At 64.4% G+C, this 57,671-nt stretch carries 42 protein-coding genes (2 of these 42 cut by a window edge); 23 read left to right on the plus strand and 19 right to left on the minus strand.

Features of this window, described 5'->3' with window-relative positions:
- Positions 1–1,376, minus strand: partial view of a TolC family outer membrane protein gene (locus JY96_RS19245; protein ID WP_052162748.1) — the 5' portion only. The gene continues 466 nt to the left of window position 1, outside the view; the window shows 1,376 of its 1,842 coding nt (coding positions 1–1,376); the start codon lies at positions 1,374–1,376; its stop codon lies beyond the left edge, outside the window.
- 303 nt (positions 1,377–1,679) lie between these two features.
- Between JY96_RS19245 and JY96_RS19250 the strand changes: the two genes are divergently transcribed.
- On the plus strand, positions 1,680–2,309 hold the full coding sequence (locus JY96_RS19250; protein WP_035039894.1) for a transglutaminase-like cysteine peptidase: 630 nt from the start codon (positions 1,680–1,682) through the stop codon (positions 2,307–2,309).
- 22 nt (positions 2,310–2,331) lie between these two features.
- Positions 2,332–4,245, plus strand: a complete 1,914-nt coding sequence (locus JY96_RS19255; RefSeq protein WP_035039895.1) for an EAL domain-containing protein — start codon at positions 2,332–2,334, stop codon at positions 4,243–4,245.
- Positions 4,246–4,349: 104 nt separating this feature from the next.
- On the opposite strand, the gene JY96_RS22555 is transcribed toward JY96_RS19255, so the two are convergent.
- The 5 genes from JY96_RS22555 to JY96_RS22560 form a co-directional block, all read right to left on the minus strand.
- Positions 4,350–10,268, minus strand: coding sequence for an Ig-like domain-containing protein (locus JY96_RS22555; RefSeq protein WP_052162751.1), 5,919 nt, complete (start codon positions 10,266–10,268; stop codon positions 4,350–4,352).
- Between the two features lie 300 nt (positions 10,269–10,568).
- Positions 10,569–12,011 carry an HlyD family type I secretion periplasmic adaptor subunit gene (locus JY96_RS19265; RefSeq protein ID WP_035043704.1) on the minus strand — a complete coding sequence of 481 codons (1,443 nt, stop codon included), beginning with the start codon at positions 12,009–12,011 and terminating at the stop codon, positions 10,569–10,571.
- A gap of 14 nt (positions 12,012–12,025) precedes the next feature.
- Positions 12,026–14,221: a type I secretion system permease/ATPase gene (locus JY96_RS19270; protein ID WP_035039898.1), complete on the minus strand. Its 2,196-nt coding sequence runs from the start codon at positions 14,219–14,221 to the stop codon at positions 12,026–12,028.
- A gap of 55 nt (positions 14,222–14,276) precedes the next feature.
- Entirely contained in the window at positions 14,277–14,822 is a 546-nt protein-coding gene (locus tag JY96_RS19275; protein WP_035039900.1) for an NUDIX hydrolase, read from the minus strand.
- A gap of 116 nt (positions 14,823–14,938) precedes the next feature.
- Entirely contained in the window at positions 14,939–15,601 is a 663-nt protein-coding gene (locus JY96_RS22560; protein ID WP_161784366.1) for a chorismate lyase, read from the minus strand.
- Between JY96_RS22560 and pgeF the strand changes: the two genes are divergently transcribed.
- Entirely contained in the window at positions 15,600–16,454 is an 855-nt protein-coding gene (gene pgeF, locus JY96_RS19285) for a peptidoglycan editing factor PgeF (RefSeq protein ID WP_052162753.1), read from the plus strand. The genes JY96_RS22560 and pgeF overlap by 2 nt on opposite strands.
- Here the strand turns inward: pgeF and JY96_RS19290 are convergent.
- Complete coding sequence (locus JY96_RS19290; RefSeq protein WP_035039904.1) at positions 16,386–16,721, minus strand: hypothetical protein; 336 nt, start codon at positions 16,719–16,721, stop codon at positions 16,386–16,388. The genes pgeF and JY96_RS19290 overlap by 69 nt on opposite strands.
- A gap of 770 nt (positions 16,722–17,491) precedes the next feature.
- Here JY96_RS19290 and JY96_RS19295 point away from each other — a divergent pair.
- From JY96_RS19295 to JY96_RS19305, 3 genes are read left to right on the plus strand one after another with little or no spacing between them, the layout of a single operon-like run.
- Positions 17,492–19,180, plus strand: coding sequence for a class I poly(R)-hydroxyalkanoic acid synthase (locus JY96_RS19295; RefSeq protein ID WP_052162991.1), 1,689 nt, complete (start codon positions 17,492–17,494; stop codon positions 19,178–19,180).
- Between the two features lie 56 nt (positions 19,181–19,236).
- Positions 19,237–20,415 (plus strand): acetyl-CoA C-acetyltransferase, encoded by a 1,179-nt coding sequence (locus JY96_RS19300; RefSeq protein ID WP_035039906.1) that lies wholly within the window; start codon positions 19,237–19,239, stop codon positions 20,413–20,415.
- Between the two features lie 46 nt (positions 20,416–20,461).
- On the plus strand, positions 20,462–21,199 hold the full coding sequence (locus JY96_RS19305; protein WP_035039908.1) for a 3-ketoacyl-ACP reductase: 738 nt from the start codon (positions 20,462–20,464) through the stop codon (positions 21,197–21,199).
- Positions 21,200–21,363: 164 nt separating this feature from the next.
- Here JY96_RS19305 and JY96_RS19310 read toward each other — a convergent pair whose 3' ends face one another.
- Together JY96_RS19310 and lexA are read right to left on the minus strand one after the other, a co-directional pair.
- On the minus strand, positions 21,364–21,708 hold the full coding sequence (locus JY96_RS19310) for a hypothetical protein (protein ID WP_152606587.1): 345 nt from the start codon (positions 21,706–21,708) through the stop codon (positions 21,364–21,366).
- Positions 21,709–21,826: 118 nt separating this feature from the next.
- Positions 21,827–22,543 carry a transcriptional repressor LexA gene (gene lexA / locus JY96_RS19315; protein ID WP_035039911.1) on the minus strand — a complete coding sequence of 239 codons (717 nt, stop codon included), beginning with the start codon at positions 22,541–22,543 and terminating at the stop codon, positions 21,827–21,829.
- 103 nt (positions 22,544–22,646) lie between these two features.
- Between lexA and JY96_RS19320 the strand changes: the two genes are divergently transcribed.
- Positions 22,647–23,594, plus strand: coding sequence for an asparaginase (locus JY96_RS19320; RefSeq protein ID WP_052162992.1), 948 nt, complete (start codon positions 22,647–22,649; stop codon positions 23,592–23,594).
- Positions 23,595–23,753: 159 nt separating this feature from the next.
- Here the strand turns inward: JY96_RS19320 and JY96_RS19325 are convergent, their stop codons facing one another.
- Together JY96_RS19325 and JY96_RS23375 are read right to left on the minus strand one after the other, a co-directional pair.
- On the minus strand, positions 23,754–24,377 hold the full coding sequence (locus JY96_RS19325) for a methylamine utilization protein (protein ID WP_052162754.1): 624 nt from the start codon (positions 24,375–24,377) through the stop codon (positions 23,754–23,756).
- Positions 24,378–24,391: 14 nt separating this feature from the next.
- On the minus strand, positions 24,392–24,883 hold the full coding sequence (locus JY96_RS23375) for a group 1 truncated hemoglobin (RefSeq protein WP_052162755.1): 492 nt from the start codon (positions 24,881–24,883) through the stop codon (positions 24,392–24,394).
- Between the two features lie 142 nt (positions 24,884–25,025).
- On the opposite strand from JY96_RS23375, the gene JY96_RS19335 reads away from it, so the two are divergent.
- Positions 25,026–25,964, plus strand: a complete 939-nt coding sequence (locus tag JY96_RS19335) for a DUF3034 family protein (RefSeq protein WP_081961447.1) — start codon at positions 25,026–25,028, stop codon at positions 25,962–25,964.
- Positions 25,965–25,986: 22 nt separating this feature from the next.
- On the opposite strand, the gene JY96_RS19340 is transcribed toward JY96_RS19335, so the two are convergent.
- Positions 25,987–26,736, minus strand: coding sequence for an SDR family oxidoreductase (locus JY96_RS19340; RefSeq protein WP_035039914.1), 750 nt, complete (start codon positions 26,734–26,736; stop codon positions 25,987–25,989).
- Between the two features lie 68 nt (positions 26,737–26,804).
- Between JY96_RS19340 and JY96_RS19345 the strand changes: the two genes are divergently transcribed.
- From JY96_RS19345 to JY96_RS19355, 3 genes are read left to right on the plus strand one after another with little or no spacing between them, the layout of a single operon-like run.
- Positions 26,805–28,019 (plus strand): efflux RND transporter periplasmic adaptor subunit, encoded by a 1,215-nt coding sequence (locus tag JY96_RS19345; RefSeq protein WP_235333981.1) that lies wholly within the window; start codon positions 26,805–26,807, stop codon positions 28,017–28,019.
- A gap of 5 nt (positions 28,020–28,024) precedes the next feature.
- A complete protein-coding gene (locus JY96_RS19350) occupies positions 28,025–30,019 on the plus strand; it encodes a MacB family efflux pump subunit (protein ID WP_052162756.1) in 1,995 nt (664 codons plus the stop codon).
- Positions 30,020–30,060: 41 nt separating this feature from the next.
- Positions 30,061–31,449 (plus strand): efflux transporter outer membrane subunit, encoded by a 1,389-nt coding sequence (locus JY96_RS19355; protein WP_369796178.1) that lies wholly within the window; start codon positions 30,061–30,063, stop codon positions 31,447–31,449.
- Between the two features lies 1 nt (position 31,450).
- Here JY96_RS19355 and JY96_RS19360 read toward each other — a convergent pair whose 3' ends face one another.
- Positions 31,451–32,308: a class I SAM-dependent methyltransferase gene (locus JY96_RS19360; RefSeq protein ID WP_035039915.1), complete on the minus strand. Its 858-nt coding sequence runs from the start codon at positions 32,306–32,308 to the stop codon at positions 31,451–31,453.
- Between the two features lie 118 nt (positions 32,309–32,426).
- Here JY96_RS19360 and JY96_RS19365 point away from each other — a divergent pair, with 118 nt between their 5' ends.
- Entirely contained in the window at positions 32,427–33,113 is a 687-nt protein-coding gene (locus tag JY96_RS19365) for a glutathione S-transferase family protein (RefSeq protein ID WP_035043722.1), read from the plus strand.
- 19 nt (positions 33,114–33,132) lie between these two features.
- Here the strand turns inward: JY96_RS19365 and JY96_RS19370 are convergent, their stop codons facing one another.
- The 3 genes from JY96_RS19370 to JY96_RS19380 all read right to left on the minus strand — a co-directional run bounded on the left by JY96_RS19370 (position 33,133) and on the right by JY96_RS19380 (position 37,942).
- Entirely contained in the window at positions 33,133–34,056 is a 924-nt protein-coding gene (locus JY96_RS19370) for a fatty acid desaturase family protein (protein ID WP_052162994.1), read from the minus strand.
- Positions 34,057–34,189: 133 nt separating this feature from the next.
- Complete coding sequence (locus tag JY96_RS19375; protein WP_081961450.1) at positions 34,190–35,059, minus strand: PaaX family transcriptional regulator C-terminal domain-containing protein; 870 nt, start codon at positions 35,057–35,059, stop codon at positions 34,190–34,192.
- A 78-nt stretch (positions 35,060–35,137) separates the two neighbouring features.
- Entirely contained in the window at positions 35,138–37,942 is a 2,805-nt protein-coding gene (locus tag JY96_RS19380) for a LuxR C-terminal-related transcriptional regulator (protein WP_035039917.1), read from the minus strand.
- Between the two features lie 151 nt (positions 37,943–38,093).
- Between JY96_RS19380 and JY96_RS19385 the strand changes: the two genes are divergently transcribed.
- The 4 genes from JY96_RS19385 to JY96_RS19400 are packed head-to-tail and all read left to right on the plus strand — an operon-like array spanning position 38,094 to position 44,576.
- The gene (locus JY96_RS19385; RefSeq protein WP_152606588.1) at positions 38,094–39,095 is read left to right on the plus strand and encodes an HlyD family secretion protein; all 1,002 of its coding nucleotides are present in this window, start codon (positions 38,094–38,096) and stop codon (positions 39,093–39,095) included.
- Between the two features lie 12 nt (positions 39,096–39,107).
- Positions 39,108–41,849, plus strand: coding sequence for a ribosome-associated ATPase/putative transporter RbbA (rbbA, locus tag JY96_RS19390; protein WP_035039918.1), 2,742 nt, complete (start codon positions 39,108–39,110; stop codon positions 41,847–41,849).
- Positions 41,850–41,852: 3 nt separating this feature from the next.
- Positions 41,853–42,977, plus strand: a complete 1,125-nt coding sequence (locus JY96_RS19395) for an ABC transporter permease (protein WP_035039919.1) — start codon at positions 41,853–41,855, stop codon at positions 42,975–42,977.
- 33 nt (positions 42,978–43,010) lie between these two features.
- Positions 43,011–44,576 (plus strand): efflux transporter outer membrane subunit, encoded by a 1,566-nt coding sequence (locus JY96_RS19400; protein ID WP_161784367.1) that lies wholly within the window; start codon positions 43,011–43,013, stop codon positions 44,574–44,576.
- 3 nt (positions 44,577–44,579) lie between these two features.
- Here the strand turns inward: JY96_RS19400 and JY96_RS19405 are convergent, their stop codons facing one another.
- A complete protein-coding gene (locus JY96_RS19405) occupies positions 44,580–45,677 on the minus strand; it encodes a 2Fe-2S iron-sulfur cluster binding domain-containing protein (protein ID WP_052162759.1) in 1,098 nt (365 codons plus the stop codon).
- 104 nt (positions 45,678–45,781) lie between these two features.
- Positions 45,782–46,960 carry an alkane 1-monooxygenase gene (locus JY96_RS19410; RefSeq protein ID WP_035039920.1) on the minus strand — a complete coding sequence of 393 codons (1,179 nt, stop codon included), beginning with the start codon at positions 46,958–46,960 and terminating at the stop codon, positions 45,782–45,784.
- A gap of 274 nt (positions 46,961–47,234) precedes the next feature.
- On the opposite strand from JY96_RS19410, the gene JY96_RS19415 reads away from it, so the two are divergent.
- Positions 47,235–47,963, plus strand: a complete 729-nt coding sequence (locus JY96_RS19415) for a glycosyltransferase family 2 protein (RefSeq protein WP_035039922.1) — start codon at positions 47,235–47,237, stop codon at positions 47,961–47,963.
- A gap of 187 nt (positions 47,964–48,150) precedes the next feature.
- Positions 48,151–50,268 carry a PEP-CTERM sorting domain-containing protein gene (locus JY96_RS19420; protein ID WP_152606589.1) on the plus strand — a complete coding sequence of 706 codons (2,118 nt, stop codon included), beginning with the start codon at positions 48,151–48,153 and terminating at the stop codon, positions 50,266–50,268.
- 102 nt (positions 50,269–50,370) lie between these two features.
- Here JY96_RS19420 and JY96_RS19425 read toward each other — a convergent pair whose 3' ends face one another.
- Entirely contained in the window at positions 50,371–50,886 is a 516-nt protein-coding gene (locus tag JY96_RS19425) for a hemerythrin domain-containing protein (RefSeq protein ID WP_052162761.1), read from the minus strand.
- Between the two features lie 138 nt (positions 50,887–51,024).
- On the opposite strand from JY96_RS19425, the gene moaA reads away from it, so the two are divergent.
- The 5 genes from moaA to JY96_RS19450 form a co-directional block, all read left to right on the plus strand.
- On the plus strand, positions 51,025–52,008 hold the full coding sequence (moaA, locus tag JY96_RS19430; protein WP_235333983.1) for a GTP 3',8-cyclase MoaA: 984 nt from the start codon (positions 51,025–51,027) through the stop codon (positions 52,006–52,008).
- An 89-nt stretch (positions 52,009–52,097) separates the two neighbouring features.
- Complete coding sequence (locus JY96_RS19435) at positions 52,098–54,173, plus strand: type IV pili methyl-accepting chemotaxis transducer N-terminal domain-containing protein (protein WP_235333984.1); 2,076 nt, start codon at positions 52,098–52,100, stop codon at positions 54,171–54,173.
- Positions 54,170–54,925, plus strand: coding sequence for a response regulator (locus JY96_RS19440; RefSeq protein WP_035039926.1), 756 nt, complete (start codon positions 54,170–54,172; stop codon positions 54,923–54,925). The genes JY96_RS19435 and JY96_RS19440 overlap by 4 nt, the downstream gene beginning before the upstream one ends.
- 134 nt (positions 54,926–55,059) lie before the next feature.
- Positions 55,060–56,322, plus strand: a complete 1,263-nt coding sequence (locus JY96_RS19445; protein ID WP_035039928.1) for a nitrate/nitrite transporter — start codon at positions 55,060–55,062, stop codon at positions 56,320–56,322.
- Between the two features lie 32 nt (positions 56,323–56,354).
- Positions 56,355–57,671, plus strand: the 5' portion of a protein-coding gene (locus tag JY96_RS19450) for an MFS transporter (protein ID WP_035043737.1). It continues 135 nt past the right edge of the window; 1,317 of the gene's 1,452 nt are visible here — the first part of the coding sequence; it begins with the start codon at positions 56,355–56,357; its stop codon lies beyond the right edge, outside the window.

Consider the following 57,671-nt stretch of genomic DNA (forward strand, 5'->3'; position numbering starts at 1 on the left):
ACACTGGTGACCGGGCATCGCTGGGCGGCATCGCTGGCGGCTTGCCAGTCGCGCGCCAACTCCTGGTTGCCGGCGTCGTCACGCGAGATGCCCAGCGTGGAGGCCAGGCTGTTGCGCGAGGCCTGCACGCGGGCGTAAGCCAGTTGCAGGTCGTACTCGGCATTGGCGTACGAGCGCTTGGCGGTGTAGAGCTCGTTTTCGGCGTTCAGCAAGTCCAGCAGGCTGCGCTGGCCAATGTCGAACTGCTGGCGGTAGGCGTCACGGGCCTTTTCGATCGCCAGGACGTTGCGGTCCAGTGCGGCGAGCTGGTCCTTGAGCTTCTTGATGTCGTTGTGCGCGATGGCAGCAGTCTGGCGCACGTCGCGGCAGGCCTTGTCACGCTGGTCGGCGGCCTGGGTGATCAGGTCGGTGTACTGGCGCACGCGGGCCTGGTCGGAGCCACCGTTGTACAGGTTCCAGTTCAGCACGATCTCGGCCGAGGTGTCGCGCTTCTGGTCTTGCACGCCGTCGAAGTTCTTGCCCACGCCAGAGCGCACGCGGGCTTCCACCTTGGGCTGGTAGCTGCCTTCCTTGCCGGATGCCTGTGCCTGGGCGGCGCGCAGGTTTTCCACGGCGGCGCTGATGCTGGCGTGGCGGGCCAGGGCCTGGTTCACGGCATCGGCGTTGACGGGCATGATGCCGCGGTCCAGGCCCGTGGGCGCTGGCAGCTTGGCGGCCGGCGCCTCGCCGATCACACGCAGGTAGCGGGCGCTGACGTCATGCAGGTTGGCCACTTCGGTGGTCAGGTTGGAGTCGGCCAGGGCCAGGCGGGCGTTGGCCTGTTCGCTGTCCACACCGCGGCCTACACCGGCCTTGAACTTGGACTGCAGCTGGTCAAAGGCGTACTTGTGCTGCACGTAGTTGTCTTCAGCCAGGGTCACCAGCTTGCGGTAGCGTTCCACGTCGATGTAGGCACGTGCGGCTTCCAGGGCCGTGTCTTCGGTGGCAGCCACAAATTCAAAGTAGCGGGTCAGGCGGGCATGGCCCAGGCGCTCGACTTCCTTGCGGGTTGCCTGGCCGTCCCACAGCAGCTGGTTGGCGCTCAGGGCGATGCCGTTGCGGCTGAGGCTTTGGGATTCAGGGTTGCGGCTGGTGATGCGGTCACGGTCACGGCCGACGCTGGCGCTCAGGTCCACGCGGGGGTAGTAGCCGCCACGGGCGACGTCGGTTTCATTGGCGGCGGCGCGAAGGGCGTTGAGCCGCGCGGTGACTTCCGGGTTCGTGGCAATGGCCTTTTGAGCGGCATCGGCCAGGGAGCCCGCGGGCGCGCTCTGGGCGTATGCGCAGGCTGCGCTCATGCAAGCCAGAGCCAGGATGGTCAGACGGGATTTCATCATCGAGTGGGTCACCTTGCACCTCGGTCGCGATTTGTGAAGGCCCAGCCGACTTGCCACCGGAAACCCGGTATCAACTGGACACATTTGCGTTTATCGGCGCATTTTGGCATTAAATGAAGGGGCGTTTCACGTGGTGCATCCCGACCCGTGCATATGGGTGGTGTGCTGCACCGTTGCAGGTCAAGTTTTACCCCTTTTGGTCGATTTGACACTGTGGTCCGCTCGCGTCCGAAAACTCCATCGCTAACGTTGTCCTGGTCCGCCGGGGGGCTTGCCTTCTGGCGGCTGTGCTGGCGTGCGTTGATGGCGGCGCTGGTGCTGACGCTGGCGTGTGGCTGGGTGGCCACGCGTGCGTTCGAGTCGCCCAAGGTGGTGCTGGCTGCGCAGAAGATGGGGCCGGTGGCGCTGGCTCGGGCCCAGGCCTTGTTGCAGGAAATTGCCGAGGCCGCGGGCCAGGACGATGAATCTCGCCTCAAAGCCATCAATACCTTTTTCAATCGCCAGATTCTGTATCGCGATGATCGGGAAACGTGGGGTGTGGTGGATTATTGGGCTTCACCTCTGGAAACTCTGGCCAAAGGGCAGGGTGACTGTGAGGATTACGCCATTGGCAAGTATTTTTCCCTGATTGCGGCGGGTGTTCCCAGTGTGAAGATGCGCATGGTGTATGTCCGTGCGCAGTTGGGGGGGACCATCCAGGCTCACATGGTGCTGGCGTATTACCCGGAGCCAAATGCCGAGCCCTTGATTCTGGATAACCTCGTCACCGAGATTCGTCCAGCCTCCAGGCGTCCGGATCTGGTGCCTGTTTTCAGTTTCAACGCCGAAGGTTTGTGGCAAGGTGTCAGTGGGTCGAATGCTGGAGACCCGTCAGCCCGCCTGTCACGTTGGCGAGATGTGTTTGCGAAGGCCAAGGCTGAGGGCTGGTGGTGAGGCTGCAAAGGTAAGAATCCGTATGTCCTTGATTCGTCAGATCTGGTTGTTGTTGCTGGTGACGCTGTTGATGGCGTTCTTCGGCAGCTTTGCCGTCTGGATGTTGTCGGCACGTGGCTACCTGGAGACGCAACTGCGGCTGAAGAACGCGGACAACGCGCAATCGCTGGCGCTGAACCTGTCTCAGCAAAAGGGTGACATGCCCTCAATGGACCTGACCGTGTCGGCCATGTTCGACACAGGCTTCTACCAGCGCATCACCTTGAAGGATGCGGGGGGGCGTGTGGTGGTCAACCACGAGGCGGATGCCAAGGTGCTGCGCGAGGCGGCGCCGGCCTGGTTTGTGAACCTGGTGCCCGTCGAGTCGGTGCCTGGCGTGGCGCAGGTCTCGGATGGCTGGCGTGCACTGGGTTCGGTCGAGGTGGTCAGCCATGCCGGCTTTGCGCATGCGCAGTTGTGGCAAGGCAGTGCCAAGACGGCGGGCTGGTTGTTTGTGCTGGGGGCGTTGTCCTGCGTGATTGCCGCCTTTGGCGTGCGCCGCATCCGCGAGCCGCTGGATGCCACGGTGGCCCAGGCACAGGCCTTGATGGAGCGCCGTTTCGTGACGGTGCAGGAGCCTCGCGTGCCCGAACTGGCGCGCCTGAGTCAGGCGATGAATGCCGTGGTGGTGCGCCTGAAATCGGTGTTCGAGGAACAATCTGGCCAGGTCGAGCAGCTGCGTCAGCAGGCCCACTGTGATCCGCTGACCAGCCTGTCACACCGCCGGCACTTCATGGCGCAACTGGGCGCGGCCATCAGCAGCGAAGAGGGTTCTGGCTCGGGTGTGCTGTACCTGATCCGCCTGGTGGACTTGTCCGGTATCAATCGCTTGCTGGGGCACCGCACGACGGATGCCTTGCTGCAGCATCTGGCTCGCACGCTCAAGGAAGTGTCGGCCGGTATCGACGGGGCGGCGCAAGGCCGGCTCAATGGGGGGGACTTTGCCGTCTGCCTGACCAGTGCCGAAGCCTCCTTGCCTGAACCCGAGTATTACGTGGACGCCCTGCGCAGGGCCTTTGCCGAGCAGGCGGTATCGGCCTCGGTGGTGGTGGGCGCGGTGCACTGGAAACGGGGCATGCCCCTGCAGCAGGTGCTGGCCTCGGCCGACTCGGCACTGGCCAAGGCGGAAAGCCGCGGCGCGTTTGCCGTGGAGGTGGCCGAGCACGTGGATGCCGCCTTGCCCGCGCTGGGCCAGGATGAATGGCGCCGTCGCCTGACCGCGGCGCTGACGGAGCGTCGCTTCAAGCTGATGCGCTACCCTGTGGTCGACAAGCAGTTGATGCTGGTGCACTACGAGTGCCCGCTGCGCATGCAACTGGACCCTGCGGGTGAATTCGAGGCGGCGGCCAACTGGTTGCCCATGGCCTTGCGGTCGGGCCTGATCGCGCAGATCGACGAAGCGGCCGTGCAATTGGCGCTGGAAGAAATTGGGCAGGACTACCAGGACCGTGGCGTGAACCTCTCGCCTGTGTCGCTGGCGGACAGCGGCTTCATTCCTCGCCTGTGCGCGCACCTGGCTGCCGCGCCCGAGGCGGCGAAGCACCTCTGGCTGGAAGTGCCTGAAACGGCCGCAGTGGAGCGCTTCGATCTGGTGCGCGAGCTGTGCCGCCAACTGCGGCCATTGAATGCCCGGGTGGGTCTGGAGCACGCAGGTGAGAAGTTGACCCGCATTGCCTTCCTGTTCGAGGCCGGGCTGGACTACATCAAACTGGATGCCTCGGTGGTGCAGGGCGTGGCGCAGGACGCGGCGCGCTCGGCCTATGTGTCGGCCACGGTGAGCATGTTGCATGGCCTGGGCCTGCAGGTGTACGCCGAAGGCGTCAGCGAGTCCGCCGACATGGTGGCGCTGCGCCAGGTCGGGGTGGATGGCGTGACGGGGCCGGCTGTGCGGCTGTGATCAGCACCATGGTTTGCTCGCCTGCCTGAGCGCCCTCAGGTTTCAACTCGGAAATGAAAAAGCAGCCCTCAAGGGGGCTGCTTTTGTTTGACCGCCGAGGCCGATCAGCTGTGGTCCACCAGCAGCTTGCCTCGGTTCATCAGCTCGCTGATGATCTGGTGGTCATTGGCGCTTTGATCCAGCCCCAGCGAGGCGCGCAGGTCCACATTGGCCAGCACGATGTGCTGCTGGTCACCGCAGCCCGTGCTGTCGCTGTGGCCGGTGGCGTCGGCCTGGAAGCTGCCGCTGGCACTGACGTGGATGATGGTGCTGCCCGGCTGCGAGTGGGTGTCGAAGTCCAGGAAGTTCAGCAGCTTGTCCACGCTGGCCGTGCCCGACGGTGTCGTGCTGTGGTCGGTCTGCAGCAGATCGCGCAAGTCGAGCACATCACCACCGGCCGAGCGCGCGGCGCAGTTGAAGTCGGTGATGGTGTCGGTGTGGTTGTGCTCGCCTGTGGCAGGGCGGTCGGCCAGGGTCCAGGCGAACACGTCGGTGTCGCAGGTGCCGTGGTGTTCGCCGCTGCCGGACACGGTGTGCTCGGTGTGATCAGCCAGGGTGGGCGCGTTCACGTCGATCGCGACGATGCTGCTGGAGACGGTCTTGCTGTCGGTGGCGCCAGCCGCGTCCGTGGCCTTGATGGTCAGCTGCGGGAACAGGTCGACCGACAGGCCCAGCACATGGGCCGGGTCATAGCTCAAGGTGGACAGCAGGTGGTTGACCTGTGCCACGTCGATGGTGTGGCCCGGGGTATCCGACTCGATGACCAGGTGGCGCGAGTCGACGCCGCTGATGTGCAGGCCTTGGGTGAGGGCCGGGTCCAGCGACAGGCTGAGCTTGCTGTGGTCGCCCAGCAGGGTACCCAGCGACAGGAACTGGCCCACGCTCACGTCGACGCGAATCAGGTTGTTGTCGACATCGGCCACGGCCACGTGCTGGGTCTTGCTCAGATCCAGCAAGGGGTTCACGGCCAGATCCACCAGACCCAGGATGTTGTGCCCGTCGCTGTCGGCGCTGACCACCGGGGCGTGGTTGGCCGCGACGGTGGCCGCCGTGGTCAGGGTGATGGTGCCGCTGGCGTGGTCGCCGTCCTTGTCCACGATGGTGTAGCTGAAGGTCTCGTCGGTCGCGTCATGGCCTTGCTTCATGGTGAAGTCGCCGGTGACGGTGTTGAGCTTGATCTCGGCGCCGGACTGCAACGTGATCGTGAGGACCTTGGTGCTCGGGTCCAGCACGGAGCTGACCTGCTTGCTCGACGAGAAGGCTTCGATCTTCTGCAGCCCGTCCGCGCCCGCCAGCCCGGCCAGGCTGCCGGCCTTGAGTGTGGGCACGGTGTCGAGCAGGTACTTGCTGAGCTCGGCATTGGTCGTGAGCGTGGTGGCGCCTTGTTCCGTGCCGGTGATGCCGTTGTAGGCGATGGGCTCGATGTTGGCGATGTACTGCGCCGTCAGGGTGCCCGTGCCAACGGCGTACGAGTCAATGTGGTTGTCCTTGAGGAAGGTCTCCCAGTTGGTCTCGTCCTTGCCGGTGTCGATGCCTTTGCCCGTGTTGGGGTTGCCATCGGTGATGAAGTAGGACACGTTGACGCCATCGCTGATCTTGCCGGTGGCGGCAAACGAGGCCTTCGCTGCGGCGAGCGCGGCGTCATAGTTGGTGCCGCCATTGGCGCTCAAGGCATCGACGAAGGTCTTGGCCTGGGCTACCGTCATCCACGCGGCGCGGCCTTGGCCAGCGTCGTTGAAGGTCACGATCTGGACTTTGACGTCACCCAGGTCGTCATAGCGGTCGATCAGCGAGTTGATGGAGGCTTTGATGCCGTTGACGGTCTTGTCGGCCAGCGTGTCCTTCATGCTGCCCGAGGTGTCGACGATCAGCATCAGGTTGGTGTTCTGCGTGCCGGTGCTGCTGTCGACCTGCATGACCTGTGCGCCGGACAGTGGGCTGTCGTCTTCGATCAGCACGTTGAGGGCGGCTGTGCTGGTGCTGTGGCCGTCGCTGGCTTGCACCTGCAGGTTGACGCTCAGCACGTCTTCCGCATTGGGGTTGGGGTGGTCGACGGGGCCTTGCAGGGTGACCTTGTAGTGGCCCTGGTCGTCGATGGTGGCCGTGAGGATGGGTGTGTTGCCCGCCTTGCCGACCAGCGGGTCGGTGGCCGTGCCGCTGCCGGACCAGGTGATGGCCACGCCACCCGATGTCATGCCGCTGGGGCCGGAAAGCGTGAGGCTGACCTTGTCACCATCGGCATCGCTGATGGCGAACAGGCCGGTGGCTTCCTTGGTGTTGACGGTGTCGGGCGAGCCCTGGTTGTCGGGGTTGCCACCGACCAGGCCTTCTTCCGACAGGGCGGCTGGGCCGCTCTGGCTGCCGATGATGGGCGCGTCGTTGACGGGGGTGATGCCGATGTCGATGGTGGCCGTGGTGGTGCCGCCATGGCCATCGGACACGGTCACGGTGAAGGTGTCGGCGCCGTTGTAGTCCTTGGCGGGCGTGTACGTCCAGGTGCCGTCTTCGTTGACGATGACCGTGCCGTGTACGGGGTCGGAACCCTTGGCGTAGGTCAGCGCATCACCATCCGGGTCGGTCGCCTTGACCTGGCCGGAGACAGGCTTGTCTTCATCGGTGGTCAGGCTGTAGTGGCCAGTGACAGGGTCGAAGTTGCCGCTGGTCGGGGCATCGATCTTGGGTGGATCGTTGACTGGATTGATGCCGATGTCGATGGTGGCGGTCGTTGTGCCGCCATGGCCATCGGACACGGTCACGGTGAAGGTGTCGCTGCCGTTGTAGTCCTTGGCCGGCGTGTACGTCCAGGTGCCGTCTTCGTTGACGACGACCGTGCCGTGCTGCGGGTCAGCGCCCTTGGCATAGGTCAGCGCATCGCCGTCCGGATCCGTGGCTTTGACTTGGCCGGAGACAGGCTTGTCTTCGTCAGTCGTCAGGCTGTAGTGGCCCGTCTCGGGATTCAGGTTCGGATTGCCCGGGTCATCGATCTTGGGCGGGTCATTGACGGGGTTGATGCCGATGTCGATGGTGGCTGAGGTGGTGCCGCCATGGCCATCGGACACGGTCACGGTGAAGGTGTCGGCGCCGTTGTAGTCCTTGGCGGGCGTGTACGTCCAGGTGCCGTCTTCGTTGACGATGACCGTGCCGTGCTGCGGGTCAGCGCCCTTGGCGTAGGTCAGCGCATCACCATCCGGGTCGGTCGCCTTGACCTGGCCGGAGACGGGCTTGTCTTCGTCAGTCGTCAGGCTGTAGTGGCCCGTCTCGGGATTCAGGTTCGGGTTGCTTGGGTCATCAATCTTGGGCGGGTCATTGACGGGGTTGATGCCGATGTCAATGGTGGCCGTGGTGGAGCCGCCGTGGCCATCGGACACGGTCACCGTGAAGGTATCGCTGCCGTTGTAATCCTTGGCCGGGGTGTACGTCCAGGTGCCGTCTTCGTTGACGACCACGGTGCCGTGCTGCGGATCCGCGCCCTTGGCATAGGTCAGCGCATCGCCATCCGGGTCCGTGGCCTTGACCTGGCCTGAGACGGGCTTGTCTTCGTCAGTCGTCAAGCTGTAGTGGCCAGTGACGGGGTCGAAGTTGCCGCTGGTCGGGTCATCGATCTTGGGCGGGTCATTGACAGGGTTGATGCCGATGTCGATGGTGGCGGTGGTCGCGCCGCCATGGCCGTCGGACACGGTGACCGTGAAGGTGTCTGCGCCGTTGTAGTCCTTGGCGGGCGTGTAGGTCCAGGTGCCGTCTTCGTTGACCGTGACGGTACCGTGTTGCGGATCCGAACCCTTGGCGTAGGTCAGCGCATCGCCATCCGGGTCCGTGGCCTTGACCTGGCCGGACACGGGCTTGTCTTCGTCGGTGGTCAGGCTGTAGTGGCCGGTGTTGGGATCCAGGTTCGGATTGCCCGGGTCGTCAATCTTAGGCGGGTCATTGACGGGGTTGATGCCGATGTCAATGGTGGCCGTGGTGGAGCCGCCGTGGCCATCGGACACGGTCACCGTGAAGGTATCGCTGCCGTTGTAATCCTTGGTCGGCGTGTACGTCCAGGTGCCGTCTTCATTGACGACGACCGTGCCATGCTGTGGGTCAGCGCCCTTGGCATAGGTCAGCGCATCGCCGTCCGGGTCGGTGGCCTTGACTTGGCCGGAGACAGGCTTGTCTTCGTCGGTGGTCAGGCTGTAGTGGCCGGTGACCGGGTCGAAGTTGCCGCTGGTCGGGTCATCAATCTTGGGCGGGTCATTGACGGGGGTGATGCCGATGTCGATGGTGGCGGTGGTCGTGCCGCCATGGCCGTCGGACACCGTCACGGTGAACGTGTCGGCGCCGTTGTAGTCCTTGGCCGGCGTGTACGTCCAGGTGCCGTCTTCATTGACGACGACGGTGCCGTGCTGCGGGTCAGCGCCCTTGGCATAGGTCAGCGCATCGCCATCCGGGTCGGTGGCCTTGACCTGACCGGAGACGGGCTTGTCTTCGTCGGTCGTCAGGCTGTAGTGGCCCGTCTCGGGATTCAGGTTCGGGTTGCCCGGGTCATCAATCTTGGGCGGGTCATTGACGGGGTTGATGCCGATGTCAATGGTGGCGGTGGTCGTGCCGCCATGGCCGTCGGACACCGTCACCGTGAAGGTGTCCGAGCCGTTGTAGTCCTTGGCAGGCGTATAGGTCCATGTGCCGTCTTCATTGACGACGACCGTGCCGTGCTGCGGGTCAGCGCCCTTGGCATAGGTCAGCGCATCGCCGTCCGGGTCGGTGGCCTTGACCTGACCGGAGACAGGCTTGTCTTCGTCGGTCGTCAGGCTGTAGTGGCCCGTCTCGGGATTCAGGTTCGGGTTGCTCGGGTCATCAATCTTGGGCGGGTCATTGACCGGGTTGATGCCGATGTCAATGGTGGCCGTGGTCGTGCCGCCATGGCCGTCGGACACCGTCACGGTGAAGGTGTCGCTGCCGTTGTAGTCCTTGGCGGGCGTGTAGGTCCAAGTGCCGTCTTCATTGACGACCACGGTGCCGTGCGCAGGGTCCGAACCCTTGGCGTAAGTCAGCGCATCGCCATCCGGGTCCGTGGCCTTGACTTGGCCGGAGACAGGCTTGTCTTCATCTGTGGTCAGGCTGTAGTGACCGGTGACAGGATCGAAGTTGCCGCTGGTCGGGTCATCGATCTTGGGCGGGTCATTGACCGGGTTGATGCCGATGTCGATGGTGGCCGTCGCCGTGCCACCTCTGCCATCGGACACGGTCACGGTGAAGGTGTCAGCGCCGTTGTAGTCCTTGGCGGGCGTGTAGGTCCAGGTGCCATCCGCATTGACCACGACGGTGCCGTGTGCAGGGTCGGAACCCTTCGCATAGGTCAGCGCATCACCATCTGGGTCGGTCGCCTTGACCTGGCCGGACACGGGCTTGTCTTCGTCCGTGGTCAGGCTGTAGTGGCCTGTCTCGGGCTTGTAGTTGGGGTTGCTGCCGGGTTCGTCAACAAATGGCGCGCGGTTGCCCACTTCGGTGGCCGTGGTCACATTGGCCACGGTGGCGAAGGGCGTGCCTGCGTCACGGTCCGGTGTGCTGTAGGCAAATTCCTGCGACGACACGGTTTCGATCACACGGTCAACACGCAGCCCCAGCGACATCGAGCCACCGCCACCACCAGTCAGGCCGGCCGCGGTCGCCGCATCTTCATCGCCTCGGTCAACGGCATTGATGGCATCGTCCACGGACTTGTTGTCCTGGGCATGGTCAACCGTGTCGTGGGCATGCTTCTTCGCGCTGCCAGCTTTGCCATTGGCCTCAGCCAGCGCCACTTGCATGTCACGTGGCATCCAGGCCTGGCCGTCCACATCGGTGATCTGCAGCTGTGCGTTGGCTTCCGCCAGGATCACGTCGCCGGGCTGGATGGCGTCCCCTTCCTGCAGCGGGCGCGCATCGGCCTGGCCTGCCGGGATGACGTTTGCACGCCCTTGAAGACTGGTGACGACCCCGCCGGGAACTTGCGCGGATTTGGACATGGCAAAACCTCTCGAAACGTAACAAACGCCTTTGACACGAGGATAGCGACGGGGCCTTCCTCAAGGGTGATCTGATGGATCACGGGGCGTGAACAATTCCGGCATTGCGCCGAATAAATCGGCGCTTTAGCGCAGAGGCACTCAGGGTCAAGCCGACATGCAGCCTGTTTGCCACCAAGTGAAACGGGCCAGAACTGTCCAACAAGGTCTTGTCGGCAGGTCTGGCCCGCAGTGAAGGGCAAGCGTCACGAAATGACGCTGGTATGCAGCCTTTAAGGCATACCGAACGGCATCATGGCATCAGCGCTCGCGCAAGGCGTAAGCGTGTGCCTTGAGCACCGGTTTGAGCAGGTAGGACAGCACCGTCTTCTTGCCTGTGAGCACATCCACTTCAGCCGTCATGCCCGGGATGATGGGCATCTTGTCGTTGAAGTTCGGCTGCTTGGTGCGCACGCGCACCACATAGAAAGTGTTGGTGCCTTTTTCGTCCGTCACGGTGTCGGGGCTGATGTTCTCGACCACGGCATCGAGCCCGCCGTAGATGGAGAAGTCATAGGCGGTGAACTTCACCGTGGCCGCCTGGCCCGGGTGGATGAAGGCGATGTCACGCGGCTGGACCTTGGCCTCCAGGACCAGGGCATCGTCCAGCGGCACGATCTCCAGGATGTCCTTGCCCGGGGTGACCACGCCGCCCACCGTGTTGGCCAGCAGGCGCTGGACGCGGCCACGAACAGGCGACTTCACTTGGGACTTGTCCACCTTGTCGGCCAGCGCCACCGCGCCTTCATTCAGCGCGTTCAGCCGCCCCAGCACTTCAGACAGGTCCTTGCGGATTTCGTTGCGGAAGGACAGGTCGGTTTCCTGGATCTTGCGCGTGGCTTCCGCAATGGCTGCCTTGGCACGTGATGCCTGGGCGCTGGCCTGTTCCTTGTCGCCACGTGCGCGGGTCACGTCGCGCTCCAGCCGCAGCACATCCACTTCAGACACCGCACCGGTGGCCAGCAGCGGCCGGGTCTTGGCAAGCTCTTGCTGAGACAAGTCCAGGCTGCGTTTGGCCGAATCGCGCTTGGCTTCGGCTTCGCTCAAGTCCTGCTGACGCTGCGCCAGTTGCTGTTCGCTGATGGACACCAGAGCAGATAGCTCGGAGCGCTTGGCGTCATAAAGCTGGCGCTCCTCATCCACGATGCGCTGCTCTTCGATATTGCCTTCATGCGCTTCGGGCGGTTTGAAGCTGTGCCCTTCGGCCAGGGCCTTCAGGCGAGCCAGCTTGGCTGTCAAGGCAAATACCTGGGCCGCGCTTTCGCGCACACCCGATGTGGCGCGTGTTTCGTCGATCTTCAGCAGCAGCTGGCCAGCTTCGACCACCTGGCCTTCCTTGACCAGGATCTCGGAGACCACACCACCGTCCAGCGACTGGATCACCTGCAATTGCTTTGAAGGGATCACCTTGGCCTCGCCCTTGGTGACCTCGTCGATCTTGGCCAGCGAGGCCCACACCAGCAGCACGCCCACCAGCAGCAGGGCACTGCGCACCAGGGTCTGGGCGCGGTAGGTCTGCTCGGTGCTCATCACGGCCTGGGCGTCCAGCTCGAAGCTGCGCATGCCCGCGCCGGCGGCGGTCTCGGGCGTCACGCGTGGGCCGGCCACTGTATCGAGCACGCGGTCCGTGAGGGGGGCCAGCCTCAGCCGGATCGCTTCCAGGGCTTTGACCAGCTTTTGTCCAGCATTCAGCAAGGCGTTCATGTTGTGCTCCTTGCTCACGAGGCGCGCGAAATGCGGCCAGCAGACAGCGCCTGCATGATGCGTTCACGCGGGCCATCGGCCACGATCTTGCCCTGGTCGACCACGATCACGCGGTCCACAAACGAGAGCATCGAGGTGCGGTGCGTGACCAGCACCACCGTCTTGCCTTGCGAGAAAGCCTGCATGCGCTGCGTCACGAGGGCTTCGGTCGAGAAGTCCATGGCACTGGTGGGTTCGTCCAGCAGCAGGATGGGCGCGTTGTGCAGCACCGCACGCGCAATGCCCACGCTCTGGCGCTGGCCGCCTGAGAGCAGCTCGCCGCGCTCGCCCACCTGCATGTCGAAGCCTTGCGGGTGGCGTTGCACGAACTCGTTCAGGCCGGCCGTGTCGCTGGCCGCCACGATGGCGTCGTCCTGCGCATGCGGCATCCCGAAGGTGATGTTGTCGCGCAGCGAGCCGTAGAACAGCGTCACGTCCTGCGAGACATGGGCCAGGTTGCGGCGCACATCGGCCGGGTCCAGCTGACGCATGTCGATGCCATCGAGCAGCACGGCGCCTTGCGATGGCTGGTACAGGCCCAGGATCAGCTTTTGCAGCGTGGTCTTGCCCGAGCCCACCTTGCCGATCAGGGCGACCTTTTCGCCGGGGCTGACCTTGAAGCTGATGTCGTCGAGCGCCGAGTCCTGTCGGCCCGGGTAGGCAAAGGACACGTGGCGGAACTCGATCTCGCCTTTGAGGTCCTTGCGGTGGATGAAGTTGGTGCCGGCAGGGCGCTCCACCGGCTGGTCCATGATCTTGTTGAGCGACTCCATGGCCGTGCGCGCACCCTGGTACTGCATCAGCAGGCCCACGATCTGCCCGGCTGGTGCCAAGGCACGGCCCGCCAGCATGGTCGAGGCGATCAGGCCGCCCATGGTCAGTTGCTTGTCGGTGATCAGGTAGACACCGATCAGGATGATGCTGACCGACACCAGCTGCTGCAGCGTGGCCGTGGTGTACATGGCCGAGGACGACAGCCCGCGCATGCGCACATTCAGCGCCGACAGGAACTGGTTGGCCCGCTCCCAGCGCGCCTGGATCAGGTTTTCGGCACCTTGCGACTTGATGGTTTCGATGCCGGTGAGGCTCTCCACCAGTGTGGCATTGCGCTGCGCCGAGGCCTGGTAGGTGCTTTGCGACAGCTCATGCAGGCGATGCTGGAGCACATAACCCGATACGACGATGGCCGTGAACACGGTCAGCACCGGCAGGATCAGCCAGGGTGAGATCCAGGCCATCACGATCACGAAAAGCAGCGCGAAGGGCAGGTCGATCAGCGCGGTGACGGTGCTGGAGGCGATGAAGTCCCGCACCTGTTCGAAGCCACGCAGGTTGGCGGCAAACGAGCCCACCGACTGCGGCCGGTTCTCCAGGCGCATGCCCAGCACCCGCTCCATCAGCGAAGCCGAGATCTGCACGTCGATGCGGGCGCTGGCCTCGTCCACGAAATGGCTGCGCAACAGGCGCATGAACAGGTCGCCCGCGAACACCAGCGTCACGCCGATGGCCAGTACCCACATGGTTTCGGTGGCATGGTTGGGCACCACGCGGTCGTACACGTTCATCGAGAAAATGGGGAAGGCCAGCGCGAACAGGTTGATCAGCAAGGCTGCCCACAGCACGTCGCGGTACACGAAGCGCTGCGCCAGCACCGGGCCCCAGAACCAGTGGCCGGACTTGGTGGCGCGCATCTCGGGGGTGCGCTCGTCGAACTTGAAATGCGGCCGGGCAAACAAGACGATGCCCGTGTAGCGCGCCTGCAGTTCTTCGGTGCTCAGGGTGATGGCACCCTGGCCGCTGTCGGGCAACAGGATGCGCCACTTAGCGGCGGCGCCAGATGAGCCCGACTCACGCCCCAGCAGCACGCAGGCCTGCTCGCCCTTGAGGATCAGGATGGCGGGCAGCGTCAGCGCATCAATGCGCGCCAGCGGCAAGCGTTGCACCTTGGTGGCCAGGCCGGCTCGGCCAGCGGCACGCTCGGCCAGATTCAAGGGCAGGGCACCCTTGTCCAGCGGCAGCCCGGCTGACAGCGAGGCCCGTGAAGCAGGCAGGCCATGCAGGCGGCAGACCTCTACCAGGCAATCCAGCAGGGGATCTGGCGTCAACAGGTCTTCGCGGAGGCGTGGCGGTGCCGAGGCGTCAGGTGCGGTCGTGTCCAGCGTGGCAGTCATGCGTGAATTCGTGAGGTTCTATCCCGCACGAGACAGCAGTGTCAGCGCGGCGTGATCAGCGGATATCGGCACAATGCACCGCAAATTGACCCTCGGCGCGATCGGCGAAGAAGCGCTCCAGGGTCATGCGCACGGTGCGGAAAGCCAGGTCGTCCCAGGGGATTTCGTGCTGATGGAAGAGCTGCGCTTCCATGGTTTCCGGCCCGGGCGAGAACTCGGTGTCCAGCAGGCGGGCGCGGTAGAAGAGGTGAACCTGGCCCGCCGTGACCACATTGATGATGCAGTACAGGCCCTGCATCTCGATGTGGGCGCCAGCTTCTTCGTCGGTTTCGCGGGCGGCCCCTTCTTCGGTGGTTTCACCCAGCTCCATGAAGCCGGCGGGCAGCGTCCAGTAGCCCTTGCGGGGCTCGATATTGCGTTTGCACAGCAGCACCTGCTCACCCCAGACGGGCAGCGTCCCCACCACGTTCAGCGGGTTGACATAGTGGATGTGGCCACAGGATGGGCAGACGGCACGCTCACGGTTGTCGTCCTCGGGCACCTTGTGCTCGACGGGGGTGCCGCATACCTGGCAGTGCTCGATTCGGCGTGAAAACAGCATGCCCGCAGTTTAGGGCAACAAGATGGCGAAACCGTGGCTTGTGGCCGGCAATTCACAGGCAATGGCCCGCATTCGCGCGCAACGCCGAGCTCTGCGCCTTGGTCAGCGGCGTTTTGTCAACGGCGTTTGGGCCCGGCCGGCAGCGTCGTGACCCAGGGCGCGAAGCTCTCCAGCACCTGCAGGGGGTGGCCCCGATGCCAGAAAACCGAGCGGCGCGTCCAGATGGGCGCTGGGTCTGGCGGCATGGGCGACAGGTGCGCCCATTGCCTGGCCAGGCGCCGCCGTTGCGGAGATTGCAGGGGCAGGGCATGGGCGATCAGCGGGTCGCGGCGCACCTGCGTGTGCTCGAACAGCAATTCGGCCAGCGGGCGCGTGCCCAGCCCCTTGATGGCGCGCCAAGGGCCTTTCACCGCGCCCAGCGGGGTGCTGCTGCGCGCCCAGACCGCCGCCCGGCCATTGATGCGCAGCACCACCTCGCGGACATGGCCCTCGCGGCAACGCAGTGCAGCGCGCTCCTGCGGCCACAGGGTGCGGCGGCCCTGGCTGAGCACCTGCACGCTGACCTGCCCGTGCAGCCGCAGGCGGGCTGTCAGCGAACCTGGTGCGCTCAGCCAGCGGCGCAAGCTGGGCGACACAGCGCCACGCCGGCCACCGTGTGAGCGTGCGAGGGCAGAGTCAGATCGGGGTACGGCAGGCAGGCGAGGTAGCATCGGGGCGCGATCATAGCGGGCCTGGCGGGTGATGACCTGCGCGGGGCCCATTCGGACATCATCACGCATGACATCACACACCTTGCCACCAGGCTGGCTGGACATCGACTTGGGCAAGGCCTTGCACGGCCGCGTCGGCGCGCTGATGAGCGCCCGGGCCGGCGGCGTCAGCGTGGGGCCTTACGCCCAATGCAATCTGGGTGACCACGTGCAGGACGACCCGCAAGCCGTGCTGCACAACCGCAGCCTGTTCGCGCAAGCCCTGCAGGCGCAACCCGTGTGGATGACGCAGGTGCACGGCAACCGCGTCATCTGGCTCACGCGCGATGCCGATTTCCTGGGCCCTTCAGGGCAGCTCGCCCAGCCTGAGGCCGATGGCGCCCTGACCACCGAGCCGGGCCTTGCCTGCACGGTGATGGTGGCCGATTGCCTGCCCGTGCTGCTGGCGGCGCCCGAAGGGCGTGGCGTGGCCGCGTTGCACGCAGGCTGGAGAGGGCTGGCGGGCGCTGGCGACATGCAGGGGCAGGGCATCGTGCACACCGGCGTCCGGGCCTTGTGCGAGGCCGCATCTTGCGAACCATCGGACCTGCAGGCCTGGCTGGGGCCCTGCATCGGCCCCGCGCATTTCGAAGTCGGCGCCGACGTGCTGGCGGGCTTCGGGCTGGATCCTCTCGCCGCGCAGGCTCACCGGCGCTTCACGCCCCGCATCACGGTCGACGCGGTGGGGGTCCATGAAGCACCATTCCAGGCGCGCAAATGGCTGGCCGATCTGCCGGGGCTGGCACGTGACACGCTTAACCACCTGGGCGTGAGTCAGGTTGGCGGCGGCACCTGGTGCACGGTGTCCGAGGCCTCAAGGTTCTTTTCGTTCAGGCGGGATCGCGTCACCGGCCGGCAGGCCGCCAGCATCTGGCTGCGTTGAGCCCTCGCCGGGATGGGCGTCGTCGCCCGATGGCCGCCCCTTATCAGCTTGCTCGGCCAGGTGTTGCGCATGGGCTCTCGCCTCGGCTGCGCGCAAGGCTTTGCGGCGCGCTGGCGCACCCATCAGGTACAGCACCAGGGCCAGCGGCGCGAGCCCATAAAACACCAAGGTGATCACGGCGCCCAGCACGGAGCCCTGCGGGCTCGTGGCCTCGGCCAGCGCCATCATCACGGTCACGTACAACCAGGCGGCAGCAACAATCCACATCCAACATCATCCGGTTAGTGAAAGTCCCGCAGACACGCCAGATCGTTGAACTCAACATGATTGATGAAAATCATGCCTGTGTCGGGGCAGGCAACTATTCTGGAACAGGTCTTGCTCAAAGCCCTTTGAACAAGACGGATTGATGACCGTTGGGCCGATGTTGAAAAGAAGCTAAAAGTCATCGGCCCGTCATGTCAATCGAAAAAAACCGCGGTCAGAATACGGCAACATGACGGAGGCATCATTTTTTCGGATGCCCCTTGAAGATTCCAAGTAGGAGACATATGGCTGTTCCTCAACGGTCACGCTCGCAGCGCCCAGCCGCTGCGCAGGACGTGACGCAGCGTGATGCCGCCGTGCAAGCCAAGCCGGCTGTCAAAACCAAGCGCCCAGCAGCCAAGAAGGCCGCTGCCCCGACCAGGAAAACAGCGACGCGCAAAGCCGCATCGCCAGCCAGCGCGGCTCGGTCTGAGGCGCCCGAAGCCCCTGAAGCCGGCACGAAGCGCCAATCAGGCAAGCCCGAGGCGAACGCCTCCAGCGCTTCTGCCAAAGCCACCAACGCCTCCCCCTTCACGACACCATTCGATCTACCTCTTGGCGGGGCATTCGCCGAGCATTTCAAGGCCCCGTTCGACCAGGCCGCCGCCGCAATGGCCGCGCTCAAGATCCCGGGCATGGAGCAGCTGGATCTCAATCGCATGCCAGGCATGGCCGCCGACGCCATGAAGCAATGGATGAGCAGCGCAGCCCTGGGTGGCGCGGCCCCCGCCATGCCCGAGGGCCTGACGGTGCTCAAGCCCATGCAGCAGGCCATGGAGGCCATGAGCCAGAGCCTGGGCAGCACCCTGTCATCGGTGGCTGGCTTGACAGTGCCGGCTGACGCGCTCAAGGACATCCAGCAGGACTACATGCAGCAGGCCACGGCCTTGTGGAACCTGGCACTGGAAAAGCCTGACCAGATCAAGGCGTCCGATCGCCGCTTCGATGCACCGGAGTGGGGCAGCAGCCCCGCCAGTGCCTTCATGGCGTCGATGTACCTGCTCAATGCCCGTACGCTGCAACGCCTGGCAGACCAGCTGCAGGGCGATGCCAAGGCGCGCCAGCGCGTGCGCTTTGCCGTGCAGCAATGGGCCGATGCCGCCTCGCCCAGCAACTTCCTGGCCTTCAACCCCGAGGCCCTGAAAAAAGCCGTCGAGACCAAGGGCGAGAGCCTGCAGCAAGGCCTGCAGCACCTGCTCAATGACCTGCGTCAGGGCCACATGTCCCAGACGGACGAGCGCGTGTTCGAAGTCGGCAAGAACGTGGCCACCACGGCCGGCACCATCGTGTACGAAAACGCGTTCTTCCAGCTGATCGAGTACGCGCCCTTGACGCCCAAGGTGCACGAGGTGCCCTTCCTCTTCGTGCCGCCTTGCATCAACAAGTACTACATCCTGGATCTGCAGCCGGACAACTCCGTGGTGCGCTACCTGCTGTCGCAGGGGCACCGCGTGTTCATGATCAGCTGGGTCAACCCCGACGACAGCCTGGCCAAGGCCACCTGGGACGACTACGTCGAGCAGGGCGTGATGAAGGCCATCGACGTCACCCGTGAGATTTCGGGTGCCGAGAAGGTCAATGCACTGGGCTTCTGCGTAGGCGGCACGATGCTGGCCTGCGCCCTGGCCACGTTGGCGGCAAAAGGCCAGAAGCCGGCTGCCAGCCTGACGCTGCTGACGTCCTTCCTGGACTTCTCGGACACCGGCATCATGGACGTCTTCGTGGACGAGGCCATGGTGCGCATGCGCGAGATGACCATGGGGCCGGAAAGCCCGCAAGGCGGCGGGATGATGAAGGGCACGGACCTGGCCGCGACCTTCTCCTTCCTGCGCCCCAACGACCTGGTCTGGAACTACGTGGTGGGCAACTACCTCAAGGGTGAAATGCCGCCGGCATTTGACCTGCTGTACTGGAACAGCGACAGTACCAACCTGCCCGGGCCGTTCTACACCTGGTACCTGCGCAACACGTATCTGGAAAACAAATTGCGCCAGCCCGGGGCGGTAGAGGTGTGCGGCGTGCCACTGGACCTGCGTCGTCTGGACATGCCCACCTTCATCTATGGTTCCCGCGAAGACCATATCGTGCCCTGGGGCGGCGCGTATGCGTCCACCCAGATCGTGCAAGGCCCCAAGACCTTCGTGCTGGGTGCGTCCGGTCACATCGCTGGTGTGATCAACCCGCCCGAGAAAAAGAAGCGCAGCTACTGGACGTCCGGTTCGCTGGCACGCGGCTTGCCAGCCACGGCCAAGGAGTGGATGGACACCGCGCAGGAGAACCCTGGCAGCTGGTGGCCGGTGTGGGCCGAATGGTTGGGCAAACAGGCTGGCGACATGGTGCCGGCGCCCAAGCAGGCGGGCAGCAAGCGTCATCCACCCATCGAGGCCGCGCCAGGCCGCTACGTCCTGCGCAAAGCTTGATTTTGGCGCCCGCCGTCTTGTGCGGGCTTGGATCCTGACCTCTCAAGGAGATAAGCATGTCTGACATCGTGATCGTTGCAGCAGCCCGGACCGCCGTCGGCAAGTTCGGTGGCAGCTTGGCCAAGACCCCGGCATCGGAACTGGGCGCCATCGTCATTCAGGATCTGCTCAAGCGCACAGGCCTGGCGGGCGACCAGATCAGCGAAGTCATCCTGGGGCAGGTGCTGCAGGCTGGCTGTGGGCAGAACCCGGCGCGCCAGGCCGTGATCAAGTCGGGCCTGCCCAATGTCATCCCCGCGATGACCATCAACAAGGTGTGCGGCTCCGGCCTCAAGGCCGTGATGCTGGCTGCGCAGGCCATCCGTGATGGCGACGCCGAGATCGTGATCGCTGGCGGCCAGGAAAACATGAGCATGTCGCCGCACGTGGTGCCCAACTCGCGCGAAGGCATGCGCATGGGCAACTGGCAGATGGTGGACACCATGATCAACGACGGCCTGTGGGACGTCTACAACCAGTACCACATGGGCATCACGGCCGAGAACGTGGCCAAGCAGTACGGTATCTCGCGCGAGGCGCAGGATGCGCTGGCCCTGGCTTCGCAGCAGAAGGCTGCTGCTGCTTCCGACTCCGGCCGCTTCAAGGACGAGATCGTGCCCGTGCTGATTCCCCAGAAGAAGGGCGACCCGCTGGTGTTCGACACCGACGAATTCATCAACCGCAAGAGCAATGCCGAAGCCCTGGCTGGCCTGCGCCCCGCCTTTGACAAGGCCGGTTCGGTCACCGCGGGCAATGCCTCCGGCATCAACGACGGTGCCGCGGCCGTCATGGTGATGAGCGCCAAGAAGGCCGATCAGCTGGGCCTGAAGGTGCTGGGGCGCATCGCGTCTTACGCCAGCGCCGGCCTGGACCCGGCCTACATGGGCATGGGCCCGGTGCCTGCCTCACGCCGTGCGCTGGAGCGCGCGGGCTGGAAGCCGGCCGATCTCGATCTGCTGGAAATCAACGAGGCCTTCGCGGCGCAAGCCTGTGCCGTCCACAAGGAAATGGGCTGGGATACCAGCAAGGTCAATGTGAACGGTGGGGCCATTGCCATTGGCCACCCCATCGGTGCGTCGGGTTGCCGTGTGCTGGTGACCCTGCTGCACGAAATGCAAAAGCGCGACGCCCGCAAGGGCATCGCATCCCTGTGTATCGGTGGCGGCATGGGCGTGGCCCTGACCATCGAGCGCTGATCCCCGACTGACAGAGTCTTTCATTCATCCCAAAGAGGAGAACTTCATGAGCCAAAAAGTAGCGTACGTGACCGGTGGCATGGGTGGTATCGGTACCTCCATTTGCCAACGCCTGCACAAGGACGGATTCAAGGTGATCGCGGGTTGCGGTCCCAGCCGTGATCACGCCAAGTGGCTCGACGAGCAAAAGGCGCTGGGCTACACCTTCTACGCGTCGGTGGGCAACGTGGCCGATTGGGACTCCACGGTTGAAGCCTTCAAGAAGACCAAGGCCGAGCACGGCCCGATCGACGTCCTGGTGAACAACGCCGGCATCACCCGTGACGGCATGTTCCGCAAGATGACCAAGGCCGATTGGGACGCGGTGATGGACACCAACCTCAACAGCCTGTTCAACGTGACCAAGCAGGTCATTGACGACATGGTCGAGCGCGGTTGGGGCCGTATCGTCAACATCAGCTCGGTGAACGGCGAAAAGGGCCAGTTCGGCCAGACCAACTACTCGGCCGCCAAGGCCGGCATGCACGGCTTCACCATGGCCCTGGCCCAGGAAGTGGCCAACAAGGGCGTGACCGTGAACACCGTGTCGCCGGGCTACATCGGCACCGACATGGTGCGCTCGATCCGCCAGGACGTGCTGGACAAGATCGTGGCGACCATCCCTGTCAAGCGCCTGGGCACGCCCGAGGAAATCGCCTCGATGGTGTCGTGGGTGTCCAGCGATGAAGCCGGTTTCGCCACAGGCGCCGACTTCTCGGTCAACGGTGGCCTGCACATGGGCTAAGGCGATTGCCTGAGGTGCCGGGTTGAAGCGCTCGCACCTTGGCCCGGGTGGCCAAGGCGGGCGTTAAACCTGCCAAGCAACAACCCCGCCGCGCAGCGATGCCGGCGGGGTTGTTTTTTGCCGGCCTCGCTGCCCACCTTGCAGAAGCAGAAGCGCAGCCGGCTTCAGGCCGCCGCTTCCTGCTCCAGGACGAGGCGATCCAGCGCGGCGCAGACTTCGGCAAAGCGGCCGGCAATCACGGTGCGGCGTGCATCGGCGGGGTCTGTGCAGATGCGCACGCGCCGTTCAGTGTTTGCGGACACCGACGATGCCCGAAGCGGAATGACCTGCGCCGAGGCGCTTTGGCCGGGCTGGCGAGACGGCGTACCCCAAGGCGTGATGGGCCTGGCCTTGACGGGGCGGGCTGCCGGCGCACTGGCCGGACGCGTGCCGTCTGACGGCGGGTTGGTGCCGGCCGAACCAGGGGTGGTGTTGCGGATGAAGAATGCACGGGCCAGGTGATGAATCATGATGAACTCCGGTTGACAGCAGATGAAGTTCGGCAGGATTCGACAAGGGTCCACCAGACAGGATCGCACCACCGGCCAGGTGATGCCAATGCCCGCCACCCGTCTGGTGGTGTGAAAGCTAGTTGAGCAACTGGTTGCGGATCAGGCCGACGGCCAGACCTTCCAGCTCGAAATCTTCCTGCTCGGGGGAGACCACGATGGGTTGGAAATCGGGGTTCTCCGGGAGCAGTTGAATGCCTTGCGCCGTGCGCTGAAAGCGTTTGACGGTGACCTCGTCACCCAGGCGGGCCACGACGATCTGGCCATTACGGGCATCGCGTGTGCGGGCCACGGCCAGCAGGTCGCCGTCCAGGATGCCGGCGTCTTTCATGCTCATGCCTTTGACGCGCAGCAGGTAATCCGGGCGACGGGCGAACAGGCCGGGCTCGACCGAATAGGTCTGCTCGACATGTTCTTGCGCCAGGATGGGGTTGCCGGCAGCCACGCGGCCAACCAGTGGCAGCACCAGTTGCTCAAGCCCGGGCAGCGGCAGGTTGAAGGGCAGCACATTGCTGGCTGAGCCTGATGATTCGCCGCCACGCTTGCGGGTTTCGTTGACGGTGCGCAGGGTACCCGCCTTGAGGCGGATGCCACGAGAGGTGCCACCGACCAGCTCGATCACGCCTTTGCGTGCCAAGGCTTGCAGGTGTTCCTCAGCGGCGTTGGCCGAACGGAAGCCCAGTTCGCTGGCGATCTCCGCCCGGGTGGGCGGCGCGCCTGTGCGGGCGATCGCGCGCTGGATCAACTCGAAGATTTCCTGCTGGCGCGGCGTGAGTTTGGGTTTATCGTTCGACATCGCAGTGGCTGACGCTGTTTGAATCGTTGGCTGTCATTTTATACAGGACTGTTGGTTTGTCCAGTACTTTTATGCAAGCACTTGGGGTGGCATGCAGGACCTTGTGAAAAGCGTTGTGATTCTGGGAACGGGCGGGACCATCGCGGGTACGGGCCATGACCCTCAAAAGAGCTGGCAATACCGCGCCGCGCAGTTGTCGGTGTCGCAACTCGTGGACGCCGTGCCTGAGCTGGCTGGCGTCCCGCTGGAGACCGTGCAGGTCGCGCAGATCGACAGCAAGGACATGAGCTGGTCCGTCTGGCGCTCGCTCGGGCAGGCACTTCAGGCGCACCTGGCCCGTGAGGATGTGGCCGGTGTGGTGATCACCCACGGTACGGATACGCTGGAAGAAACGGCCTACCTGTTGCACAGGCTGCTGGATGGCCGCAAGCCCGTGGTGCTGACCGCCGCGATGCGCCCCGCCACGGCGCCGGACGCTGACGGGCCCGCCAATTTGCGGGACGCCGTCCGGGTCGTGCAGGAGGCGGCGCGCCGAGGTCTCGGGGGCGTGGTGGCGGTCTTGCACCGCCGCATCTGGGCAGGAGGGCAGGTGCGCAAGGCGCATTCCTGTGCGCTGGATGCCTTTGATGCTGGCGGGCACCCCCCCTTGGCGCGGCTCGACGAGCAGGGGCTGTGGCACGAGGCCATCACGCCGTGGCCTGCCAGTGGCAAGGCCGGGTGGCTGCCTCTGGCGACAGAACCGCCTCGTGTGGAGATCATCCACAGCCATGCTGACGCCGACGGCTGGATGGTGCAGGCCGCGCTGGCTCATGCCCGGCAGCACGGCCCCCTCAAAGGGCTGGTGCTGGCCGGGACGGGCCATGGCACCTTGCATCAAGGGTTGGAAGCGGCCTTGACGCAGGCGGTTGCGCAAGGGGTGGCCGTCTGGCGCAGTTCGCGCGTGGCCCGTGGGGGCGTCAACAGCCGGGAGGGGGATGTGTTTGTGGCCTGTGGCGAGCTGACACCAGCTCAGGCCCGGGTGGCCCTCATGCTCTATTTATTGGGTGTGTGAGCGAGCACAAGGGCAGGCAGATAAGTTGGGAATGCAAGCACGAGTCTTGGCTGTGGTGACCAGCGAGCCAGCTCTAGCTTCCTCCCACCGGTGTCAGGTTTGCCCTGCAACCGGTTCGAGTCGAATTGTGCTGGCCGAATATGAAAGCGCTGTGACAGCTCAGGGCTTGAGCCGGATCACGATCGGCTCTGCGCTGGTCTTGAATGCCTGCTCGACACCGGGCGAGGCTTCACCCATGCTCGGCACCCAGACGCGGACCCGGTGCTCCCCGGGGGGGATGTCGATGCTGACGTTACCGCCCGCATCAGTCACGCCGAAGTAGGGCGTGTCCACCACGTGCACATAGCCCAGCATGCGGTCATGGATGTTGCAGCCCAGCGTGGCCGTGCCCGGTTTGTCAAAGACCACGGGCGCGGCCGGTGTGCCTGCGTAGAGCTTGATCTCGAACGTCTTGGTGGGTGAGAACGAGTAGACGTGGTGCCGCACCGTGTCGAAATTTGGAAAGTTCACCGAGGTGCCCGTCTGGATGACGCGCAGCTTGGGGACAAAGGCCTTGTCCTTCTGGGCCATGTCAGCCACCGTGCCGGGCGCAGCCTGGGCGCGTGTGCCTTTGACAAACACCGATACGGCGGCGCCCGCCAAGGGCTGGCCGTTGTCAGCTTGAAGCTGGATCTGTTGGGGGGCAGCCCATGCGCTCAGGCACAGCAGTGTGGCGGCCAGGCCGAGCCAGGCTCGTTGACCGGGCTTTTCAACCCAGTTGCTTGCGTGTTGTCTGTCGAGCATGGTGAACGCCTGCCTCAATATTTGACGATGTCGCGGCGGGTGGGGGCCAGCCTGCGCAGCAGTTCGTTCTTGGCGCCCTCGGGCACGCCTGCGCGATCCAGCTCTTCGCGCATCACGGACACCATGATGTCGAACTCGGCGCCCGAGATGTTGGACTTGGCGTGCGAGTTGGCCATGGTCTCGCCTTCATAAACGCAAGGGCCATCGGCCACCTTGCAGAGATAGGCCGCCACGCTCTTTTTCAGGTAGGGCATCTTGATGCCGTCGAACGAGCGCATGGTGCGCGGGTCTGTGGACACCCGCTCCAGCGTGCGGTCGGCCACGGCATCAATCTTGGCGACGCCACCGAGCTGCTGATACAGCGGCGCCCGAGGCGGTGTGCTGCTGCAGGCCATCAACGCGGCCAAGGCCCAGCTCAGGGTGACCCCGCCTGCCGCCAGCTGGATGTGTCGACGTTGCGCCGGGCTCAGGTCGCGCCAGCTTGCAAACGGGCTTTTCAGGGGCATGGCAGATCCAGTACAGATTGAGGTATCGCTGAAAAATCCCGCATACAGGGATCTTGCGCTCATATCTTGACGCATCCGGACGATATCCATCTCCGTATTTGGCCGAGTAGTCGCGGCTAAAAAACACCACTGAAAGCAGTCCATGAAGTCAAAGAGCCCGTTTTCCCCGATGTCTCGCGTGCAGGCCAGGCGTTTGCCCGAGAAGGCGCAGTGGTGGCGACTTGGCTGCTTGGGGCTGGCTGCGGCTGCCGCTTTCATGGCGCCCAAGGCCCATGCGGGTGACCGCCTGCTGGGCACCTGGGGCGTCAGCGAGGTGGACGGTGCTGGCGGTGGCGGCTTGACGCCCTGGGCGACCATCACGGGCACAGGCAGCAGCAACCAGACAGGTGGATCGGCCTTCGTCACCCACCTCAAGACCCAGGACGGTTATGACCTGAAGATTGGCGGTGCGGCCGTGGGCATCAAGGACAGCGTCGAGTTGTCCATGGCCCGGTGGTCGCTCAAGCTGGGTGACGTGGTGCCCGGCAAGGCCATCGAGATGAGCGTGCTGGGCGCCAAGTTCAAGGTGGCCGGCGATGCGGTGTACGACCAGGACAAGGCCATGCCCCAGATCGCTGTGGGCGCGCAGTTCAAGCAGGTGGACGATGGCGACCTCGTCAAGTCCCTGGGGGCGACCAGCACGAGCGACATCGATGTGTACGCCACGGCGACCAAGCTGTGGCTGGGTGGCCTGGCTGGCCGCAATGTGCTGGCATCGGGCACGGCACGCCTGACGCGGGCCAACCAGTTCGGGCTGCTCGGTTTTGGTGGCGCAGGCCATGACAGGCACAAGCTGCAACTGGAAGGCAGCCTGGGCGTGATGCTGCGCGATGACCTGGTGCTGGGCACCGAGTACCGCATGAAGCCCAACAACCTGGAGGCCGGTGGGGCTGCCTTGCGAGAGGATGCCGCCTGGGATGTGTTCCTGGCCTGGTTCCCCTGTCGTGGTGGCAGCCTGACCCTGGCCTGGGTCAACCTGGGCAACATCGTCGGCAAAGAAGACCAGCAGGGCCTCTACCTGTCGGCACAGGCGTCTTTCTGACGTCTGCAGTCACAAGGGCTGATCAGCGCCCGCCCGTCACATCCAGGATGGCGCCCGCGGTGTAGCTGGCTTTCTCGGACAAAAGCCAGGCGATGGCTTCGGCAACCTCATCTGCCCGAGCAGCACGGCCCATGGGCAGGCTCGGCCCCAGGCGGGCGGCGCGGTCTGGTTCGCCGCCCGTGGCGTGGATGCCGGTGTCGGTGATGCCGGGGCGCACGGCCACGACCCGCACGCCCTCGGGCGCGACCTCCTTGGACAAGCCGTTGGTCAGCACATCAATGGCGCCCTTGCTCGCGGCGTAGTCCACATACAGGTTGGGCGAGCCGGTGCGCACCGCGCTGCTCGACACATTCACGATGACGCCGCCCTGGCCACCCAGGCGGGTCGACATGCGCTTGACCGCTTCGCGGGCGCACAGCATGGGGCCGAGCACATTGACGTTGAGCATGCGTTGCATGCGCGCTGCAGACATGTCCGCCAAAGGGGCGGTTTTGTCCACGATACCGGCGTTGTTCACGAGCCCCGTCAAGGGAGGCAGAGATTTGTCCACCATGGCAAACAGATTCAGTACCTGATTCTCATCGGCGACGTCAGCTTGGGCGATGATGGCAAGTGGTGCACCCAGTTGCCGGCATTCGTCTGCCACCGCTTGGGCCGCGTCGGCCTGGTGGGCGTAGTGAATCAGCAGGGCGTGGCCCTGGCGCGCCAGCAGCCGGGCCGTGGCGGCGCCGATGCCTTGGCTGGCGCCGGTGATGAGGGTGACCTGTTTCATGTCATGACTTTACATTCCTTTAACCGCGCGGAAGTCCGTCCTACACATGTCGCAAGGACACTGGTGAAATGAACACGATGAGCAAGAAGAAGTGGTTGTCCGGCTGGCGCCTGGCTGCTGGTGTAGTGGTACTGGCCACCGCGGGTTGGGGCGTCAAGCATTACTTTTTCACGCCGCCGGCGGCACCACAGGTGATCACGGCCAAGGTGGGCTATGAGGACATCGAGGACACCGTGCTGGCCAGCGGCACCATCCAGGCTCAGAAGGAAGTGAGCGTGGGGGCGCAGGTCTCCGGCCAGATCAAACGCCTGTATGTGGACCTGGGTGACAAGGTCAAGAAGGGCCAGCTGGTGGCCGAGATCGACTCCACCACGCAGACCAATACCTTGCGCAATGCCGAGGCGCAGGTGGCCTTGCTCACGGCCCAACGCCGTGCCAAGGTGGCCTTGCAGAAGCAGGCTGAGCTGACCTTCAAGCGCAAGCAGGAGCTGGTCAGGCTGGATGCTGGGGCCAAGGCTGATCTGGAAGACGCTGAAGCCGCGCTGGCCACGACCACGGCCGACATCGGTGCACTCGACGCACAGATCAAGCAAGCCAATATCGCCGTGGACACGGCCCGGGTCAACCTGGGCTACACGCGCATCCTGGCGCCCATTGACGGCGTGGTGATCGCAGTGATCGCCGAAGAAGGGCGCACCGTGAACGCCATCCAGTCGGCACCATCCATCATCAAGCTGGCCAAGCTGGACCAGGTGCAGATCAAGGCGCAGATCTCCGAAGCCGACGTGGTGCGCGTCAAGCCCGGCATGCCCGCTTACTTCACGATCCTGGGCGAGCCCTTGCATCGCTATGAAGCCACGCTGCGTGGTGTCGAGCCGGTGCCCGAGTCGGATCAGACCGATGCCAAGGTGACCGCCTCGACCTCGACGACCACGGCCATCTACTACAACGGTTTGTTTGACGTGCCCAACCCGGACGGCAAGCTGCGTGTGCTGATGACGGCGCAGGTGAACATCGTGCTCAACAAGGCCGACCATGCGCTGGTGATCCCGGCCTCGGCCCTGGGCAAGCGTGATCGCAAGACGAAGACCTATACCGTGAGCGTGCTGGAAGGGCCACCCGAGGCCCAGAAGGTGAGCACCCGCCAGGTGAAGATCGGCTTGAACAACCGCGTGCAGGCGCAGGTGCTGGATGGCCTCAAGGAGGGCGATCTGGTGGTGGTGGGTGAAGCCACGGGCGGCGGCTCGACCACGGGCATGCGTCGTGGGCCAGGCATGTTCTGATCACCATGACGGATACCAACAAGTCATCCGCAAAGCCCGTGGCCGCGGGGTCGGCGTTGCTGGAGGTCGAGAACCTGTGGCGCGAGTACCCCTCGGGTGAAGGCTCGGTCGCGGTGCTCAAGGGTATCAGCCTGCGCATCAACGCAGGCGAGATGGTGGCCATCATCGGGGCATCGGGCTCGGGCAAGTCCACGTTGATGAACATCCTGGGTTGCCTGGATCGGCCTACGCGTGGCAGCTACAAGGTGGCCGGCCAGCCCACGGCCGAGCTGGAGCCCGACGAGCTGGCGCGGCTGCGGCGCGAGCACTTTGGCTTCATCTTCCAGCGTTATCACCTCATGGGTGACCTGACGGCTGCGGGCAATGTCGAGATTCCGGCCATTTACGCGGGCCATGGCCCGGCCGAGCGGCATGCGCGCGCGTCTGCCTTGCTGGGGCGTCTGGGCCTGGCCGAGCGCGTGCGCAATCGCCCCGGGCAGTTGTCCGGTGGCCAGCAGCAGCGGGTGAGCATTGCGCGCGCCTTGATGAACGGCGGTGATGTGATCCTGGCCGACGAGCCCACCGGTGCGCTCGACAGCGTCAGCGGCGAAGAGGTCATGCGCATCCTGCAGGAGCTGCATGCCGACGGGCACACCGTCATCATCGTGACCCATGACCCCAAGGTGGCGCAGCATGCGCAGCGCATCATCGAAGTGGCTGACGGTGAAATCATCTCGGACAAACAGCAGGACGGCGACCGCCCGGTGCAGGCTGCCAGGCGCGAGGAGGGCGCGCCGCCGCCACACCCCTGGCGCGCCAACTGGGACCGCTTCACCGAGGCCTTCACCATGGCCTTGCGGGCCATGGCCGGGCACCGCTTGCGCACCTTGCTGACCATGCTGGGCATCATCATCGGCATCGCCTCGGTGGTGTCGATGGTGGCGCTGGGCGAGGGTTCGCGGCAGCGCGTGCTCAAGGACATCTCGGCCATGGGCACCAACACCATCGACCTCTTCCCGGGCAAGAACTTCGGGGACAGGCAGGCCGGCCGGATCCGCACGCTGGTGCCTGCTGATGCTGATGCCTTGTCGCAGCTGAGTTATGTGGACAGCGTGACGCCCACCGTCAGCACCAGCGTGACCTTGCGGCGCGGCAATGTCGAGTCCACCGCCAACATCACCGGGGTGGGGGAGGCGTTCTTCCGCGTCAAGGGCTACACCATGGCGCAGGGCCAGGCCTTTGATGCCGACAGCGTGCGCCGCCAGACGCAGGAGGCGGTGATCGACCCGAACACGCAGAAGGCCTTGTTCCCCAACGGCGAGAATCCCGTGGGGCAGGTGATCTTCCTGGGCTCGGTGCCGGTGCGCATCGTGGGCGTGACCTCGCCCCAGGAAAGCGGCTTCATGATCTCGGACAACCTCAACGTCTGGGTGCCGTACACCACGGCGATGCGGCGCCTGCTGGGTGTGCGCTGGCTGCGCAACATCACGGTGCGCATCAGCGATGAGGTGCCTTCGGCTGCGGCCGAGCAGGGCATCACCAAGCTGATCACACAGCGGCATGGCACGCAGGATTTCTTCGTGCGCAACAGCGACAGCATCCGCCAGACCATCGAGAGCACCACACAGACGATGACGCTGCTGATCTCGTCGATCGCAGTGATCTCGCTGATTGTGGGTGGCATCGGGGTGATGAACATCATGCTGGTGTCGGTGACCGAGCGCACGCAGGAGATCGGCGTACGCATGGCCGTGGGCGCGCGGCAGAGCGACATCCTGCGGCAGTTCCTGATTGAAGCGGTGCTGGTGTGCCTGCTGGGCGGCATCATGGGGATCGCGCTGGCGCTGGGCATTGGCCTGCTCTTTGACAAGGTGGGCGGCGGCAGCTTCAGAATGGTGTATTCGATGACGTCGATCGTGGCGGCCTTCGGGGTGTCTTCCTTGATCGGTGTGGTGTTCGGCTTCCTGCCTGCGCGCAATGCGGCGCGGCTGGACCCGGTGGACGCCCTGTCGCGTCAATGAGTGAGGCGACGATGCAGAGGCATGATTCGAGAAAGTACGGTGTGGGTAAATTGAACAGATCGCGCGGGTGGCAGGGCGGCGTCATCGCGCTGGCCGTGGCCATGTTGAGCGCGTGCGCATCGAGCGGTGACTACAGACGGCCTGATGTGAAAGTGCCGGACGGCTGGCAGCAAGGTGTGGCCACGCCGCAGGCCAGCCTGACGCCCTGGTGGCAAGGCTTGGGCGACCCGACGCTGACACGGCTGATTCAAGATGCGCTGGCTCGAAACAACAACCTGGCGCAGGCCGCCATCAAGGTGCGCCGTGCGCAACTGGTGGCGGGGCAGGCCGCGAGTGATCAGTTGCCATCGGTCAGTGTCAAGGGCAGCAGCACGGCTTCACGCCAGCTGGATGGCGGCCCGACCACGCGCTTGAACACGGTCACGGCGGCGGCGAGCTGGGAGGTCGATCTGTGGGGCCGGCTGGCTGCCCTGCGCAATGCGGCCGACTGGGAGGCGCAGGCCACCGAGCAGGACCGCCAGGCTGCGGCCATGTCATTGGTGGGCACCGTGGCCAATCTGTACTGGCAGGTGGCTTACCTGAACCAGCGCGTGGAGTCCAGCCAGCAAAGCATCGAGTATGCGCGGCGCACCTTGCAACTGGTCGAGGCGCAGTACAAGGCTGGCGCCACCTCCGGGCTGGAAGTGGCGCAGGCCACGCAGGCCCTGGCAGCGCAGGAGGCCAGTCACACCCAGTGGCTGTTGCAGCGCGTGCAGGCTCGCAATGCCCTGGCCATCTTGTTTGACGGCCCGCCTGAGGTGGCCTTGCAGGAATCCTTGCGCTTGCCGGATGGCGCGCTGCCGCCCGTGCAGGCCGGTGCGCCCGCTTCACTGCTGACACGTCGCCCTGATCTGCGTGCAGCCGAGCTGCGCCTGCGCAAGGCCCTGGCCACGGTGGACGCCACGCGCAGCAGCTTCTATCCCACCTTGAGCCTCACCGGCAGCGTGGGCGGCAGCAGCGAGGCCTTGTCCCATGTGTTGAGCGACCCGGTGGGCACGCTGGGCGCGGGCCTGGTGCTGCCGTTTGTGCAGTGGCGGGACATGCAGCGCAACATCGCCATTTCCCAGGCTGACTACGAAGTGGCGGTGCTGGGTTACCGGCAAAGCTGGTATCAGGCCTTGGCCGATGTGGAAAACGCCTTGTCGGCGCGCACGCAATACGAGCATCAAGGCATCAGCCTGGCGCAGGCCGTCAAGGCCGCACAGGATGGCGAACGCTTGAGCGAGGCCCGCTACCGCGCGGGCTCCGTGCCCTTGAAGACCTGGCTGGATGCGCAGGAGACGCGGCGGCAAGCCGAGAACAACCTGGCCGCCAATCGGCTCAATCGCCTGGGTGCTCTCGTGACGCTGTACCAGTCAGTGGGCGGCACGATCGAAGAAACCAGGCCTTGATTCAAGGCTCGACGGGCCGGTTCGTGCGGGCTTCGATGACCCGCACGGCATCGGCACCCGGCTGCATCTGCATGTTCAGCTGAGCCGCAAAGCGCGTCGGGTTGTGCAGCTCGGCCAACTCGAAACCGGCGTCACGCAACTGGGCTTCGGCTTGCGTCTCGTTGTCGTAGTGCAGGAAGACGCGGCCTTTCACGAAGGTGGACAGCAGGGCCTTGAAGGCCTGCACGCCCGCACCCTTGTTGGCGTTGTGCAGGTGGATGTCTGACAGGTACAGGCCATCCGGAAAGCGCGCCAGTACACGGCCAAAGCGGGCCCACATGGCCGCCACGGTGGGCGTGTCGAAATAGTTGAGCAGGCCTTCCGTGATGATGGCCGTGCCCTTGGTCTGGTCCAGCGTGTCGGCCAATGCAGACAGAGATTGAGGCCCAGCATCGGCCAGTGCATCCAGGGGCTGCACCTCATGGCTCGCCGTCAAGAGACCGGCGTTTTGCAGCAAGGCGCGTTTGCGCGCAGCCATGTCGGGCAGGTCTGCTTCGATGTAGCGCAACTTGCTGCCATGTTGCTGCTTGAAGCGCCAGCCGCGTGGCGACAGGCCTGCCGCCACTTCGATGACCTGGCTGACACGACCTTGTGCGATGGCCTGGTTGAGCAGGTGGTCGATCAGGCGGTGGCGAGCCAGCAGGAAGGCTTGCAAGGTGGGGGCGCCGGCGACCGTGGCCAGGCCATGCAAGGGGCGCAGGGCCGAGTACATCAACTTGCCTTGTGGCGTGACCAGGGCAGGGTGCGACAAGCCGTGTGCAAACCAGGTGTAGCCCGTGTAGTGGGCCGTGGGGCTGATGCTGGCGGGGTTGCGGGCCATGTCGCCTCATCCTGTCGTTGCGGTGGATGAGCAGTGTGGGCTGAAATGTAGTCAGATCCAGCTGCACGCTTTCCCTGATGGCCCGCAGGCGAATGATGCGCGTTGTATGCTCGCGGCCATGATCACCGTCCACCACCTTGAAACCTCCCGTTCGCAGCGCGTGCTGTGGTTGCTTGAAGAACTGGGCGTGCCGTATGAGCTCAAGCTCTACAAGCGTCATCCGGTCACGCGCCTGGCGCCACCCGAGCTGAAAAAAATCCACCCGCTCGGCAAGTCACCGGTGATCACCGATGGTGAGCTGGTGGTGGCCGAGTCGGCCGCGATCCTGGAATACCTGGTGGAACGTTATGGTGCGCAGGCGCAGGGCGAGGCCGCTCACCTGAGCACGCAGCCCGGCACGCCCGAGCACATGCAGGCGCGCTTCTGGATGCACTTTGCCGAAGGCTCGCTGATGAACTGGCTGGTGATGAAGCTGGTGTTCATGACCATCCCGACGCAGCCCATGCCTTTCTTCGTGAGGCCGATTGCGCGCGAGATCTGCAAGAAGGTGCAGCGTCAGCTGATCGACCCGAACCTGCAGACGTCCACGGCCTTCATCGAAGAGCACCTGGGCAAGCACAGCTGGTTCGCGGGCGATCGCATCACGCTGGCGGATTTCCAGATGAGCTTTGCCGTGTCGGCCTTGATGTCGCGCGCGGACGATGCCAGACGCTGCCCGAATCTGCAGGCTTACCTCAAGCGCATGGAAGCGCGGCCGGCCTACCAGCGTGCACTGGCCAAAGGTGGCCCGGTGGTGATGGGCTGACCTGACTTGACCTGGCCGCTCAGTGGCCTGTGCGGCCAGCGCTGGCCAGTTGCAGCACTTCCAGATAGGTGGGTGGCTCAGGCACGTCGGTGCGTTCACGCAGCCAGGCGTGCATCTGCGGCAGGCGGTGGTAGGGCACCGAGGCCATCAGGTGGTGCTCCATGTGGAAGTTCACGTTGACGGGCGCGACCGTCATGCGGGCCAGCCAGCCTGCGCGCGTGGTGCGCGTGTTGCGGAACATGTCTGGTGAACGGTCCAGGCAACCGTGCTCGGCAATCGAGCGGATGCGGATGAACAGCGGCAGGCAGGTCAGGAAGGCCAGCGCCCAGGCCCAGTAGAGCCAGGCATGGCCCGTGGCTGCAAGGATGCCCCACAGCAGGCCGTTGGTGATCAGCATGGGGCCCATGTTGCGCAGGGTGGTGGTGATGCGCTCTGCCAGCGTCCGACCCTGTTGAGGCAGGCGTTCCACGTTGTTGGCCACGGTCCACTTGAACACGCCCATGTCCATCATGACCAGGCCGAACACCAGCTTGGCGCCGGTCAGGCCTGTGATGTCGCGCAGCATCTTGCGCATCAGTGACTGGCGGGTAACGGGGTAGTCCTCGTGCAGGGAAATGTCCGGGTCCTGATCGGTGCCGGTTTTGGTGTGGTGGCCCAGGTGGTGCACTTTGTACTTGGGCAGGTTCTGCCAGATGGGGCGGGCGCACAGCCAGTCGGTGAGCACGTCATTGGCCCAGCGGCTCTTGAACAGGGTGCCGTGCGAGCCCTCATGCTGAAGGATGGCCAGTGCCAGCTGGCGTCCACCCAGCACGGCCATCACGACAACAAAGGTCAAGGCGTTGGGCCAGTGCGCCAGGGCGGCAAAGGCCAGGGCGATCACGCCCCAGGTGGAGCCCACGGCCCAGGCGCCCCACAGGTCGGAGCGGGCGGTCAGCCCGTTCATCTGCTCGCGGGTGAACAGGTCTTTCAGCCGGCGTTTGGTGACGGCGGGCAAGTCCGTTGGAGTGGCCGTGAACTCGGGTTGAAGCGTGGGCGAGATGGACATGGTGGGCGAGATCAAACCGGATGAAACCGGATCAATGGGTGGAGGAGGGGCGGCGGCCCTTGGCGGTTTTGTCTGCAGCGGGACTGCCGGTCTCGGCCATTGGCGACACGCGGCTGGCCAGTGCGGCGGGCAGGCGCTCGCGCCAGATGCGATGCCCCGCCTCGTCAAAAGCCAGCACGGTGGCGGTAAAGGCGCGGCGCTCGGCCGTGTCCACCAGGGGCTCGGGCAGGAGCGGGTCGAACACGAGCTGACGGATGGCTTCGTTGCCCAGCAAATAGCTCTCACGCGCGGCCACTTCGGGCTCCAGGTCGTCGGCATGGGCCAGCCAGGCTTGCAGCTTCTGGCGGGTCTGTCGGTAGGCGCTGGTGAGGGCTTCGCTCTGCCACAGGGTGCGGGCAAGCGCGTCCAGCTCAGGCGTCAAGTCTGTGGCGGTGAACACGGGCGCATCCAGCTCCAGGCCCAGCTTGCGCAGCCGTTCGCGCACGACCGGGGCGTGGCCAAGGAGGTTGTCCGGCCGCACGTGCAGCGCGTCGTTCAACTCCTTGAAGCCCAGCAGAGCCAGGGCGCGTTGCCGGGTGCGCAAGGCGGTTCGGTCACTGCGGCCCAGGTGGCCGGTGCTGACCATGATCCAGGCGCCGTGCCATTCACACACGCGTGATTCGCTGCTGCGCCAGCTCGACAGCTCTTGCGCCAGGTCAGCGGCCTGCGGCCCCAGGCGGTAGGCGCCACGGCCTGCAGAGGCGATCAGGCCAGCCGCCCCCAGGCGCACCAGCGCCACCCGCACGCTGTTTTCACGGATGCCGAAGAGCGCGCACGAGCCCACCGCGTCGGCGGCGCTCAGTGGCGCGCCATCGTTCGCCAGCAGCAGGTTGAGGATCAGGTTCTTGGGGTTGGGGAGCATGATTCATTACAAAATCTTGTAAAAAATCATATCCATTGAAATGTTTCTCTGTCAACCGTAAATTGCCTAATTCTGTAACTATGGGATGGCGCCGATGGCCCGGGCCTGCGCCAGCGCCCCAGACCGGTTCTTGCTGCCCAACTTGCCGTAGATGTTGTGCAGGTGCCATTTCAGCGTGCCCTCGCTGATGAAGATGGCCTCGGCGATTTCCTTGTTGCTCAGGCCTGAGGCCAACCTTTGCAGGATGGCCAGTTCGCGCCGTGTCAGGCCGTGGGCGGTGAGGGTGTCTTGTTGATCGGCGCGGTCTGAGCGGTCCGCACCGCCGGTGCCGCTGCTGGTGCGGTCGGCGCTGGCGGGCTTCATCAGCTTTTGCCACAGTGCTTGGGCCTCGGGCGTGAGTGCATCCTGTTTGCAGCCAGTCAGCAAAGGCCGCAAGGCGGCTTCGTCGTCTCTGAAGATGCGGATGTGAGCTTGCGGCGCGGCCAGCTCCAGGGCCTGGCTCATGGCCTGCCGCGCCTCCGGCTTGTGGTGGCTGGCTTGTGCCGCCATGGCCTGGATGATCAGCAACTCGATTTGCTGGTGGATCAGGCCACGCTGCGCGCACCGGGCAATGGGCTTGACCAGATCCTGCATGACCTCGGCGGGTTTGAGGGGCAGCAGCAGGCGCGCGGCCACACGCTGCGCGCGGTCTGCCTGGATGCCGCCGAGCAGATCCTGATAAGGGTTATCGGGCTGTTCGTTCACCTCGTGGGGGAAGTTGTCCAGGCCTTGCGAACGGGCCAGCGTGCGGGCCTCGGTGTGGCGGCCCGCGCGGCTCAGCTGCACGCAGGTTTCGGCGACCAGGGCCAGCAGCACGCGGGGCAGGCCGCGGCGCAGGGCCAGTGTGCGGCCTTCATGCAGCACGTTCAGGCCGCCCTCCAGATCGTGTTGCGCAAAGCGCAGTCGCGCGCGCGTGAGCCAGCCCACGATGAGGATGTCTGCGCCGCCGTATTGCGCCAGGCTGTCCAGCGAGTGGTCCATGTGGCGCTGGGCGCTGGCCAGTTCATCGGCTTCGTAGTCGAGCGCGGCCAGCAGCACATGGTGCACGCTGGCATGGGTGCGGTGGCCGCCCATGTGCTGTTCGATGGTCTGCAGGCCCCGCAGGCAGGCGCTTCGGGCCTGGGGGTAGTGGCCGCGCTTGAGGTGCAGCACGGCCTCCAGCGAGGCGTTCCAGGCCAGGCCATACCAGGCGTGGTCTTGCTCCAGCCAAAGGCGGGCCACATGGGCCATCTGCAGGCCCTCGTCCAGCTCGCCGGTGGTCTTGTAGCCAAAGCACAGCACGTTGCCCACGATGCCGCGTTGCAGGGCCGGCGCATGGGGCCAGCGGGTCAGCCAGTCTTTCGCGGCATGGCGTGCGGGGTGCCCTTGATCGGTCAGGCCGAGTGACAGCACGCGCTGGAAGGCCATGGCGCAGTCGATCTGGTCGATGGTGCGCTCGTCGGGCTGGGGGCTCTGCGCCAGGCGCTGGCGTATGGCCTGGAGTGCGCGCAGTTGCGTGGCCACCTCGGGCTTTTGCGGGAAGAAGGACAGCGCAAAGGCGTAATCGATGCGGATCTGCGGGAAGCGGTCCAGCCATTCGGGCGGGATGCGGTTCATCCAGTTCAGGGCCAGTTGCAGCTCGCCCCGCCTTTGCGCGATGTCCTGCATACACTGGGCCAGCCAGGGCGTGGCCAGTTCCCAGGCCTGGGCTTCAAGCGCATAGCCCATGGCTTCTTCGGTGGCGCCGGTGCGCCAGCTCCATTGCGCGGCCTTGATCAAGACTTCATGGGCTTCTTGTGGCGCCAGGGTCAGGAAATGGGCCTTGAAGCAGGCGCGTGGCAACTCGTGGATGCGGCAGCTGTGGCCGCTGCCATCGGTGGGGATGAGGAAGGCGCGGATGCCTTGCAGGTGCGTGAGCAGGTGGCCGCCATGATGCCGGGGCGACACTTCGCGCGCCAGTTCGGCATCGAAGCGTGTGAGCATGGACAGGCTCATCACCAACTCGCGCCAGGTGGGCGACTGGTGCTGCAGCAGGTGCCGGCATAGCTCAAGAATCACCGCCTCGTTACTGTTGGCGAATTGCGTGATCAGCCTGGAAACTTGATGTGCGTCAGAAGCGTGACCTTTGAGGATCACGCAGGCGAGCTCCAGTGCGGTGGGGTTGCCTTCTGTGCGATGAAGCAACTGGTGCAGGTCTTCATCGCTCAGCCGCAAGTGCTGGCGGCACAGACTTCTGGCTTCCTGCTCGGTGAACTGCAGCTGTTGCTGATCCACTTCGTGCAGCAGGCCCCGCACGCGCAAGGAGCCCAGTCGCCATGGCAGTTCGTCACGCGAACCCAGCGTGATCTGGATCTGGCTGGGCGCGTAGTGCAGCAGCCAGTCCACGATGTCCAGCACCGCTTCCTCGTGCAGCAGGTGAACGTCATCGAGCATCAACATCAAGCGTTGGGGCGAGCTGGCCAGGTCAACCGCCAGGGACTCTGTCACGCTGCGAAATTGCGAGGCCAGGGTGTCCGACAGGTGGGCCAGGGTCGCATCGCCTGCATGGATGCCGCTGCGCTGCAAGGCTGCAATGAGGTGGCGAAGGAAGCGGGCGGGGTCGTTGTCGCTGTCGTCGAGCGTAAGCCAGGCGCACGCGCAGGCCCTCTGGCGCAGCTCTGTCATCCACTGGGCCATCAGGGTGGTCTTGCCCTGGCCGGCCGGCGCCACCACGCTGACCACGGTGCAGGGCCCTTGCTGCACCGACTCCGGCAGCATCAGGCGCGGCCGCGCCATGGGTGTGCTGGCGCCCAGCAGCGGTCGCAAGCGCCCATCGGGAAGGGCGTGCGTACTGATGGGATGCGGCGGCGACAAGGTGTCGTTCATCTCGTTCAAAACCTAACTTTTGCTAGGGGCCAAACCAGGCTTGCTCTTGCCAGACTCGATACCAGACAAAAGACCTGGGCTATTAAGGAGACAGCATGAACAAGAACGCGCGCAGACACCTTGATCCAATCGGCATTTGAAGGAGTCAGTCGTGATTTACCGCAGCTTTGCAATGGGTTCTTTGGTGTCCGCCCTGACCATCTCGGCCGCATGGGGCACCTGGACGGCGTTCAAACCCACGGGCGCCGCGGATGATGTGATCAAGGCCAATGGCCGCATCGAGGTGGCGCGCATCGAGATCGCCTCGAAGTTCCCGGGCCGTGTGCTGGATGTGCCGGTTCAGGAAGGCGACATGGTCAAGGCTGGCGATGTGATCGCCAAGATGGACACGAGCGATCTGGAAGCCCAGTTGGTCGGGGTGCAGGCCATGCGCCAGCGCGCTGTGCAGGCCATGGCGCGTGCACAAGGTGAAACACAGGTGCACCGCATCCAGGCGAGCGTTGCCCAGATGGAGTTCAGCAATGCCATGGACCTGCGCAAGCAGGTGCTGGTGTCGGATTCGGAAGTCAAGCGTCGACAGGCTCAGCGTGATGGTGAGCAGACCGGCGTGAACATTGCCACTGCGGCTGTCGGCGAAGCGTCGGCGGCGCGGGACGAGGCGGATGCAGGCATCAAGCGCCTGAAGATCGCCATCGCAGACCACACCTTGCGCGCACCGGTCGCCGGTCGCATCGAGTACCGTGTGGTCGAACCCAGCTCGGTCATTCCTGCCGGGGGCCGCGTGGCAACTTTGCTGGACACGGCCCATGTGCACATGACCATCTTCCTGCCCACCAAGGTGGCAGGGCAGTTGCGTGTGGGTGACGAAGCGCGCATCGTGCTGGATGCCGCGCCCCAGATGCCTCTGCCTGCGAAGGTGTCCTTCGTGGCGGCCGAGGCCCAGTTCACGCCCAAGCATGTGGAGACTCCCAGCGAGCGTGAGAAGCTGACCTACCGCGTCAAACTGAGCCTGGCTGAAGATGTGGCCGTGGCCAATGCCGGCCTGCTCAAGGCCGGGCTCACTGGCAATGGCTTTGTGCGGGTACGCAGCCCCGAAAACAGCTGGCCGCAACAACCCTCCTCATCCGGATTGCCTGGCTCCTTCCCCAACTGATCGGGGAAGCACATGGACCACGCCGTCGTCATCGAAGGCCTGTCGCATCGTTATGGCGCGCAGCAGGCCCTGGACAACATCGACCTGATCTTGCCTGCCGGGCGCACCATTGGCCTGGTGGGGCCGGACGGGGTGGGCAAGTCCACCTTGCTCAGCCTGATCTCGGGCATCAAGAAGACCCAGACCGGCCGCATGCAGGTGCTGGGCGGGGACATCAAGGACCGCGCCTTTCGCCAATCGCTGGCGCCACGGGTCGCCTTCATGCCGCAAGGTCTGGGGCGCAACCTGTACCGTTCGCTGTCCGTCTACGACAACATCGACTTCTCCGCGCGCCTGTTCGGCGTACCAACTGCCGAGCGTGATGCCCGCATCCGCGCGCTGATGCAGGCCACGGGCCTGGGCCCGTTCCCGGATCGGCCAGCAGGCAAGCTGTCGGGCGGCATGAAGCAGAAGGTGTCGCTGTGCTGTGCGCTGGTGCACAACCCCGATCTGCTCGTGCTGGATGAACCCACGACGGGCGTGGACCCCTTGTCACGTCGTCAATTCTGGGCGCTGGTGGAAAGTCTGCGCACCCTGCGCCCGCACATGACCGTGCTGGTGGCTACCGCCTATATGGAAGAGGCCGAGCGCTTCGAGCATCTGGTGGCCATGGACGAGGGCAGGGTGCTGGTGTGTGCGCCCACCATCGAGGTGCTGGAAGAAACCCGTTCTGCCTCACTGGAAGAGGCTTATGTGAAGCTGTCCCGCAAGGGGGATGTGACACCCTTGGTGATCCCGCCGCTGCCGCATCACGACGGGCCGCCCGCCATGGAGGCCGAAGGCCTGACCCGGCGCTTTGGTGACTTCGTGGCCGCGCGCGACGTGAGCTTCTGCATCCCGCGTGGCGAGATCTTCGGCTTTCTGGGCTCCAACGGCTGCGGCAAGACCACGACCATGAAGATGCTCACCGGCCTGCTCGACATCACCGAGGGCACCGCCAAGATGCTGGGTGAGCCGGTGGATGCCAGTGACCTGAGCACACGCCTGCACATCGGCTACATGTCGCAGTTGTTCTCGCTGTACGAAGAGCTGTCCGTGCGGCAGAACCTGGACCTGCACGCGCGGCTCTACCGCATGGACCCGGCCGTGGCCAAAGAGGCCATCGAGCATGCGCTGGACACCTTCGAGTTGCGCGAGCACGCCAACACCTTGCCCTCCAGCCTGTCGCTGGGCATCCGCCAGCGCCTGCAGCTGGCCGCGGCCTGCCTGCACAAGCCCGAGGTGCTGATCCTGGACGAGCCCACCTCCGGTGTGGACCCGGCCGCACGTGACATGTTCTGGCGTCACATGGTGCGCATGTCGCGCGAAGAGGGCGTCACGCTGTTCGTGTCCACCCACTTCATGAACGAGGCCCAGCGCTGCGACCGCATCTCGCTGATGCACCATGGCCGCGTGCTGGCCGTGGGCTCGCCCACCGAGCTGTGCGAACGCCAGGGCTGCGAAACCCTGGAGCAGGCCTTCATCGATTACCTGGAAGCCGACAGCGAGGCCGAGCACATGGAGCCGGTCCGTGCGCCAGAAGAGCCCAGCGCCGATGCGCCGCCGCCCATCGTGGTGGAGCACACCCACACGGTGAACTGGCGCACCTGGGTCTCGCGCATGTGGGCCTATGCCCGCCGCGAAGCCATGGAGTTGCGCCACGACACCATCCGTTTGTCGTTTGCGCTACTCGGCCCGCTGATCGTGCTGTGCGCCGGCACCTGGGGCATGAGCTTCGACGTGGACCGCATCCGCTTCTCGGTGCTCGACCGCGACCAGACCACCGACAGCCGCCGCTTGATCGAGCACTTCGCGGGTTCGTCCTTCTTCGCGCCGCAATCGGAGTTGAGCGAACCCAGCCAGATCGATTCGGAGATGCGCTCGTCCCGATCCTGGATGGTGATCGACATCCCCCCCGGCTTTGGCCGCGACCTGATCGGTGGCCGCCAACCCGAGGTCGCCTTCTTTGTGGACGGCGCCACGCTGGTGCGCGCGGCCAACATCGCCAATGGCGCACGGGCCGTGGCCATGGAGCACGCGCTGGCCTTTGCCCGCTCGGTGCCCGGTGTGGAACTGGGTGAGCTGCCCGTGCGCATCGAGCCGCGCATGACCTACAACCAGGGCTTCCTCAGCAAATACGCCTTTGCACCCAGCATGCTGATGCTGGCCTTGACGCTGATCCCCTCCATGCTCACGGCGCTGGGGGTGGTCCGCGAAAAGGAGATGGGCACCATCGTCAACCTTTATGCCTCGCCCGGCGCCATCGGCGAGTTCCTCGTCGGCAAACAATTGCCCTACGTGGCGCTGACGATGCTGAGCTACACCGTGCTGCTGCCCGTGCTCGTCTGGGTCCTGGGCATTCCCATCACCGGCAACGTGCTGGCCTTGACCCTGGGCGCCTTGACCTATGCCTTTGCCATCACCGGCCTGGGCCTGCTGATCTCCGCCTTCGTGCAGACGCAGGTGGCCGCGCAGTTCCTCACCGCCATCCTGTGCGTGGTGCTGACCACCAACTTCGCAGGCCTGCTCACGCCCATCTCGACGTTGGTTGGCGGCAACTACCTGATCGCCGTGGGCTTCCCGGCGTCGTGGTTCCAGCGTGTCAGCCTGGGTGTGATGACCAAGGGCTGGGGCCTGCAATGGGCGCAGTTGGGCCCGGCGTGCGTGGCCATGATGGGCTTCGCCGTGGGCTACCTGATGCTGGCCAGGTTGTTCGTCAGCAAGCAGGAGGCCTGAGTCATGATCTGGTTGATCAATGTGCTGCATCTGAGCATCAAGGAGCTGCGTTGCGCCCTGCGTGACCGGACCATGATGGGGGCCATCCTGGTGTCGTTCACCGTGGCCGTGTACGTGGTGGCCACGGGCGCCAAGAGCGACGTGAGCAACGTCGACATCGGCATCGTGGACGCGGACCGCACCGGCCTGTCCATGCGCCTGCGCGATGCCTTGCGCCCGCCCATGTTCAAGCCACCGGTGGAAATGAGCGCCGAAGAAGCCCAAGTGGCCATGGACGAGGGCCGCATGATGTTCGTGCTCTACATCCCCGAACACTTCGAGGCCGATGTGCAAGGCATGCGCTCGCCCAGCGTGCAGGTGGCGGTGGACGCCACGGCCATGGCGCAAGGTGGCCTGGGCATGGCCTATGTGAGCGAGATCATCCTGCGTGAAACGCTGGATTACCTGCGGGTCAAGAACTTCGACGCCATGCTGCCCACACGCTCGGTGGTGCACGTGATGTTCAACCCCAACAGCACGACCAGCTGGTTCACCTCGATCATGCAGGTCATCAACAACGTCACCGTGTTGTCGGTGGTGCTGGTGGGCGCGGCCGTGATCCGCGAGCGTGAACGCGGCACCATCGAGCACCTGCTGGTGATGCCCGTGCGGCCCAGTGAAATCGCGGTGGCCAAAATCGTGGCCAATGGCTTCCTGATCCTGTTGGCCGTGGGGCTGTCGGTGTTGCTGATCGTGCAGGGCCTGTTGAAGGTGCCGGTGGGCGGCTCGCTGATGCTCTTCCTGGCGGGCACGGGGCTCTACCTGTTTTCATTGACGGCGCTGGGCATCCTGCTGGCCACGGTGGCTTCGTCCATGCCGCAGTTCGGGCTGCTGTCGGTGCCGGTTTTCGTGATCATGTACCTGCTGTCGGGTTCGGGCACGCCCAGCGAAAGCATGCCCGTGTGGTTGCAGAACGTGATGCTGCTGTCGCCCTCAACCCATTACGTGCGGCTGGCGCAGGGCATCCTCTACCGCGCTGCTGGCGTGGACATCGTCTGGCCGCAGATGCTGGCTGTGGCGGGCATTGGCGGCGCTTTCCTGGTCATGGCATTGCTGCGCTTTCGGGCCATGCTGGCCCGCCAGGGCTGAGCGTGCCTGCGTGTTGGGCTCATGGAGTTTGTTGTGAGTACACCTTCTGACTTTTTCTCGCTGCGCCTGCTGGCTGCAGTCGTGGCGCTGGCCGCCTTGCCCGCGTGCACGACCGTCAACGTGGACATGCCCGAGTTGCAGACCACCTTGCCCAGCCAGATGGACGCCGCCGCACCACGCGCCCCGGGCAGCGCCATGGCCGATCTGGCCAATTGGTGGCAGACGCTGGATGACCCCGTGTTGAGTGCCTACATCGACGAGGGCTTGAAGAAGAACACCGATGTGCGCGTGGCCCTGGCGCGCGTCAAGGAGGCCCGTGCCTACCTGGGCGTGGCCGAGTCCACCTACTACCCGACGGTGGAAGCCTCCGCAGGGGCAGGGCGTACCCGGCAGAACACGCCGGTGCCCATCCAGAACCAGATCACCATGCCTGCGAACCTGCCGATCCCTGTGCCTCAGGTGGACACGCAGCCCACCATGTCACTGGGTAACACACACGGCTTCGGGCTCAATGCTGTCTGGGAAGTGGACGTCTTTGGCGCCCGACACAGTGACTCAGAGATGGTGCGTCAGCTGATGTTCGGGGCACAAGAGCAGCAGCATGGCGCCCAGTTGCTGGTGGCTTCCGACATCGCCAGCCACTATTTTGAAGCGCGTGGCGCCGAGCGCCGCCTGATCCTGCTGCAGCAGGGCGTGACCGTGGCGCGCCGCCTGCATCAGTATGCCGAAGGCCGTTTCAAGGCCGGGCAGACAACGGCCTCCGAGGTTGACCGTGCCGGCCTGCAGGTGGATTACACCGAGTCGCAGATCGAGCCGCTCAAGGCCCTGCTGCAAAGCCACATTCGGCGCATTGCCGTGCTGATGGGCCGCGCCCCCGAGACGCTGACCTCGCTGCCCCCTCAACCCGCCAGCTTCCACCTGCCCACGGCCTTGCCAGAGGTGATGCCCAGCGATGTGCTGGAGCGCCGCCCGGATGTGCGTGGTGCCGCCCGCAAGGTGCGCTCACAAGCGGCCAAGCTGGGTTCGGCCAAAGCCGAGTTGTTCCCCAAGTTCTACATCGGCTTTGGCGGCATGGCCGGCCGCATGCACCCGGACTCGATGGAGGGCAACAACTTCAGCGTGCAGTCGCTGGGCATCGGCATGCGCCTGCCCTTGCTGGAAGGCGGTCGCATCCGGGCCAATATCGCCGCCAACCAGGCGCAGCTTGAAGGCGTGGCGGCTCAGTATGAGCAGGCCGTACTGACCGCCCTGGAGGATGTGGAAAACGCTTTCACAGCGAAGAAGGCCTTCGACGTGCGCTATGAAAAGCTGAGCAACTCCGCTCGCCTGGCCCGCAAGGTGTCCGAGCACAAGCAGGCCTTGTTCGTATCAGGCAGCGAACTGTTGCAGCCCGCGTTGGAGGCCGAAGCCACGGCCTTGCAGCGGGAAGATGAAGCCATCCAGTGTGATGTTTCCCGTGCGCTTTACACGGTGCTGCTGTACAAGGCACTGGGCGGTGGTTGGTCTGCACAGCGCGACAACTGGCCGTTGCCAGCTGCCCGCCCACCAACGGTGGCCTCGGCCAACCCGGCATTGCCTGTCGGGTTGGACGGACTTTGAGGCTCAGGGCTTGGCATGAGCCGCGTGCCCACTGTCCAGGAACTTGTCAAAGAAGATCTGGGTGGCGGGCATGCCGCCTTGCGTGAAGACCTCCACGCACGCGTCGATCATGGGCGGCGGGCCGCACATATAAGCCTGATGGTCGGGCAGGCGCTCGCCCAGAATGGCCTTGAGGTGATCGGTGATCAGGCCACGGCGGCCTTTCCAACTGCTGCCCTCCGCTTCGTTGGACAAGATGGGCTCAAACACGAAGCGGCCTGTCCAGTTGCGACGGATCTGGTCGATGGCGTCCAGCCCGTACAGATCCTGCTCGGTACGGGCGCCAAACAAGAGCACCAGCGGGCGATTGGCTTGCTTGTCCTTGATGGCCTGCTCCAGCAGCGCCTTGACGGGTGCCAGGCCGCTGCCACCGGCAATGCAGACCATGGGGTGGGCGCCTGGGCGCAGGCAGAAATCGCCATACGGGCCACGCAACTGAAGCAGTTGGCCGGGTTCGGCCTTGCTGAACAGCCACTCCGTGAATGCGCCTTGCCCCACCTTGCGGATGAAGAAGTCCACAGCCTTCGGCCGATCCGGGGCATGCGCCGTGGCAAACGAGTAGCTTCGGCCTTGGCCGGCAGCCGCAGCAGCGGCATCGGGCACCACGATCTCGGCGTACTGCCCGGCCGTATAGCTCAAGGGCTGCTCGGTCTCCATCTGCACATGCAGGATGTCGTGCGTCAGCGGCTTGAGCGCCGTGATGCGCGCCGTTGTTTCCACGATCGGATGGGTGACTTGCCCCTGCCGCAACGCCACTTCAATGACCACATCAGACTTGGGCAAGCTCTGGCAAGCCAGGATGTAGTTGTCCTTGAGTTCCTCTGCGGACAGCAGGTAGCTCTTGTCCGTCAACTCCTTGACCTTGCCTGATACCAGCCGGCATTTGCACTCGCCGCATCCACCCACGCGGCAGTTGTAGGGAAAGGCAATGCCCTGGTTCAGGGCTGCGAGCAACAGGCTTTCCTTGGCCTGTGCGGTGACGGTCAGCTCGGGGGTGTTGATCTGCAGCTTGAACTCGGAGGGGCTGCTGCCAAACAGGCGGCTAAACAGGCTGGGAGGCACGATGGGGTCCTGTCATGACAACGACCGCCAGGCGCTTTCGCCTGCGGTCGGGGTGTGCGCCGATCAACTCGGCGTACGGTTACTTCATTGGCAATGCGCGTGCATCAAGCCAGCTTGGCATTGACGATCTTCAAACCTGTCATGCCGCTTTCCCGGCTGACTTGCTGGGCCAGCTTGCGCTCGGCGGGCGAAGCATGCTTTTCGTCCCACTCGTTGAGGGCAGGCGTCATGAACTTCTTGAACAGAGGGGGCACCAGCGCGATCAGCAGCATGCCCAGGTAACCGTTGGGCAGCATGGGGGCGTTGGGGTAGGCATGCAGCGTCCAGTAGGGCGCTTCACCCTCAGCGTGGTGGTGGGAGTGGCGGGCCAGGCTCCACAGCACATTGGTGCTGCCCCAGTGGTTGGAGTTCCACGAGTGGCGCGGCTGCACGGGTTCACCAGGCACGCGGATCAGGCCGTAGTGCTCGAAGTAGTTGGTGATCTCCAGGTACTGCTTGCCCACGAAGGCGAGCAAGGCCCAGAAGCCCAGACCGGGCAGGCCGGCAATCAGGTAGGCAGCCACGAACATGGCGATGTTCTCCAGGTTGCCACGCAGGAAGGGGCTGGCAAACGGGTTCCACACCGACTTGCCCAGCTTGGCCAGGCGGGCCTTTTCAAGCTGGTAGGCATGCACATAGCTCTGGATGGTCGAGCGCACGGTGAAGGTGTAGAAGCTCTCGCCGCGACGCGCCGTGGCAGGGTCGGCAGGCGTGGCCACGCGAACGTGGTGGCCATAGACGTGTTCGATGGCAAACGAGGTGTCACACGTGAAGGCCAGCATCCAGCGGCCCATGAACAGGTCGAAGGGCCTGCCGGTGCGGTGCGTCAGTTCATGGCCGGCCACGGTGCCGCCCACGGCGTTCATCAGGCCCACACCCAGGATGCAACCGGCCCACATGCCCCAGTGGTTGGTTCGGGCACGCGCGGCAAACAGGTCCAGGCCGATGTGTTGCTGCACCCAGGCGCCAAAGCCCAGCAGGTCTCCACTGCCCACCAGCCACAGCACGGTGAAGTTCAACAGTGCCAGCATGGGCAGGATGGTGTAGAGCGGCAGGTTCAGCAAGAACGCGTTCTGGTACTTGGGCGGCTCCGACAAGTCATGCGGCAGGAACAGGTCGGCCGACAGGAACACCGTCAACACGAACGCCCATGGCGCCCACATGTACCAGCCGCCGTGCGCAATCATGTACATCATCAGTACGGCCAATGCCGGCATCAGCCAGCCCTTCAGATATTTGGTCATCGCATATCTCCTGCAAACACATTTGTCTGACAACGCCGAAAGCCTCAAACAGGGGGCTTGCGGTAGCTGTGACTGGTCTCGTCGTGTAGACAGCACGAGCCAGCCATGGACGCGACTGTAGGGAGATCAAGAAATCAGACCCTGATCTGAGTAGGGTGAGCGTCAGATGCGGTGAATCGCGATGGTGATGTGGCGGATCTCGCATACGATCCAGATCAAAAGAAATGGCCTGCGACACGTTTGTCGCGCGCAAAACCTTGATCAGCCTCAGTTCATGCAACAAGCTCCGTCACCCCGGCTCGCCGTGGCCATCCCGGCGCACAACGAAGCCAAGTTCATCACGCGCTGCCTTGACAGCATCCAGGTGTCGGCCAGGCAGGCCTCGGTTGACGTGGAGGTGGTTGTGGCGCTCAACCGTTGCACGGACCGGACGCAGGCGATTGCCGAATCCATGGGCGCACGTTGCGTGGTGAACGACACCAAGTGCATTGCCGCGGTGCGCAACGAGGCTGTGCGCGGCACCACGGCACCCGCCGTGGTCACGCTGGACGCCGACAACTGGATGGCGCCCGGCACGGTGTCGGCCATCCTGCGGCATGTGCACGACCCGCGCTACATCGGCGGCGGCACCTATATGTGGCCCGAGCGCATGTCCACAGGGATCTTCTTCAGCATGCTGGTGGTCATCCCTTACGTGCTCAAGCGGGGTGTCTCGGCGGGTATGTTCTGGTTCCTGCGTGAGCACTTCGAGGCCGTTGGGGGCTTTGACGAGGCCCTGATCAGCGTGGAAGACATCGACTTCGCCTTGCGCCTGCAGGCCCACGGTCGACTTCAGGGTAAACGCTATGGGACGATCCGCCGTCACGGCATCACCACCTCCTGTCGCAAATTCGACACTTTCGGTGACTGGTATCTCTGGCGAAACCCCCAACTGGTGAGGGACATATTCGAAGGCACCAACCGCAAGGCGGCAGATCATTTCTATTACGACGTGCGTCGTTGACCAAGGTCAATGGATTGTGGTGCGCCGACATCGGTAAGCTATGTACGGTTAGGGATGGACGCAAAAAATTGATTTGTAAAAATACCTGACACACAGACGTGGCACGACCGACCTGGTTTGATGGGGTTGGTTGGGGTTGCCCTCAACGTCATTGGGACCAACAAAACCATTCACTCTGGGATCTTTCATGAAGCCATTTGCTCCCGTGCTCAGTCACGCATCGCGTCTGTATGCCTCCATAGGCTTGGTGTCGGCTTTGGGGCTGGGTATGTCTGTGCACGCTTCTGCGCAGGCTGCAGTCGTTTATCTTCCGCCTTGTTTCTCCTGCGCGCTGGGCAGTACCCCTCCCGAGGGGGATGAATGGGTGATCCAGGGCATATTCGTGCGCGTGGGCAAGGATGGCCTCAGCAGCCAGGGGGCGTTGACCAACAATGCGAGTTACTTCAGCAACGCTTACGGTTTCGAAACCTCTGCTCGTCTGACGAACAACAAATCCTTCACCAACACCGGCACGCTGCACATCTTGAGTGCAACGGCTGCCACCTCGTTGGACAACCTCGGTACCCTGACCAACACCGGCCAGATCCAGGCTGATGCGCCGGTCAACAACATGGCCGGGGCCAGACTGACCAACAACGGGGTGTTCGAAGGGCACTACGTTGCCATCACCAACAGCGGCAGCCTGGTCAACAACGGTAGCTTCCGGCTGACGTCCGGCAAGTTGACCAATGGTTTGGGGGGGACGCTGGACAACCGGGCAGATCTTCAGGCATTGGCGAACGCAAGTATCAGTAACCAGGGCACCTTGCGCAATCGCAGCGGCGCCACGCTGAGCACCTCGGGCGTGCTCAACACAGGCACCATCGTCAATGAGGCTGGTGGCTTGATCAAGGCGGGCAGTAGCTTCAACAATGTCAGCGGTAGCACACTGATCAACCATGGCACGATCACCGCATCGGACAGTGTGTTCATGCTGGCGCAGGGCAGCAACTACGATTTCACCGGTGGTACCTTCATCAACAGTAGTGCGCAGGGGCGTCTGGTGTTGAACCGTGATTTCGCATTTGGCGAAGCCAAAGCAGGTGCGGTCAAGCTGGAGCAGGGCAGTACGCTGCGCAATTATGCAAACCTGAAGGTGATTGCCGGCTATACGCAAGCCAATGACGGTGATCTCAACAACTATGCTGGTGGTGTGCTGGATGTCCGGGGCACCCTCAATAGTGCCAATCTGTACAACACAGGGACTTTGAACAACGCTGGCGTACTGGAGGTTCGCGAGATCCTGACCAACGGCGCCGCGCTGACCAACTCGGGCACCCTGCGGGCCTCCACGGGCCAGATGATCAACTTCAGTGGTGCCACGCTGACCAACAAGGGCACGGTTGACGTGGCGGCCAGCGGCATGCTGCAAAACGAAGGCACCTTGCTGAATCAGGGCAAGATCGCCGTGGCTGGCACCTTCGTGAACAACGGCGTGGTGCAGGGCACTGGCAGCTTGCAACAAACTGCCGGGCAGGTTGCCATCAACGGCAGCATGACGGTGGCAACCGCGTCCATCCAGGGTGGCCAGCTGGCCGTGCAGTCAGGTGGCGCGCTGAATGCAGCGAAAGTCACCATCGGCGCCAATGGCGACATGCTGGCGCAGGCCGGGGCGGTTTCCGTCAGCAGCAAGCTCACGGTGCAAGGCCATTACGGCAGTGAAGGTGGCAGCAATACCTTCAAGGACTTCGTGGTGGGTGGTACGGGCTGGGTGACGGCCGGTGCCGACACCTTCACCGTCTCGGGCAACTTCCTCAACGCTAGCTTGCAATCGACAGCCTGGCACACCGACGAGGCGAGCCTGCACCTGACCGGCAGTGGCACGCAGCAACTGGCCTTGGCCGGCGCAGACCTGGGTGCAACGCGCAGCGCCTACCAGAACAACTTTGCCTGGTCCGAACTGGTGCTGGGTTCTGCCAGCCAGTACGTGCTGACCGACGGCAACAACCTCAGCGGTGGCGCCCTGTACGTGGGGCATATCCAGCTGGAGGGCGGCCTGTCTCAACTGGCCTCGATCAACAGCCCCTTCAACGTCTACTATGACCCGACCGTGGCAGGCAACGAATACCTCGGCGGCCAGACCTATGCTTTCGGTACCGGGGGCGGGCATTTGATGGCCGTGTCGGCACCCGCCTTGCCCCAGGCCATGGCCATGAACATCGCCGGTGGCCCGACTGCGGTGCCAGAGCCCTCGGCCGTGCTCTTGACGGTCAGCGGCGCGATGGTGTTGTTGTGGGCCCGCAAGCGGAAGGTCGGCAAGGCCTGAGCGCCAGCGCCTGTCCTGGGCGCGCGCTGTCTCAGATGGGCAGAGGGGCTTTCGAGCCCCTCTTTGCTTTTGTCCTCGCGGATTGACCGAGGGGGTGCGCCTTCAGGCGACGGTGCGGCGTGCCACCATGGCGGCGCTGATGCGGCCTGTCTGCTCGGCGGTCAGTCGAGCAGAGAAGGGGTAGACCGCGTCCTCCTCACGCTGGGCATGGGCCTGATAGCGTTGAGCGAACGCATCGACGCCATCCGGGGCGGGGTGGGGCTGGCCCGCTGCCGTGGCCGTGAGCCAGGCGCCCAGGCTTTGCCAGAGCGAGGCCAGTTCAGCGTGTTCGGCTTCCAGTTCCGCCATGTGCCGGTCAAGTTCAGCGATGGCCAGTTGCCGCAATGCGGGAAACAGGTCCAGCTCTTCGTCGTCATGGTGCAGTGGCGCGGCCACATTGAAGTAGCGCAGGATGGATTGCGCCGCCTCCTGGGCCTGCTGGTCCGGGCCTTTGGCTGCCAGATGGTCACGCAACCTGAGCGTCAGGCCCGCAAAGCGCCGCACCTTGTCATGGCAGGCTACCAGCAACTCGATCGGGTCGTCGATGCGGGGGGCAATGGGTTGAAGTGGCTGGCGCATGGCGTATTGATATCACGGCTGCCCGCTTGTGGCGAATTCACCAGGGACTAATCCTTCAGGTCGATAGGCAATCGGCGAGTGGCTGACTACAGTGCAGGCAAATTGCCCGCTTTCCCAAGGGCAATGAGGCTGTGCAACATGAGCTCCCGCCTGATTGATTCCTTCCAGCGCCGCATTGATTACCTGCGTGTTTCGGTCACGGACCGCTGCGACCTGCGATGCACCTACTGCATGCCCAAAGGCTTCAAGGGCTTCGAGGAGCCCGATCATTGGCTGCGGCATGACGAAATGACCCGCCTGGTGGGCCTGTTCGTGGCCCAGGGCGTCAGCAAGGTCCGCCTGACCGGTGGCGAGCCGCTGTTGCGCCGGGGGGTGGCGGATCTGGCGCGTGGCTTGACGGCCTTGTCGGGGCTGCAGGATTTGTCCGTGTCCAGCAATGGCACCCAGCTGGCCCGCCATGCGCGCCCCTTGCGCGAGGCGGGTGTGCAGCGCCTGAACATCAGCCTCGATTCGCTGGACCGGGACTGCTTTGCCCGCATCACCGGGCGCGATTGCCTGGCCGATGTGCTGGATGGCTTGAAGGAAGCTCGGGCCGCCGGCTTTGATCCCATCAAGCTCAACATGGTTGTTCAGGCCGACGTGAATCTGGATGAAGTGCGCCGCATGGTGGCCTTTGCCATCGAGCAGGGCTTTGTGCTGCGCCTGATCGAGCCCATGCCGGTGGGTGACACCGGGCGTGCCAGCAAGGGGGTGGACCTCTCCTGTCTGGGCGAAGACCTGGCGCGTGAGCACGGCCTGTTGCCTCAGGTGCTGGGGCAGGGGGCAGGGCCGGCTCGTTACTGGCGCACCCCTGATGGCGGCATGAGCCTGGGTGTGATCACACCCATGTCACGGCACTTTTGCGCCTCCTGCAACCGTGTGCGCCTGGGTGTGGACGGCACACTGTACCTGTGCCTCGGCCAGAACGACCAGGTGCCGCTGGGGCAGATGCTGCGGGCCGGTGCCAGCGACGCCGAGTTGACCCAGGCCATCCTGGCGGGCATCGCCGCCAAACCCGAGCGACATGAGTTCAACGAGCGCCCTCAGCAGATCGTGCGCTTCATGTCCCAGACGGGTGGTTAAGCCCATGGGCTTGTCTGGCTTGATCAGGTTTCGCCCGGCGAGGGACAATGGTGCCCTTGGGCCCGGGCATGGGCCCTGATGGAGCACGGGTGGCAGCCTCTTCGGAAGACATCAAACAGCGAACAGACAGCACCAGCGCCGTCAGCAGTGACGCGCTGGATGCGCTCGGCAGCATGGGCGCGCGCATGGTCAGCAAGGGCCTGGCCTCCAAGCTGCTGGCCATTGGGGGCGCCTTTCTGGTGCTGGCCCTGGCCTCCATCGGCCTGACCCTGTGGGTGACCTGGCAACTGGAAGGGGGCGCGGCCGCCGTGAACGAGGCTGGGCGCATGCGCATGCGCAGCTACCAGCTGGCCCTGAGCCTGCAGCATCCCACGGTCGAGCAGGCAGAATTCCCGCACGACATCCAGCGCAGGCTGCAGGACTTCGAGAACAGCCTGACGCTGCTTCGCACCGGTGACCCTGGGCGCCCCTTGAGCGTGCCTTGGGATGAAGACACCCGCAGCGGCTTCACGGGCGTGAATGAGGACTGGGCGGTGCTGCGCGCCCAGGCGCTGGAGATCGCCAACGGTGCGCCGATTTCCGGCTCGCTGCGCGGCAATGTCGACGACTTTGTTTCCCGCATCGACGTTTTCGTGTCCGCCATCGAGCACCACATTGCACGCTGGACGGCCTTGCTGCACACCTTCCAGCTGGCGATGATGGCTTTGGCCGTGCTCAGCGCGCTGGCCATGCTGTACGCGGGGCACGTTGTCATCCTGGAGCCCGTTGCACGTCTGCAGAGTGGCTTGCGGCGCATCGAAGAGGGTGACTTCTCGACGCGGGTCACGGTCGATACCGAGGATGAACTGGGGGCCCTGGCCTCGGGCTTCAACAGCATGGCCGAGAACCTGCAGTCGCTCTATGGCAACCTGGAGTTCAAGGTCAAGGAAAAGACCGCCGGCCTGGAGATCAAGCAGGCACGGCTCAGTGCCCTGTACGAGGTGGCCGCGTTCGTGGCCAAGGCGGACAAGCTGGAAGTTCTGGCTCAAGGCTTCGCGCAACAGATGCGCCGCATCGCCCATGCAGACGCCGTGGCCATCCGCTGGTCTGACGAGGCCAATGAGCGTTATGTGCTGCTGGCCAGCGACTGCCTGCCCAAGATCATGGCCGAAGACGAGCAATGCGTGCTGTCCGGCGATTGCCTGTGTGGCGCTCGGGTTGACGCGAGTGGTCTGCCTGGCATCCGCGTGATCCCGATTCAGGACGCTGCCAAGGCACTGGCCAAGGCGTCTGCCGCACAAACGGTGAAAGACCACTGCGAGAAGGCCGGCTACACGACCCTGGTCACCGTGCCCCTGGGCTTGCATCAGCGCGTGCTGGGCGAGGTCGAGCTTTTCTTCAGGGGGGACCCGCACTTCAGCGAAGAAGAACGTGGTCTGTTCGAGGCCCTGGCCAGCCACCTGGCCGGGGCCATGGAAAGCCTGCGCGCAGCCGCCCTGGACCGCGAATCCGCCGTGGCGGCCGAGCGCCAGATGCTGGCCCAGGAGCTGCACGATTCCATTGCCCAGTCCCTGGCCTTCCTCAAGATCCAGATGCAGCTGTTGCGCGACGCCATGATGCGCGGCGACGACAAGGCCATCGAGGCCAGCATGAACGAGCTGGATGCCGGCGTGCGCGAAAGCTACAGCGATGTGCGCGAGTTGCTGCTGCATTTCCGTGTGCGCACGCATGCCGAAGACATCGAGCCGGCCTTGCGTGAGACCCTGTCCAAGTTCGAGCACCAGTCCGGCTTGCGTGGCCACCTGAGCTTGCACAGCCAGGGCCTGCCTTTGCCACCTGATGTGCAGATCCAGGTGCTGCACATCGTGCAGGAGTGCCTGTCCAACGTGCGCAAGCATGCCCAGGCCACGCAGGTCTGGGTGGATGTACAAACGCAGCCGGCCTGGTGTGTGTCCGTGTCCGACAATGGTTGCGGCTTCGATGTCGAGTCCGGCCCGCCGGACGATACCCACGTGGGCTTGCGCATCATGCGTGAGCGCGCACAACGCATTGGCGCCACCTTGACCTTCCAGTCGGCCCCGGACGGGACCCGCGTCGAGCTGCGCCTGCCCAAGCTGACGGCCAGCCCGAGCCACTCACCCGGGAGTGCCGGCGCCGACACTGCCATGAACCTTGCCTCTACATGACCGACAACGTGACCGTTCGCCTGCTCGTGGTTGATGACCACAATCTGTTTCGCCGTGGCCTGATCGCCTTGCTCTCTCGTGACAGCCGCGTCAGCGTGGTGGCCGAGGCGCGTGATGCGGGTGAGGCGCTGAAGATGGCGCAGCTGCACAAACCCGATGTCATCTTGCTGGACAACCACCTGCCTGGTGTGCATGGCGTGGACGCCTTGCCCCAGTTGTATGCCGCGGTGCCGCAGGTGCGCATCGTGATGTTGACCGTCAGCGAGGATGCCGATGACCTGGCCCAGGCCTTGTCCAGGGGCGCGGCGGGTTACCTGCTCAAGACCATCGAGGGCGAGGCGCTGGTGGATGCCATCTTGCGGGTGCGGGCAGGGGAGTCCGTGGTGTCGCCCGAGATGACGACCAAGCTGATTGCGGCTTATCGACAGGCCCTCAGTTCACCAGCGGAGGCCGGCGGTGCGTCCGGCGCACCCCTTGCCCCGCTTGGCAACGAGGCAGCGGAGGCTGAGCACCTGGGAACACGGGTCGATGCACGCGGCGAGGAGCTGGCTGCTGGCATGTCCCGCCTGTCGCCACGTGAGCGCGACATCCTGCGCGAAATTGCCCGTGGTGCCAGCAACAAGGAAATCGCCCGCACGCTGGACATCGCCGAGACCACGGTCAAGATCCACGTGCAGCACATCCTGCGCAAGCTCAACCTGACTTCGCGCGTGCAGGCGGCTGTGTTCGCCACGAGTCAGTCCAGGGATTGAGTCGGCAGGAAGACTGATCCAGATCAAGCCCCAGGGGTGGTAGTACTCCCAACGGATGATGTCCATGTTCGAGAGAAGGATGTTCAGAGCAGGCTGATTTTTTGACACTGCGTGGCATTGGAAAGGAGTTTCCCATGTCTACGCGAGGCAAAGCCTTATCTGTCCTGGGCGTCAGCACACTGGCCTTCACGGTGTGCTTCATGGCCTGGATGATGTTCGGGGTCATCGGCATCCCGATCAAGAAAACGCTCGGCTTGAGCGCCACCGAGTTCGGTCTTTTGACCGCTACACCAGTCCTGACTGGCTCGCTCGTGCGTGTGCCGCTGGGCCTGTGGACCGACCGCTTCGGTGGCCGCATCGTGATGTTTGTCACCTTGCTGCTGTGCGTGCTCCCCATCTACCTGCTGAGTTACGCCACGCAGTACTGGCATTTCCTGGTGCTGGGCCTGTTCCTGGGGCTGGCTGGTGGTTCGTTCTCGGTGGGCACACCTTATGTGGCCCGCTGGTTCCCCAAGAGCCAGCAAGGCTTCGCCATGGGTGTGTTCGGGGCTGGTAACTCGGGTGCAGCGGTCAACAAGTTCGTGGCATCTGCCCTGGTGGTGGCCTTCGGCTGGACCATGGTGCCGAAGGTATACGCCGCCGTGATGCTGGGTACGGCCCTGATCTTCTGGTTCGGTAGCCATTCCGACCCTGCTCACCTGGTTCAATCCAAGGCCAGCCTCACCGAGCAGCTCAAGCAGCTCAAGGACCCGCGCGTGCTCAAGTACTGCCAGTACTACAGCATCGTGTTCGGTGGTTACGTGGGCCTGAGCCTGTGGATGGTGCAGTACTACGTGGGTGAGTACGGCCTGGACATCCGCGTGGCCGCCTTGCTGGCTGCCTGCTTCTCGCTGCCTGGCGGCGTGCTGCGCGCGATCGGCGGTTACCTGTCGGACAAGCACGGCGCACACAAGGTCACCTGGTGGGTGCTGTGGGCCAGCTGGATCTGCCTGTTCATCCTGAGCTATCCGCAGACCGACTTCTCCATCAACACCGTCAATGGCGTCAAGACCTTTCACCTCGGCCTGAACGTCTACGCCTTCACCGCACTGATGTTCGCCCTGGGCATCGCCTGGGCCTTCGGCAAGGCCAGCGTCTTCAAGTACATCAGCGACGACTACCCCACCAATATCGGCGCCATCTCCGGCATCGTGGGTCTGGCTGGCGGCATGGGTGGCTTCATCCTGCCCATCATCTTCGGCGTTCTGCTGGACATGACCGGGGTCCGCTCCAGCGCCTTCATGTTCCTCTACGGCGTGGTCTGGGTCTCCCTGATCTGGATGTACCGCACCGAAGTCCGCTCTCGTGACGTGCTGGGTGGTGAACCCCAGGGCGCGCTTGTCGGCAGCCGCGCCTGAATCACCGCATCACCTTGAACAAGGACAACATCATGGCAAGCACAACTGTGTCGTCAGGGCCGGCCAAGCCGGGCAGTACCCTGGCCATCTGGACCCCGGAAGACAAGTCCTTCTGGGAGGCCGAAGGGCAGGCGATCGCCAAGCTCAACCTGTGGATCTCGGTGCCCGCGCTGTTCCTGGCCTTTGCGGTCTGGCAGCTGTGGAGCGTGGCGGCGGTCAATCTGCCGCTGCTGGGTTTCAAGTACACCACCAACCAGCTGTTCTGGCTGGCATCGGCACCCGCGCTGTCGGGTGCGACGCTGCGCATCTTCTACTCCTTCATGGTGCCGGTCTTTGGTGGCCGCCGCTGGACGGCGATCTCGACGGCTTCCTTGCTGATCCCTGCCATCGGCATCGGCATGGCGATTCAAGATCCGACCACGCCTTATCCCACCATGCTGATCCTGGCGCTGCTGTGCGGCCTGGGGGGCGGCAACTTCAGCTCCAGCATGTCCAACATCAGCTTCTTCTTCCCGAAGGAGCGCAAGGGCTCGGCCCTGGGCGTGAACGCCGGCCTGGGCAACCTGGGCGTGTCGGTGGTGCAGTTCCTCAGCCCCATCATCATCTCGGTGGGCGTGTTCGGTGTGTTCGGTGGCGACTCGCAGCAGATCGTCAACAAGGCAGGTGCGCACGTTGAAATCTGGGCCCAGAACGCCGCCTTCGTGTGGGTGCCCTGGATCGTGATTGCCACGCTGGCCGCCTGGTTCTTCATGAACGACATCGCGGACGCCAAGGCCTCGTTCGCCACGCAAGCGGCGATCTTCCGCAACAAGCACAACTGGCTGATGTGCATCCTGTACCTGGGTACCTTCGGCTCCTTCATTGGTTATGCCGCCGGCTTCCCGCTGCTGATCAAGTCGCAGTTCAAGGATGTGAACCCGCTGGCTTACGCCTGGATCGGCCCGCTGGTGGGTGCGCTGGTGCGCCCCTTCGGTGGCTGGCTGGCCGACAAGCTCGGTGGTGCCCGTGTGACCTACTGGAACTTCATCGTCATGGCCTGCGCGGTGGTGGGTGTGCTGTTCTTCCTGCCCAAGGGCGCGCACAGTGCCTTCGCCTTGCCCTGGGGGCCTGAGGCTGGCAACTTCACCGGCTTCTTCCTGATGTTCCTGGTGCTGTTCCTGACCACGGGCATTGGCAATGGTTCGACCTTCCGCATGATCCCTGTGATCTTCATGAACCTCAAGACCAAGGGTGTGGCCCGCAATGACGAGGCCGGCATGAACGCCGCCATAAAGGAGGCCAACACCGAAGCCGCCGCCGTGCTGGGTTTCACCGCCGCCGTAGCGGCCTACGGTGGCTTCTTCATCCCC

This window comes from Aquabacterium sp. NJ1 (assembly GCF_000768065.1).
Classification (GTDB): Bacteria; Pseudomonadota; Gammaproteobacteria; order Burkholderiales; family Burkholderiaceae_C; genus Aquabacterium.

What these genes read in the sequence shown, in the direction of transcription:
- JY96_RS19250 (WP_035039894.1), top strand. Translation starts at nt 1,680, where the DNA reads ATGGCGGCGCTGGTGCTGACGCTGGCGTGTGGCTGGGTGGCCACGCGT.
- JY96_RS19255 (WP_035039895.1), top strand. Translation starts at nt 2,332, where the DNA reads ATGTCCTTGATTCGTCAGATCTGGTTGTTGTTGCTGGTGACGCTGTTG.
- JY96_RS22555 (WP_052162751.1), bottom strand. Translation starts at nt 10,268, where the DNA reads ATGTCCAAATCCGCGCAAGTTCCCGGCGGGGTCGTCACCAGTCTTCAA.
- JY96_RS19265 (WP_035043704.1), bottom strand. Translation starts at nt 12,011, where the DNA reads ATGAACGCCTTGCTGAATGCTGGACAAAAGCTGGTCAAAGCCCTGGAA.
- JY96_RS19270 (WP_035039898.1), bottom strand. Translation starts at nt 14,221, where the DNA reads ATGACTGCCACGCTGGACACGACCGCACCTGACGCCTCGGCACCGCCA.
- JY96_RS19275 (WP_035039900.1), bottom strand. Translation starts at nt 14,822, where the DNA reads ATGCTGTTTTCACGCCGAATCGAGCACTGCCAGGTATGCGGCACCCCC.
- pgeF (WP_052162753.1), top strand. Translation starts at nt 15,600, where the DNA reads ATGACATCACACACCTTGCCACCAGGCTGGCTGGACATCGACTTGGGC.
- JY96_RS22560 (WP_161784366.1), bottom strand. Translation starts at nt 15,601, where the DNA reads ATGCGTGATGATGTCCGAATGGGCCCCGCGCAGGTCATCACCCGCCAG.
- JY96_RS19290 (WP_035039904.1), bottom strand. Translation starts at nt 16,721, where the DNA reads ATGTGGATTGTTGCTGCCGCCTGGTTGTACGTGACCGTGATGATGGCG.
- JY96_RS19295 (WP_052162991.1), top strand. Translation starts at nt 17,492, where the DNA reads ATGCCCGAGGGCCTGACGGTGCTCAAGCCCATGCAGCAGGCCATGGAG.
- JY96_RS19300 (WP_035039906.1), top strand. Translation starts at nt 19,237, where the DNA reads ATGTCTGACATCGTGATCGTTGCAGCAGCCCGGACCGCCGTCGGCAAG.
- JY96_RS19305 (WP_035039908.1), top strand. Translation starts at nt 20,462, where the DNA reads ATGAGCCAAAAAGTAGCGTACGTGACCGGTGGCATGGGTGGTATCGGT.
- JY96_RS19310 (WP_152606587.1), bottom strand. Translation starts at nt 21,708, where the DNA reads ATGATTCATCACCTGGCCCGTGCATTCTTCATCCGCAACACCACCCCT.
- lexA (WP_035039911.1), bottom strand. Translation starts at nt 22,543, where the DNA reads ATGTCGAACGATAAACCCAAACTCACGCCGCGCCAGCAGGAAATCTTC.
- JY96_RS19325 (WP_052162754.1), bottom strand. Translation starts at nt 24,377, where the DNA reads ATGCTCGACAGACAACACGCAAGCAACTGGGTTGAAAAGCCCGGTCAA.
- JY96_RS23375 (WP_052162755.1), bottom strand. Translation starts at nt 24,883, where the DNA reads ATGCCCCTGAAAAGCCCGTTTGCAAGCTGGCGCGACCTGAGCCCGGCG.
- JY96_RS19335 (WP_081961447.1), top strand. Translation starts at nt 25,026, where the DNA reads ATGAAGTCAAAGAGCCCGTTTTCCCCGATGTCTCGCGTGCAGGCCAGG.
- JY96_RS19340 (WP_035039914.1), bottom strand. Translation starts at nt 26,736, where the DNA reads ATGAAACAGGTCACCCTCATCACCGGCGCCAGCCAAGGCATCGGCGCC.
- JY96_RS19345 (WP_235333981.1), top strand. Translation starts at nt 26,805, where the DNA reads ATGAACACGATGAGCAAGAAGAAGTGGTTGTCCGGCTGGCGCCTGGCT.
- JY96_RS19350 (WP_052162756.1), top strand. Translation starts at nt 28,025, where the DNA reads ATGACGGATACCAACAAGTCATCCGCAAAGCCCGTGGCCGCGGGGTCG.
- JY96_RS19360 (WP_035039915.1), bottom strand. Translation starts at nt 32,308, where the DNA reads ATGGCCCGCAACCCCGCCAGCATCAGCCCCACGGCCCACTACACGGGC.
- JY96_RS19365 (WP_035043722.1), top strand. Translation starts at nt 32,427, where the DNA reads ATGATCACCGTCCACCACCTTGAAACCTCCCGTTCGCAGCGCGTGCTG.
- JY96_RS19370 (WP_052162994.1), bottom strand. Translation starts at nt 34,056, where the DNA reads ATGAACGGGCTGACCGCCCGCTCCGACCTGTGGGGCGCCTGGGCCGTG.
- JY96_RS19375 (WP_081961450.1), bottom strand. Translation starts at nt 35,059, where the DNA reads ATGCTCCCCAACCCCAAGAACCTGATCCTCAACCTGCTGCTGGCGAAC.
- JY96_RS19380 (WP_035039917.1), bottom strand. Translation starts at nt 37,942, where the DNA reads ATGAACGACACCTTGTCGCCGCCGCATCCCATCAGTACGCACGCCCTT.
- rbbA (WP_035039918.1), top strand. Translation starts at nt 39,108, where the DNA reads ATGGACCACGCCGTCGTCATCGAAGGCCTGTCGCATCGTTATGGCGCG.
- JY96_RS19395 (WP_035039919.1), top strand. Translation starts at nt 41,853, where the DNA reads ATGATCTGGTTGATCAATGTGCTGCATCTGAGCATCAAGGAGCTGCGT.
- JY96_RS19410 (WP_035039920.1), bottom strand. Translation starts at nt 46,960, where the DNA reads ATGACCAAATATCTGAAGGGCTGGCTGATGCCGGCATTGGCCGTACTG.
- JY96_RS19415 (WP_035039922.1), top strand. Translation starts at nt 47,235, where the DNA reads ATGCAACAAGCTCCGTCACCCCGGCTCGCCGTGGCCATCCCGGCGCAC.
- JY96_RS19420 (WP_152606589.1), top strand. Translation starts at nt 48,151, where the DNA reads ATGAAGCCATTTGCTCCCGTGCTCAGTCACGCATCGCGTCTGTATGCC.
- JY96_RS19425 (WP_052162761.1), bottom strand. Translation starts at nt 50,886, where the DNA reads ATGCGCCAGCCACTTCAACCCATTGCCCCCCGCATCGACGACCCGATC.
- moaA (WP_235333983.1), top strand. Translation starts at nt 51,025, where the DNA reads ATGAGCTCCCGCCTGATTGATTCCTTCCAGCGCCGCATTGATTACCTG.
- JY96_RS19440 (WP_035039926.1), top strand. Translation starts at nt 54,170, where the DNA reads ATGACCGACAACGTGACCGTTCGCCTGCTCGTGGTTGATGACCACAAT.
- JY96_RS19445 (WP_035039928.1), top strand. Translation starts at nt 55,060, where the DNA reads ATGTCTACGCGAGGCAAAGCCTTATCTGTCCTGGGCGTCAGCACACTG.